This window comes from Streptomyces sp. NPDC048637 (assembly GCF_040650675.1).
In the GTDB taxonomy this organism is placed as follows: domain Bacteria; phylum Actinomycetota; class Actinomycetes; order Streptomycetales; family Streptomycetaceae; genus Streptomyces.
The window spans coordinates 1-57671 of sequence record NZ_JBEZHQ010000002.1 but is presented as its reverse complement, the minus strand read 5'-3'; the positions used below and the strand labels follow the sequence as shown (position 1 = coordinate 57671).

General features: G+C 69.0%; 49 protein-coding genes, 3 tRNA genes and 1 pseudogene (1 of these 53 running past the window's edge). 32 read left to right on the top strand and 21 right to left on the bottom strand.

Annotated elements, in window-relative coordinates; genetic code table 11:
* On the bottom strand, window positions 1–707 hold the start of the coding sequence (locus AB0C46_RS03065; RefSeq protein ID WP_362825254.1) for a CCA tRNA nucleotidyltransferase. It extends 769 nt beyond the left edge of the window; 707 of the gene's 1476 nt are visible here — the first part of the coding sequence; it begins with the start codon at window positions 705–707; its stop codon lies beyond the left edge, outside the window.
* 249 nt (window positions 708–956) lie between these two features.
* Between AB0C46_RS03065 and AB0C46_RS03060 the strand changes: the two genes are divergently transcribed.
* The 8 genes from AB0C46_RS03060 to trxA all read left to right on the top strand — a co-directional run bounded on the left by AB0C46_RS03060 (window position 957) and on the right by trxA (window position 11310).
* Entirely contained in the window at window positions 957–3212 is a 2256-nt protein-coding gene (locus AB0C46_RS03060) for a DUF6049 family protein (RefSeq protein ID WP_362825253.1), read from the top strand.
* 46 nt (window positions 3213–3258) lie between these two features.
* Window positions 3259–5463 carry a murein biosynthesis integral membrane protein MurJ gene (gene murJ / locus AB0C46_RS03055; protein ID WP_362825252.1) on the top strand — a complete coding sequence of 735 codons (2205 nt, stop codon included), beginning with the start codon at window positions 3259–3261 and terminating at the stop codon, window positions 5461–5463.
* Between the two features lie 107 nt (window positions 5464–5570).
* The gene (locus AB0C46_RS03050) at window positions 5571–7283 is read left to right on the top strand and encodes a protein kinase family protein (protein WP_362825251.1); all 1713 of its coding nucleotides are present in this window, start codon (window positions 5571–5573) and stop codon (window positions 7281–7283) included.
* 235 nt (window positions 7284–7518) lie between these two features.
* A complete protein-coding gene (locus AB0C46_RS03045; protein ID WP_362825249.1) occupies window positions 7519–7824 on the top strand; it encodes a hypothetical protein in 306 nt (101 codons plus the stop codon).
* 396 nt (window positions 7825–8220) lie between these two features.
* Window positions 8221–8904, top strand: a complete 684-nt coding sequence (gene sigM, locus AB0C46_RS03040; protein ID WP_362825247.1) for an RNA polymerase sigma factor SigM — start codon at window positions 8221–8223, stop codon at window positions 8902–8904.
* A complete protein-coding gene (locus tag AB0C46_RS03035) occupies window positions 8901–9848 on the top strand; it encodes a zf-HC2 domain-containing protein (protein WP_362825245.1) in 948 nt (315 codons plus the stop codon). The genes sigM and AB0C46_RS03035 overlap by 4 nt, the downstream gene beginning before the upstream one ends.
* A 114-nt stretch (window positions 9849–9962) precedes the next feature.
* Window positions 9963–10937 carry a thioredoxin-disulfide reductase gene (trxB, locus tag AB0C46_RS03030; protein ID WP_362825243.1) on the top strand — a complete coding sequence of 325 codons (975 nt, stop codon included), beginning with the start codon at window positions 9963–9965 and terminating at the stop codon, window positions 10935–10937.
* Window positions 10938–10983: 46 nt separating this feature from the next.
* The gene (trxA, locus tag AB0C46_RS03025) at window positions 10984–11310 is read left to right on the top strand and encodes a thioredoxin (RefSeq protein WP_127152041.1); all 327 of its coding nucleotides are present in this window, start codon (window positions 10984–10986) and stop codon (window positions 11308–11310) included.
* An 83-nt stretch (window positions 11311–11393) separates the two neighbouring features.
* Here trxA and AB0C46_RS03020 read toward each other — a convergent pair whose 3' ends face one another.
* The 9 genes from AB0C46_RS03020 to rpmH form a co-directional block, all read right to left on the bottom strand.
* On the bottom strand, window positions 11394–12011 hold the full coding sequence (locus AB0C46_RS03020) for a GNAT family N-acetyltransferase (protein WP_030075726.1): 618 nt from the start codon (window positions 12009–12011) through the stop codon (window positions 11394–11396).
* A 308-nt stretch (window positions 12012–12319) separates the two neighbouring features.
* Window positions 12320–13417 (bottom strand): ParB/RepB/Spo0J family partition protein, encoded by a 1098-nt coding sequence (locus AB0C46_RS03015; RefSeq protein ID WP_362825241.1) that lies wholly within the window; start codon window positions 13415–13417, stop codon window positions 12320–12322.
* A complete protein-coding gene (locus AB0C46_RS03010; protein WP_362825780.1) occupies window positions 13414–14484 on the bottom strand; it encodes an AAA family ATPase in 1071 nt (356 codons plus the stop codon). The genes AB0C46_RS03015 and AB0C46_RS03010 overlap by 4 nt, the downstream gene beginning before the upstream one ends.
* Before the next feature lie 307 nt (window positions 14485–14791).
* On the bottom strand, window positions 14792–15517 hold the full coding sequence (gene rsmG, locus AB0C46_RS03005; protein ID WP_362825240.1) for a 16S rRNA (guanine(527)-N(7))-methyltransferase RsmG: 726 nt from the start codon (window positions 15515–15517) through the stop codon (window positions 14792–14794).
* Window positions 15518–15652: 135 nt separating this feature from the next.
* Window positions 15653–16159 (bottom strand): R3H domain-containing nucleic acid-binding protein, encoded by a 507-nt coding sequence (locus AB0C46_RS03000; protein WP_362825239.1) that lies wholly within the window; start codon window positions 16157–16159, stop codon window positions 15653–15655.
* A gap of 14 nt (window positions 16160–16173) precedes the next feature.
* Window positions 16174–17313, bottom strand: coding sequence for a membrane protein insertase YidC (gene yidC, locus AB0C46_RS02995; protein ID WP_362825237.1), 1140 nt, complete (start codon window positions 17311–17313; stop codon window positions 16174–16176).
* 3 nt (window positions 17314–17316) lie between these two features.
* Window positions 17317–17634, bottom strand: coding sequence for a membrane protein insertion efficiency factor YidD (gene yidD / locus AB0C46_RS02990; RefSeq protein WP_042150996.1), 318 nt, complete (start codon window positions 17632–17634; stop codon window positions 17317–17319).
* Entirely contained in the window at window positions 17631–18089 is a 459-nt protein-coding gene (rnpA, locus tag AB0C46_RS02985) for a ribonuclease P protein component (RefSeq protein ID WP_362825235.1), read from the bottom strand. Before rnpA ends, yidD begins: the two co-directional genes overlap by 4 nt.
* 21 nt (window positions 18090–18110) lie before the next feature.
* On the bottom strand, window positions 18111–18248 hold the full coding sequence (gene rpmH, locus AB0C46_RS02980; protein WP_003949374.1) for a 50S ribosomal protein L34: 138 nt from the start codon (window positions 18246–18248) through the stop codon (window positions 18111–18113).
* A gap of 377 nt (window positions 18249–18625) precedes the next feature.
* On the opposite strand from rpmH, the gene dnaA reads away from it, so the two are divergent.
* The 12 genes from dnaA to AB0C46_RS02920 all read left to right on the top strand — a co-directional run bounded on the left by dnaA (window position 18626) and on the right by AB0C46_RS02920 (window position 35437).
* Window positions 18626–20536 carry a chromosomal replication initiator protein DnaA gene (gene dnaA / locus AB0C46_RS02975; protein WP_362825234.1) on the top strand — a complete coding sequence of 637 codons (1911 nt, stop codon included), beginning with the start codon at window positions 18626–18628 and terminating at the stop codon, window positions 20534–20536.
* A 1039-nt stretch (window positions 20537–21575) separates the two neighbouring features.
* The gene (dnaN, locus tag AB0C46_RS02970) at window positions 21576–22706 is read left to right on the top strand and encodes a DNA polymerase III subunit beta (protein WP_362825232.1); all 1131 of its coding nucleotides are present in this window, start codon (window positions 21576–21578) and stop codon (window positions 22704–22706) included.
* 207 nt (window positions 22707–22913) lie between these two features.
* Window positions 22914–23792: a phosphogluconate dehydrogenase (NAD(+)-dependent, decarboxylating) gene (gnd, locus tag AB0C46_RS02965; RefSeq protein WP_362825231.1), complete on the top strand. Its 879-nt coding sequence runs from the start codon at window positions 22914–22916 to the stop codon at window positions 23790–23792.
* Between the two features lie 78 nt (window positions 23793–23870).
* Window positions 23871–25061: a DNA replication/repair protein RecF gene (recF, locus tag AB0C46_RS02960; protein WP_362825229.1), complete on the top strand. Its 1191-nt coding sequence runs from the start codon at window positions 23871–23873 to the stop codon at window positions 25059–25061.
* Window positions 25058–25591 (top strand): DciA family protein, encoded by a 534-nt coding sequence (locus AB0C46_RS02955; protein WP_127152033.1) that lies wholly within the window; start codon window positions 25058–25060, stop codon window positions 25589–25591. The genes recF and AB0C46_RS02955 overlap by 4 nt, the downstream gene beginning before the upstream one ends.
* Window positions 25592–25910: 319 nt before the next feature.
* Window positions 25911–27965, top strand: a complete 2055-nt coding sequence (gene gyrB / locus AB0C46_RS02950; RefSeq protein WP_362825778.1) for a DNA topoisomerase (ATP-hydrolyzing) subunit B — start codon at window positions 25911–25913, stop codon at window positions 27963–27965.
* A 50-nt stretch (window positions 27966–28015) separates the two neighbouring features.
* Complete coding sequence (gyrA, locus tag AB0C46_RS02945; RefSeq protein ID WP_362825228.1) at window positions 28016–30640, top strand: DNA gyrase subunit A; 2625 nt, start codon at window positions 28016–28018, stop codon at window positions 30638–30640.
* Window positions 30641–30655: 15 nt separating this feature from the next.
* Complete coding sequence (locus tag AB0C46_RS02940; RefSeq protein ID WP_362825227.1) at window positions 30656–31363, top strand: DUF3566 domain-containing protein; 708 nt, start codon at window positions 30656–30658, stop codon at window positions 31361–31363.
* A gap of 88 nt (window positions 31364–31451) precedes the next feature.
* A tRNA-Ile gene (locus AB0C46_RS02935) sits at window positions 31452–31525 on the top strand.
* A 191-nt stretch (window positions 31526–31716) separates the two neighbouring features.
* Window positions 31717–31851, top strand: a complete 135-nt coding sequence (locus tag AB0C46_RS02930; protein WP_003958712.1) for a DLW-39 family protein — start codon at window positions 31717–31719, stop codon at window positions 31849–31851.
* Window positions 31852–32093: 242 nt separating this feature from the next.
* Complete coding sequence (locus AB0C46_RS02925; RefSeq protein WP_362825226.1) at window positions 32094–34022, top strand: VWA domain-containing protein; 1929 nt, start codon at window positions 32094–32096, stop codon at window positions 34020–34022.
* The gene (locus tag AB0C46_RS02920) at window positions 34016–35437 is read left to right on the top strand and encodes a hypothetical protein (protein ID WP_362825225.1); all 1422 of its coding nucleotides are present in this window, start codon (window positions 34016–34018) and stop codon (window positions 35435–35437) included. Before AB0C46_RS02925 ends, AB0C46_RS02920 begins: the two co-directional genes overlap by 7 nt.
* Window positions 35438–35502: 65 nt before the next feature.
* Here AB0C46_RS02920 and AB0C46_RS02915 read toward each other — a convergent pair whose 3' ends face one another.
* Entirely contained in the window at window positions 35503–36984 is a 1482-nt protein-coding gene (locus tag AB0C46_RS02915; protein WP_362825224.1) for a serine/threonine-protein kinase, read from the bottom strand.
* A 41-nt stretch (window positions 36985–37025) separates the two neighbouring features.
* On the bottom strand, window positions 37026–37574 hold the full coding sequence (locus AB0C46_RS02910; RefSeq protein ID WP_042151031.1) for a transcriptional regulator: 549 nt from the start codon (window positions 37572–37574) through the stop codon (window positions 37026–37028).
* 127 nt (window positions 37575–37701) lie between these two features.
* On the opposite strand from AB0C46_RS02910, the gene AB0C46_RS02905 reads away from it, so the two are divergent.
* Window positions 37702–37774, top strand: a tRNA-Ala gene (locus AB0C46_RS02905).
* Window positions 37775–37944: 170 nt separating this feature from the next.
* Here the strand turns inward: AB0C46_RS02905 and AB0C46_RS02900 are convergent.
* The gene (locus AB0C46_RS02900) at window positions 37945–38655 is read right to left on the bottom strand and encodes a DUF5324 family protein (protein WP_362825222.1); all 711 of its coding nucleotides are present in this window, start codon (window positions 38653–38655) and stop codon (window positions 37945–37947) included.
* Between the two features lie 319 nt (window positions 38656–38974).
* Here AB0C46_RS02900 and AB0C46_RS02895 point away from each other — a divergent pair, with 319 nt between their 5' ends.
* Window positions 38975–39502 carry a peptidylprolyl isomerase gene (locus tag AB0C46_RS02895; RefSeq protein ID WP_362825221.1) on the top strand — a complete coding sequence of 176 codons (528 nt, stop codon included), beginning with the start codon at window positions 38975–38977 and terminating at the stop codon, window positions 39500–39502.
* Window positions 39503–39654: 152 nt separating this feature from the next.
* Window positions 39655–40572: a rhomboid family intramembrane serine protease gene (locus tag AB0C46_RS02890; protein WP_362825219.1), complete on the top strand. Its 918-nt coding sequence runs from the start codon at window positions 39655–39657 to the stop codon at window positions 40570–40572.
* A gap of 235 nt (window positions 40573–40807) precedes the next feature.
* On the opposite strand, the gene crgA is transcribed toward AB0C46_RS02890, so the two are convergent.
* Complete coding sequence (gene crgA, locus AB0C46_RS02885) at window positions 40808–41062, bottom strand: cell division protein CrgA (RefSeq protein ID WP_362825218.1); 255 nt, start codon at window positions 41060–41062, stop codon at window positions 40808–40810.
* Between the two features lie 181 nt (window positions 41063–41243).
* Here crgA and AB0C46_RS02880 point away from each other — a divergent pair, with 181 nt between their 5' ends.
* The 6 genes from AB0C46_RS02880 to AB0C46_RS02855 all read left to right on the top strand — a co-directional run bounded on the left by AB0C46_RS02880 (window position 41244) and on the right by AB0C46_RS02855 (window position 45899).
* Entirely contained in the window at window positions 41244–42014 is a 771-nt protein-coding gene (locus AB0C46_RS02880; RefSeq protein WP_362825216.1) for a DUF881 domain-containing protein, read from the top strand.
* A 37-nt stretch (window positions 42015–42051) separates the two neighbouring features.
* Window positions 42052–42774, top strand: a complete 723-nt coding sequence (locus AB0C46_RS02875; protein WP_362825214.1) for a class E sortase — start codon at window positions 42052–42054, stop codon at window positions 42772–42774.
* Window positions 42775–42855: 81 nt separating this feature from the next.
* Window positions 42856–43032 carry a hypothetical protein gene (locus tag AB0C46_RS02870; protein WP_362825212.1) on the top strand — a complete coding sequence of 59 codons (177 nt, stop codon included), beginning with the start codon at window positions 42856–42858 and terminating at the stop codon, window positions 43030–43032.
* Window positions 43029–43685 (top strand): aminodeoxychorismate/anthranilate synthase component II, encoded by a 657-nt coding sequence (locus tag AB0C46_RS02865; protein WP_362825211.1) that lies wholly within the window; start codon window positions 43029–43031, stop codon window positions 43683–43685. Before AB0C46_RS02870 ends, AB0C46_RS02865 begins: the two co-directional genes overlap by 4 nt.
* The gene (locus AB0C46_RS02860) at window positions 43682–45133 is read left to right on the top strand and encodes a class E sortase (protein ID WP_362825209.1); all 1452 of its coding nucleotides are present in this window, start codon (window positions 43682–43684) and stop codon (window positions 45131–45133) included. The genes AB0C46_RS02865 and AB0C46_RS02860 overlap by 4 nt, the downstream gene beginning before the upstream one ends.
* 25 nt (window positions 45134–45158) lie before the next feature.
* Window positions 45159–45899, top strand: a complete 741-nt coding sequence (locus AB0C46_RS02855; RefSeq protein ID WP_362825207.1) for a class E sortase — start codon at window positions 45159–45161, stop codon at window positions 45897–45899.
* A 172-nt stretch (window positions 45900–46071) separates the two neighbouring features.
* Here AB0C46_RS02855 and pknB read toward each other — a convergent pair whose 3' ends face one another.
* The 6 genes from pknB to AB0C46_RS02825 all read right to left on the bottom strand — a co-directional run bounded on the left by pknB (window position 46072) and on the right by AB0C46_RS02825 (window position 54172).
* Complete coding sequence (pknB, locus tag AB0C46_RS02850; protein WP_362825205.1) at window positions 46072–48066, bottom strand: Stk1 family PASTA domain-containing Ser/Thr kinase; 1995 nt, start codon at window positions 48064–48066, stop codon at window positions 46072–46074.
* A gap of 146 nt (window positions 48067–48212) precedes the next feature.
* On the bottom strand, window positions 48213–49682 hold the full coding sequence (locus tag AB0C46_RS02845; RefSeq protein WP_362825203.1) for a penicillin-binding transpeptidase domain-containing protein: 1470 nt from the start codon (window positions 49680–49682) through the stop codon (window positions 48213–48215).
* Complete coding sequence (locus tag AB0C46_RS02840; protein ID WP_362825201.1) at window positions 49679–51061, bottom strand: FtsW/RodA/SpoVE family cell cycle protein; 1383 nt, start codon at window positions 51059–51061, stop codon at window positions 49679–49681. Before AB0C46_RS02840 ends, AB0C46_RS02845 begins: the two co-directional genes overlap by 4 nt.
* A gap of 23 nt (window positions 51062–51084) precedes the next feature.
* The gene (locus AB0C46_RS02835; RefSeq protein WP_362825199.1) at window positions 51085–52665 is read right to left on the bottom strand and encodes a PP2C family serine/threonine-protein phosphatase; all 1581 of its coding nucleotides are present in this window, start codon (window positions 52663–52665) and stop codon (window positions 51085–51087) included.
* 132 nt (window positions 52666–52797) lie between these two features.
* Window positions 52798–53328, bottom strand: coding sequence for an FHA domain-containing protein (locus AB0C46_RS02830; protein ID WP_018092067.1), 531 nt, complete (start codon window positions 53326–53328; stop codon window positions 52798–52800).
* Window positions 53329–53338: 10 nt separating this feature from the next.
* The gene (locus AB0C46_RS02825) at window positions 53339–54172 is read right to left on the bottom strand and encodes a DUF3662 and FHA domain-containing protein (RefSeq protein ID WP_362825197.1); all 834 of its coding nucleotides are present in this window, start codon (window positions 54170–54172) and stop codon (window positions 53339–53341) included.
* A gap of 524 nt (window positions 54173–54696) precedes the next feature.
* On the opposite strand from AB0C46_RS02825, the gene AB0C46_RS02820 reads away from it, so the two are divergent.
* Window positions 54697–54780, top strand: a tRNA-Leu gene (locus AB0C46_RS02820).
* Window positions 54781–54974: 194 nt separating this feature from the next.
* On the opposite strand, the gene AB0C46_RS02815 is transcribed toward AB0C46_RS02820, so the two are convergent.
* Window positions 54975–55916, bottom strand: a complete 942-nt coding sequence (locus AB0C46_RS02815; protein WP_362825195.1) for a LysR family transcriptional regulator — start codon at window positions 55914–55916, stop codon at window positions 54975–54977.
* 117 nt (window positions 55917–56033) lie between these two features.
* On the opposite strand from AB0C46_RS02815, the gene AB0C46_RS02810 reads away from it, so the two are divergent.
* Both AB0C46_RS02810 and AB0C46_RS02805 read left to right on the top strand, forming a co-directional pair.
* A complete protein-coding gene (locus AB0C46_RS02810; protein ID WP_362825194.1) occupies window positions 56034–57281 on the top strand; it encodes an MFS transporter in 1248 nt (415 codons plus the stop codon).
* 129 nt (window positions 57282–57410) lie between these two features.
* Window positions 57411–57671 (top strand): annotated as a pseudogene (locus tag AB0C46_RS02805) (DciA family protein); the annotation flags it as partial.

Sequence of the window (57671 nt, the reverse complement as noted above, 5' to 3'; positions counted from 1 at the left end):
AGCTCGTCCCGTACGCGCTCCGCGGAGACGATCTCGATGCGCTCCGACATCGCCTTCATCGCGGCGAAGACCTCGGGGTCCACCTCGAAGCCCAGCTGGGCGGCGAAGCGGGCTGCGCGCATCATCCGCAGCGGATCATCGGAGAACGACTCCTCCGGCGTCCCCGGCGTCCGCAGCACCCGCGCCGCCAGGTCTTCCAGACCGTCGTGCGGGTCGACGAACTCCTTCTGCGGCAGCAGCACCGCCATGGCGTTCACCGTGAAGTCCCGGCGCACCAGATCCTGCTCGATGGAGTCGCCGTACGACACCTCGGGCTTGCGGGAGGTGCGGTCGTACGCCTCGGAACGGTAGGTCGTGACCTCGATGTCGAACGAGTCCTTCTTGCAGCCGACCGTGCCGAAGGCGATGCCGACATCCCAGACCGCGTCCGCCCACGGCCGGACGATCTTCAGAACGTCCTCAGGGCGGGCATCGGTGGTGAAGTCCAGGTCGTTGCCGAGCCGGCCCAGCAGCGCATCCCGGACCGAGCCGCCGACCAGGGCAAGTGTGAACCCGGCCTCCTGGAATCGACGGGCCAGGTCATCCGCGACGGGGGACACCCGCAGCAGCTCGCTCACGGCGCGGCGCTGGACATGGTTCAGCGCGTTCGTCGACTGCGGGGTCCGCTCGGCGATCGGGGCGGGGAGGTCATTGTTGGCGTTCGGCACAACAAAACAGGGTACGTGGCCGCGCAGCGCGCGGCGTCACGTAATAAAGGGGACAGGCTGGGCGCCCGGCTCTCCGCACCGCGATCATGTGGAGCAGTCCGTGGCACTACGGCGCAGCGGGCCTCGTTACCATTCGTGGACGCACATTCCGACGACCACTGACGACGACGAGGGACGGACGAGCGCGTGGCCGAGGCGGCAGGGTTCCAGGGGACTGAACGGCCGCGTGGTCGATGGCTGCGAAGGACCGTGACACTGCTCACTGGAGTGCTCCTGCTCGTGGGGCTGCTCCAGGTTCCGCACGCTCCCACCGCCGCGGCAGCCCCGACGGGATCCCGCACGGTCGACGTCACCATCGACTCGATGTCCCCGTCCGCTCCCTCCAAGAGCGACACGGTCACCGTCTCCGGGACGCTGACCAACGACGGACGCAACACGATCACCAATGCGCATGTCGGCATGCACCGCGGCGACGCGCTCGGCGGCCGGAGCTCCATCGACAATGTGTCCCGGCGCACCGGCTATCTGCCCGGCGCGGACGGCGAGGAGATCAACGGGAGCGCCGAGAAGATCGGCAAGCTGGAGCCCGAGGTCAGCCGCCCCTTCACCCTCAGCGTGCCGGTCAAGGACCTCGGTCTCGACGAGAACGGTGTGTACCAGCTCGGTGTCTCTGTGTCAGGGCGCTCGCAGGCCGCGCCCTACAACCAGGTCCTCGGATTCGACCGGACACTGCTGCCCTGGCAGGAGGCCGATGCCGAGAAGAAGACGCAGCTCACGTACATGTGGCCGCTGATCTCCTCCACCCATCTCACTGCCGAGACCGACGCCGACGCCCAGCAGACGCCGGTGTTCCGCAACGACGACCTCGCTGCCGAGCTCGCGCCCGGAGGCCGGCTGCAGCAGATGGTCGCACTCGGCAAGAACCTGCCGGTGACCTTCGTCATCGACCCCGACCTGCTCGCGACCGTCGACGCGATGACCAAGTCGTACCGGGTGAACGGCCCCGACGGCCCCATGGGCAAGAACCAGGCCGTCGCCAAGCAGTGGCTGCACGAGCTCGAAGAAGCGGTCAAGTCGCATGAGGTCGTCGCGCTGCCCTTCGCCGACCCCGACCTCGCCTCGCTCGCCCATCACGGCAAGAGCGTGCCCAGCGCGCTCAGCCACCTCGGCCCGGCCACCGACCTCGCCGAGAAGACCGTGGACACCATCCTCGGCGTGAAACCGCGTACGGACTTCGCCTGGCCCGTCGACGGTGCAATCGACTCCTCGGTCGTGGATGTCGCGACCTCGGCCGGTGCGCACAATGTGATCACCCGCAGCGACAGCCTGCGGGAGACCGGGGGGTTGTCCTACACGCCGACGTCGGCCCGCCCCATCGGCGGCGGCAACACGGCCATCGTCGCGGATGCGCAGCTCTCACGGGCCTTCGAAGGCGATATGTCGAAGGCGGGAAACTCCGCCCACGCGGTCCAGGACTTCCTCGCCCAGACCCAGATGATCAACCTTGAGGACCCCGGCCGGCAGCGCAGCGTCGTCGTGGCGCCGCAGCGCATGCCGTCGGTCAGCCAGGCGCACGCCATGGCCACCGCGCTGCGGACGCTGGAGGACTCCGGGAGCTGGTCCCAGGCGCTGAGCCTCGGCAAGGCGGCCAAGGCCAAGCCCGACCCCTCGGCCACCCGCCGGGTGCCGAGCGGCGCCGCCTACCCGTCCTCGCTGCGCCGGCAGGAGCTCCCCACCAGCGCCTTCCGGCAGATCCAGGGCACCCAGGCCGCGCTGGACGACTACCGGGTGATCCTGGCCCAGCCGGAGCGCGTGGTGACCCCGTTCGGCAGCGCCATAATGCGGGAGATGTCGACGGAGTGGCGCGGCGATGCCGCCGGTGCCGCGGGATTCCGTCACTCCGTGCGCAGCTACCTCGACGGTCTGACCAAGAAGGTGCACCTGATCCAGAAGTCGGGGGCAACGCTCTCCGGACGCAGCGCCACGATTCCGGTGACGGTCCAGAACAACCTGGTCCAGGGCGTCAAGGACATGACGCTGAAGCTGTCCTCGTCCCAGCCCAACCGTCTCGACGCGGGCAAGGCGCAGCAGATCACGGTCGATGGCGGCCACAGCCAGTCGTTCAAGTTCGCCACCACGGCGAACGCCAACGGCCGGGCGTGGGTGACCGCCCAGCTCTACACAGCGGACGGAAAGCCCTACGGTGACCCCATGATGTTCCAGGTGAACGTCACGGAGATCACCGCCACGGTGATGCTCGTCATCGCCGGCGGTGTGCTGCTGCTCGTCCTCGCCGGTGTGCGGATCTATCTCCAGCGCAAGCGGGCGGCCGCCCAGCGCGCCGAGGGCGGATCCGACGGCGAGGGGCCCGATGGCGACACAGGTACGGACGGCGACAACGGCGGCACGGACGGCGATGAGCCGGAGCAGCCGAGTGACCCCACGCCGGACACCGGATCGGAAAGCTCCGGCCCGTCCGGCTCAGGTGAGAAAGTGGACCGTTGATAGATGGCGGGGCCGGATGGCCGGCGACGGATGAGGTGGGGCAGCGATGAATGCGCCGTATGAAGGTGACCGGGGCCGGGGCGCCAATGGCGACCCCACGGGCCCGGTCCCTCCGACGCCCCCGTTGCCCGCGGACCAGGACCCCTACGTCCAGGACGCCTACCGCAACGATCCGTTCCGCGCCCAGGACCCGACGGCTCAGGACCCGGTGACCGAGGCGCTCCACGACCGCGCCGCACACCCACCGCCGCCCCCGGGACAGCCCGCGCCGCCGCTCTACCAGCAGCCTGCCGCGGGCCGGCACACGCCCGACCCGCAGCTGCGGGCTTCGTCCCCGCCACCCGAGCAGCACGGACCGCCCCCCCATCTCCCCTACGGCGATGTCGACACGGCAACACTGTTCCTGGGCCTCGACGGCCTGATGACCCAGGCCGCCGGCGATCGTCCGGAGCCCGATGCCTTCGCGCATCTATACCGGGACCAGCAGCACTACGAGCCCCGACAGCCCGCTCCGGGCCCCGCGGCGGCCGCTTCGGCGCCCGGCCCGGAGGCCGTGCCCCAGCAGCCCGCGCCGACGCCGGAGCCCGCCCCCGTGGCGGCAGCCGGCAAGCCCTCCGGTGGCCGGGCCTCCGGTCTGTTCAAGTCCAGCGCGGTGATGGCCGCCGGCACGATGGTGTCGCGTCTCACGGGCTTCGTTCGCTCGGCGCTGATCGTCGCGGCGCTCGGCGGTGCGGTGCTCGGTGACTCCTGGCAGGTCGCCTACCAACTTCCGACGATGATCTTCATCCTGACCATCGGCGGCGGTCTGAACTCCGTCTTCGTCCCGCAGCTGGTACGCGCGATGAAGGAGGACGACGACGGCGGCGAGGCCTATGCCAACCGGCTGCTGACGCTGGTCGTCATGGTTCTGGGCGTGCTGACGGTCCTGTCGGTCGTCGCGGCGCCACTGCTGGTGAAGATGGTCTCCTTCGACATCTCCCGCGACCCGGCGGCCAACGAAGTCGCCGTCGCGTTCACCCGCTACTGCGTACCCACGATCTTCTTCATGGGTCTGCATGTCGTGATGGGACAGATCCTCAACGCCCGCGGCCGCTTCGGCGCGATGATGTGGACCCCGGTCCTCAACAACATCGTCATGATCGCCACCTTCGGCCTGTTCATCTGGGTCTACGGCACGGCGGAGACCTCGCACATCGGCGTCACCACCATTCCCGACGAGGGCATCCGGCTCCTGGGCATCGGCACTCTCCTCGGTCTCGTCGTCCAGGCGCTGGCGATGATCCCGTACCTGCGGGACGCCGACTTCAAGCTTCGGCTCCGCTTCGACTGGCGCGGGCACGGCCTGGGCAAGGCCGCAAAGCTCGCCAAGTGGACGGTGCTGTTCGTGCTCGCCAACCAGGCGGGCGTCCTCGTCGTCACCCAGCTCTCCACCTGGGCCGGCAACACCGCCAACGACCAGGGACACCCGGGCACCGGCTTCATCTCGTACGCCAGCGCACAGCTGATCTGGAACATGCCGCAGGCGATCATCACCGTCTCCGTGATGGCGGCGCTGCTGCCGCGGCTGGCCCGGTCCGCACACGACGGCGACACCGGAGCCGTCCGTGACGACATCTCGCAGGGCCTGCGCACCTCCGCCGTCGCCATCGTCCCGATCTCGTTCGGCTTCCTCTCCCTCGGCGTCCCGCTGTGCACGCTGGTCTACGGTTCGTCCGGCGCCGGCATCCCGATGGGCTACATGCTGATGGCCTTCGGCGTGGGTCTGATCCCGTTCTCGGTGCAGTACGTCGTCCTGCGCGCCTTCTACGCGTACGAGGACACCCGCACCCCCTTCTACAACACGGTGATCGTCGCCGCCGTCAACGCCGCCGCCTCCGGTCTCTGCTTCCTGGTCCTGCCCGCCCGCTGGGCCGTGGTCGGCATGGCGGCCTCGTACGGCCTGGCGTACATCATCGGCGTCGGCGTGGCCTGGCGCCGTCTGAGCAAGCGCATGGACGGCGACCTCGACACCGCTCATATCGTCCGGACCTACGCGCGGCTGGCCGGCGCCAGCGTTCCGGCCACGCTGATCTCCGGGGCCGTGGTGTACGGGATCATGCAGATGCTCGGCAGCGGGTTCCTGGGATCGCTGGCAGCTCTGGTGGCCGGCGTCGCCGCACTTCTGGCCGTGTTCTACGTAGCCGCACGCAAAATGCGCATCGAGGAACTGAACGCCCTGGTCGGCATGGTCCGGTCGAAGCTTGGGCGTTGATTGAGCACAACCATCGACTGCCACCGTGTGTCGTGCATAGTGGCGGACTGTGGGCACAATTGTCTTGGCTCATGGAGCCTGCAACGGATGGGGAGGCAGGAACGACGGTGGCGGAACGGAGCACGGCTGCCGTCGACGTGGCTGACACGAGCGGTGAGGAACCGCTGACCGCCAAGGCGGGTAAGGCCACGGACGACGGTGCTAAGGCCGAGAAGGTATCCGGCAGGGAACAGGACGCCGCAGGCACCGATGAGGAGCGTGCCGAGGCGATCGAAGCCCAGCCACCGGAGCTGCACAGCGGCCACAAGCTTGCCAGACGCTACCGCCTCGAAGAGTGCGTCACCCGTCTGGACGGATTCAGCAGCTGGCGTGCGGTCGACGAAATGCTGCGCCGCGCCGTCGGCGTGCACATCCTGCCCGCCGACCATCCCAGAGCGCGGCCGGTGCTGTCCGCCGCCCGCTCGTCGGCGCTGCTCGGTGATCCCCGGTTCGTCCAGGTCCTGGACGCCGTCGAGGAGAACGACCTCGTCTACGTCGTCCATGAGTGGCTGCCGGACGCCACCGAGCTCACCACCGTGCTCGCCAACGGCCCGCTGGAGCCGCACGACGCCTACCAGCTCGTCAGCCAGGTCTCCCAGGCCATGGCCGCCGCGCACCGCGAGGGTCTCGCCCATCTGCGGATCACCCCCGGCTCGGTGCTGCGTACGGAGTCCGGGCAGTACCGCATCCGCGGCCTGGCCGTCATGGCGGCACTGCGCGGCATCACCTGCGAGTCCCCGCAGCGTACGGACACCGAGGCGATCGGTGCGCTGCTCTACGCCGCGCTGACCCAGCGCTGGCCGTACGAGAACGACGCCCATGGCCTCACCGGCCTGCCCAAGGGCGTCGGGCTGATCGCGCCCGACCAGGTGCGTGCCGGTGTTCATCGCGGGCTGTCCGAGCTGGCCATGCGCGCGCTGATCAACGATGGCGCCACGGCCTCCCGCCAGGAGCAGCCGTGCACCACACCGGAGGAGCTGGCCAAGGCCGTCGCGGCCATGCCCCGTATCCGGCCCCCGGAGACCGCCTTCTCCACGCCTCCGCCATACCAGCGCACAGGCTTCCAGCAGGGCAGCTACCGGCAGACTTCGGCGCATAACGCACAGTCGCACCGGGTGACCCAGGCGGTCCCCACTCCGCCGCCCCCGCTGCAGAGCCGCACCGGGCGGGCCCTGAAGTGGTCCGTCTCCGCGCTGCTCATCGCGGCGCTGGGGCTGGGCAGCTGGCAGCTGGCGGACACCCTGCTGAAGCGGGAGAACGATCAGGACGCCCCGGGGAACTCACAGCCGGTCGCCGGTCCGAAGAAGCACCCAAGAAAGGCTCTCGCGGTCAAGGGCGCCACAGAGTTCTCGCCCCTGGCCGAGCCTTTCTCGGAGGATCAAACTCACAATGTCACGGACGGCGATCCGGGTACTGCTTGGGTGACAAAACGGTTCAAGGGCTGGCCCAACTTCGGAAACCTGCCGCCGCGCGCCGATGGCAGTGGAATCATCATTGACCTCGGGAGCGCCAAGGACATCTCCGGGATACAGGCCACCATGTATCGGCCAGGCCAGACCGTAGAAGTCCGCGCAGCAGCACCCTCCGCAGCGAATCCGACGACGCTCGGTGATTTCTCACAAAGCCTTTCCAAGCTGGGAAATGCCGGCGACAAGTTGGATGTGAAGCTCGACCAACCGGTGAAGTCTCGCTTTATCCTGGTCCACATTGCGAAACTTTCCTCTGATGGAACATCGGATTGGTTCCGCGGCGGAATTTCAGAAATCAGAATCTTCGGCTGACTCACCAGCATTAACTCAGCGCACCCGGACCCCGTAGAAATACGAGGTCGAGAACGCCCCGCCAACCTTCGGGTCGGCGGGGCGTCATCGTGCGGCCGACCAGCCTGATCCTGTCCCCACCATGACGTCATCCCCCACCCAAAACCCTGGCACGCGGGCTAAAATGATCATGCGCACTCGCTCAAGTGCCGCACCGACCAACGTGCGCCCGACAGGGCATCAGGGGGAGACTTTGTTGAAGCACACCGGGTGGCGCCAGGCCGCAACGGCATCCATGGCCGCTGTGTTCCTCGTCGGCGGGATCGCCACCGCCAGCCCTGCATCCGCTGCCGGGGGCAACTACAGCTGTCGCAACTGGAAGCAGACCGTCGCCACGTGGAGCGCGAGCTGCACCGTCAAGAGCGGTCAGGCTCGCGCCGTTACCGACTGCAGCAATGGAAAGACGATATACGGCGCGTGGACCGGCCGTGGAACGTGGCGGTTCGGCGGCAACTGCGGCAAGTACTTCATCGTCGCCCAGGACACCCAGGGGCGCAGCTAGCCCCACAAGGCACGATGGCCTGCTGACGAATCAGCAGGCCATCGTGCCTATTTCGGACGACTCTGGCCTTTTCGCGGCACAACTCGGCCCGGCCCAGTGATCACGCCCGCGGGAGGACGCCCACCCTCAAGGTCAAAAGCGACACCTGAGCAGCACTCCCGTGCCAAGCAAAAGCAGCAACGCGCCCTTTTGGCGTTCGCGGGCAAGAAGGTCACGCGTCTACAAGTCGATGCGCTCCCTAGTGGTCCTTCACACACCTGCCTACGATGAACAGTGACGTATTGTTGCTGCACGTCAGGAAACACTTACGCCAGGTAGCAGCAGGTTGGCGATCTTTACGCCGATGTCTTGCAGGGGGCAAGATTCCAGGAGTCGGCGCTAGGTGAGGGGGTATCGGTGGGTCTGCTAGAGGAATCTAGTGATCAAGACCTCATCGCTCGCCATGTCGCTGGTGACCCCGAGGCGTTCGGGGAGATCGTCCGGCGGCACCGCGACCGTCTCTGGGCGGTGGCACTGCGCACCCTCGGTGATCGCGAAGAGGCAGCTGACGCCGTGCAGGACGCCTTGGTCTCCGCCTACCGCGCGGCACACACCTTCCGTGGTCAGTCCGCGGTGACGACGTGGCTGCACCGGATCACGGTCAACGCCTGTCTGGACCGAGCCCGCAAGGCCGCCTCGCGACGCACCTCGCCTGTCGCCGAAACCGAGCGGCTGGAGCAGCTGCTCGAGCCCGAGGAATCCGCCGCGGCACCCGCCGAGCGCCAGGATCTGCACCGGGAACTGCTCAGCGCCCTGCGCACCCTTCCCGAGGAACAGCGTGCCGCGCTCGTCCTCGTCGATATGCAGGGCTACCCGGTCGCGGAGGCCGCGTCGATCCTCGAGATCCCGACCGGCACGGTGAAAAGCCGCTGCGCACGAGGCCGGGCCCGGCTCCTCCCCTTGGTCACCCATCTGCGCGCCGACAACGGGGATAGCAAACCCGCGAGCGGGGGAAGGAACCGGGCGCAGGGGACATCCGTCCCACCGACGGCAGGACCGAAGGACACAGGTGCCGTGAAGGGCGGAGGTGGGCGAGCGTGACGTCGACGACCGGCACGGGTGAGCACCCCACAGGTGAGCACCCGGAGGTCTCCGAGATCTCCGAGCTCGCGGACGGGCTGCTTTCCCCCACACGCACCGCGGAACTGCGCGACCATCTCGCCACCTGCCCCCTGTGCGACGACGTCTATGCGTCCCTGGAGGAAATCCGGTCGCTGCTGGGCACACTCCCCGGACCGCTGCGGATGCCGGCCGATGTCGCCGGTCGCATCGATGCCGCCCTCGCCGCCGAAGCGCTGCTGGACGCCACCACTCCCGTCGCCACGGCTCATGTTTCACGTGAAACAGCCACCGCCCCCGTCGTGGTTTCACGTGAAACCGACGAGGAGGCACCCCGTCGGGGAACGCCGCCCGCCCGGCCCGCCGGACGCCCCCAGGGCTCCTCCGGACCGGGACGCCAGTCTCCGGGCGGCCGCGCGTCCCGTGCGCGGCGCTGGCCGCGGATCCTGCTCGGCACCGCAGCGGCCGCGGCGGTCATCAGCTTCGGCGGCCTTCTCATCCAGAACGCCGCCCTCGACGGCACCCAGGCGAGCAACCAGGACCGAGCCACCGCTACCCCGGAGAAGAACACCCGCGGCGCGGGCGTCCTGACCGCGGCCAGCCTTGAATCACATGTCCACGAGCTGCTGGCGTCCAAGGGCTCGCACAAGTCCCCGGACATCAGTACCCGGAGCACTCCCGACACCCCGCTGCGCGGCAACGCCGACACCATCCCGTCCTGCGTCCGCCATGGCATCGCACGTCCGGAGAGTCCGCTGGCGACCAGCCACACCCGCTACCAGGGCAAGGACGCCTACCTCGTGGTGCTGCCGGATCCGGCCGACCCCCAGCGCGTCTCTGCGTATGTCATCGCTTCCTCCTGTGTCTCCGCCACACCGCCGGCTCCCGGAAAGGTCCTGCTGTCGCACTCGTTCCAGCGAGACTGAGCGACGAGAAGTGCGCTGTGACACTCCGGGAATGCTCGCCCCGTAGGATCCGTTGGGTGGGGTGAGAGAACCGAGAGCCCCAGCAAGCAGTCGGCAGAGACAAGGAAGACACCCGTGAGCGACGTCCGCAACGTGATCATCATCGGCTCCGGGCCCGCGGGCTACACCGCAGCGCTCTACACCGCCCGCGCGTCCCTGAAGCCGCTGGTCTTCGAAGGTGCCGTCACCGCCGGAGGCGCGCTGATGAACACCACCGACGTGGAGAACTTCCCCGGTTTCCGCGACGGCATCATGGGGCCGGACCTCATGGACAACATGCGTGCCCAGGCGGAGCGCTTCGGCGCCGAGCTCGTGCCGGACGACATCGTCGCGGTCGACCTCTCCGAAGAGATCAAGACCGTCACCGACACCGCTGGAAATGTGCACCGGGCGAAGACCGTGATCGTCAGCACCGGCTCCCAGCACCGCAAGCTGGGCCTGCCCCGTGAGGACGAACTGTCCGGTCGCGGCGTCTCGTGGTGCGCCACCTGCGACGGGTTCTTCTTCAAGGACCAGGACATCGCCGTCATCGGTGGAGGCGACACCGCGATGGAAGAGGCCACCTTCCTCTCCCGCTTCGCCAAGTCGGTCACGGTCGTCCACCGCCGTGGCACCCTGCGGGCCAGCAAGGCGATGCAGGAGCGTGCGTTCGCCGACCCGAAGATCAAGTTCGTGTGGGACAGCGAGGTCGCCGAGATCCACGGCGAGAGCAAGCTCTCGGGGCTGACGCTGCGCAACCTCAAGACCGGCGAGACCTCCGAGCTCCCCGTCACCGGCCTCTTCATCGCGATCGGCCACGACCCGCGGACCGAGCTGTTCAAGGGCCAGCTGAACCTCGACGACGACGGCTACCTCAAGGTCGACGCGCCCAGCACGCGTACCAACCTGAGGGGCGTCTTCGCCGCCGGCGATGTCGTCGACCACACCTACCGCCAGGCGATCACCGCGGCCGGCACGGGCTGCTCCGCCGCCCTCGACGCCGAGCGTCTCCTCGCTTCGCTGGCGGACGGCGAGGCGACGGCCGAGCCGGAGAAGACTCCCTCCGCCTGACCCGCGCACCCAGCTTTCCCACCACCCACCCAGTTAGGAGAATCCCATGGCCGGCGCCACGGTGACCGTCACGGACGACAACTTCGAAGAGGTCGTCCTCAAGAGCGACAAGCCCGTTCTCGTGGACTTCTGGGCCACCTGGTGCGGCCCGTGCCGCCAGGTTGCCCCGTCCCTGGAGGCGATTGCTGCCGAGCACGACGGGATCGTCATCGCCAAGCTGAACACCGACGAGAACCCGGCCACCACCGCCAAGTACGGCGTCATGTCGATCCCGACCATGAACGTCTACCAGGGCGGCGAGGTCGTGAAGACCATCGTCGGTGCCAAGCCGAAGGCCGCCATCGAGCGCGACCTGGCGGACTTCCTCGGCTGAGTCACGCCGCCACGTTTCACGGGAAACGGGCCCGCCCTCGCAAGGGGCGGGCCCGTTCTCTGTTTCACGGGAAACCGTCGGCGCTACAGCGGTCGCAGGGCGGGCTCCTTCTGGACGGCTCCCAGCAAGCGGTCGAGTGCCAGCTCCACGTCTTCCTTCCACGAGATCGTGGTACGCAGCTCAAGCCGCAGCCGAGGAAAGCGGGGGTGGGGACGCACGGTCTTGAAGCCCACCGCGAGGAGATGATCGGCGGGCAGCACACAGGCCGGCTCACTCCAGCGGGCATCCCCGAAGGCCTCGATGGCTTTGAAGCCACGCTGGATGAGGTCCTTGGCAACCGTCTGGACCATCACCCGCCCCAGCCCCTGGCCTTGGTAGCCGGGGATCAGCCACGCCGTCAGCAGCTGCACCGCATCCGGCGAGACCGGGCTGGTGGGGAAGGCCGTGGAACGCGGCACATAGGCCGGCGGGGCGTACATCACAAACCCGACCGGCACCTCATCGACATAGACCACCCGCCCACAGGACCCCCACTCCAGCAGTACTGCCGAGATCCAGGCTTCCTTCTCCAGCTCAGGGCGGCCCGCCTTTACCGCGGCCTCGCCGCTGACGGGGTCGAGCTCCCAGAAGACACAGGAGCGGCAGCGCTTGGGGAGGTCCGGAAGGTTGTCCAGCGTGAGCGGTACGAGCCGACGGCCCATGAACCCAGGTCCTCGCTTTCCTCGCCTGCCACACCCCGAAGCGCCGTCAGCGCCACCTGCTCTCTGAGCAGACCACCAACGAACCCTCCAATGGCTGCGAGACCGAACCCCGCTGCCAACAGTCCGGTGCGGCTCACCGATCGCATGGCCCTCTCCTCGGTGTGAGATGTCTCCACATGGATGTGTGCCATACCCGAACGCATCGTATCCACCCTTTACGGGCACGGGTAGCGCAAGAGTGCAAAGGGCGGGCCGTGTTCCGGTATGGGCTCCGGAACACGGCCCGCCCGGGAGCCGAAAGCGTCAGCTCACTCCTCTTCGTTGCTCTCCTCGGCCAGCGTCTGGCCCAGGACGCGCCCCTCACCCGGGGCGAGCGTGCCGAGAATGCGCTCCAGATCGTCCATCGAGGCGAACTCAACGACGATCTTCCCCTTCTGCTGTCCCAGATCGACCTTCACCCGGGTCTCGAAGCGGTCGGACAGCCGGGAGGCGAGGCCTGTGAGCGCGGGGGACACCCGGGTACCCGCGCGGGGCCCCTTGGCCTTGCTCGCGCCCTTGGGGGCCGACCCCATGAGCGTCACGATCTCCTCGACGGAACGGACCGAGAGGCCCTCCGCCACGATGCGGCGCGCAAGGTGGTCCTGCTCTTCCGAGTCCTCCACAGAAAGCAGGGCACGGGCGTGCCCCGCGGAGAGCACACCCGCGGCAAGCCGCTTCTGCACCGACGGCGAGAGCTTCAGCAGCCGCAGCGTGTTGGAGACCTGCGGGCGCGAACGCCCGATCCGGTCGGCCAGCTCGTCATGGGTGCACTTGAAGTCCTTCAGCAGCTGGTCATAGGCAGCTGCCTCTTCCAGCGGGTTGAGCTGGGCCCGGTGGAGGTTCTCCAGAAGCGCATCGAGCAGCAGCTTCTCGTCGTCCGTGGCTCGCACGATCGCGGGAATCTTCGCCAGTCCGGCCTCACGGCATGCCCGCCAGCGGCGCTCACCCATGATGAGCTCATACCGCGCCGGTCCCGTCTGACGGACCACCACCGGCTGGAGCAGGCCCACCTCCTTGATGGAGGTGACCAGCTCGGCAAGGGCGTCCTCGTCGAAGACCTCACGCGGCTGCCGCGGGTTCGGCTTGATGGCGTCCAGCGGCACCTCGGCGAAGTGCGCGCCGGCCACCTCCGAGACACCCGCCGTCGATGACTCCGTCCCGGCCGGTGCTTCCGTTTCACGTGAAACACCGTGCGCCGGCAGCGAAGTCACCTTGGCAGCCGCCACCCCACGCTCCGGGGCCAGGACAGGTACGGACGACGGTGACGTCGCTCCCTGCCCTGCGGACCCGGCATGATCCTGGCTCTGCGGTGCCGCGGGGATCAGCGCACCGAGCCCACGGCCCAGGCCTCTACGTCGTTCACTCACTGATTCCCCTCCGAGATGCTGTGCTGTGCTTCATAGTTGACGCTGAGGCCCTGGCCCCCGGTCTGCGGGACCCCACGCAATGCGATCTCTCGGGCCGCTTCGAGATAGGAAAGCGAACCGCTGGATCCCGGGTCATAGGTGAGCACCGTCTGCCCATAGCTGGGTGCCTCGGAGATGCGCACCGAGCGGGGAATGCTCGTACGGAGCACCTCATGGCCGAAGTGGCTGCGCACCTCATCGGCGACCTGGGACGCCAGCCGGGTGCGTCCGTCGTACATGGTGAGCAGGATCGTCGAGACATGGAGCTTGGGGTTGAGATGCCCCCGCACCAGATCGACGTTCCGCAGCAGCTGCCCCAGTCCCTCCAGTGCGTAGTACTCGCACTGGATCGGAATCAGCACCTCGGCGCCGGCCACCAGAGCGTTGACCGTCAGCAGGCCGAGGGAGGGCGGGCAGTCGATGAAGATGTAGTCCAGCGGCTGTTCATACGCCTTGATCGCGCGGTCCAGCCGGCTCTCACGTGCCACCAGCGAGACCAGCTCGATCTCCGCACCGGCCAGATCGATCGTGGCGGGCGCACAGAACAGGCCCTCCACATCCACGACCGGCTGCACCACGTCAGAGAGGGGCTTGCTGTCCACCAGCACGTCATAGATGGAGGGCACTTCGGAGTGGTGGTCGATCCCCAGCGCCGTGGAGGCATTGCCCTGGGGGTCGAGGTCGATCACCAGAACCCGGGCACCGTGCAGGGCCAAGGAGGCCGCCAGGTTCACCGTGGTCGTGGTCTTTCCGACCCCGCCCTTCTGGTTGGCAACCACCATGACCCGCGTCTGTTCAGGCCGGGGCAGCCCCTCACCCGCGCGGCCAAGTGCCTCCACCGCCAGCTGAGCTGCACGACCGATCGGGGTGTCGTCCATCGGGGGCGGCGTTTCACGTGAAACGTCGTCCCCGAACGACTCGCTACGGGGACCGGGGACCGGATCGGTCATCGGTCCCGCGATGTTGGCGTCGGACCGCAAGGATTCACTCTCCTCGACATCAGGCTCGCAATGTTCAGAGCCTGCCATGCTTTCGGTGCCGTGAACCAGTGAGGTCCGTTCTCCTGTGGACGAATCCACTTCTGTGGATACTTCGCTGACCCTTGTGGGCCAACGGTCGCGCGGCGCGGCGGCCGCACGACCACGGTCGATAATCCCTTGCAGCAGAGAACGACGTTTCACGTGAAACACGATGCCAGCGTCGCGCCTGAATGAGCCGCGACACTCCGTCTTGTGTCGTTTTGATGGCATTTACGAAATGCGCCCGTTCCCCTTTTCTCGCGGAACGGAATGCCCTCACATCACTGCCGGCCTCTCTCGCACCGGCATCGGCGCCTCAGCGACGGCGCCCCCTCGACGCACGGCTCACGCGCGCCGCCTTCGCACGCTTGGCCGCAAAGCGCACACCACCGGGGCTCTCGCCCACCTCGACCCGCACCACGGTCGACGGCGGATCCACAATGCCCTCACCCACATGCACCACCGAGGTCTCCACCACGCCGAGCTTGCTCAGCGCCGCCCGGGCCGCCTTGAGCTCCTCCTCCGCGGCGTCGCCCTTGAGCGCCAGCATCTCGCCGTAGGGACGCAACAGCGGCACACCCCAGCCGGCCAGCCGGTCAAGTGGGGCGACGGCACGCGCCGTCACCACATGCACCTGGGGGAGCTTGCCCATGACCTCTTCAGCCCGTCCGCGTACGACGGTGACATGGTCCAGCCCGAGCAGCTCGACGACCTCCTGAAGGAAGTTCGTACGCCGCAGCAGTGGCTCCAGCAGCGTGATCTTCAGATCCGGGCGCACCAGAGCCAGCGGGATGCCGGGCAGCCCGGCCCCGGAGCCCACATCGCAGACCGAGACGCCCTCGGGGACCACCTCGGAGAGCACCGCGCAGTTCAACAGATGCCGCTCCCACAGCCGCGGCACCTCACGCGGGCCGATGAGCCCACGCTTCACCCCGGCGTCGGCGAGCAGTTCGCCGTACCGCACGGCTTCCGGAAAGCGCTCACCGAATACCTCCTCCGCCACCTTCGGCGCAGGAGGGAGCTCCGCTGCTGCCTCCGTCACGGGAACCGCCCTTCCTCTGGACTGCTTTTTCTGCCGGGAACCCGGGTTACGCCCCCGGGATAACACAGAACGCTGACAACTTTTGGCCCCGCCTGCGAGCAGACGGGGCCAAAGAAAAACGGGAGCGCTGAGCGGTCAGGCCGGGAGGACAACCACTCGACGCTGCGGCTCCTCGCCCTCGGACTCGCTCCGGAGCCCGGCCGCCGCCACCGCGTCGTGGACGACCTTGCGCTCGAACGGCGTCATCGGGTCGAGCTTCACCGGCTCGCCGGTGCCCTTGGCCTCCTCCGCCGCCTTCGCGCCGATCTCCGAGAGCTCCTCACGCTTACGCGCCCGGAAGCCGGCGATGTCCAGCATCAGACGGCTGCGGTCACCGGTTTCACGGTGAACGGCCAGCCGGGTCAGCTCCTGCAGAGCCTCCAGCACCTCACCATCGCGGCCCACCAGCTTCTGCAGATCACGGCTGGTCGAGTCGCTGATGATCGACACCGCGGCACGGTCGGCCTCGACATCCATGTCGATGTCACCGTCGAGGTCGGCGATGTCCAGCAGACCCTCGAGGTAGTCGGCCGCGATCTCGCCTTCCTGCTCCAGGCGGGTCAGGGTGTCGGTGCCCTTGGTGGCAGGGGTCGTGTCCGTCACGAAAGGACTCCTTCTTACTTCTTGGTCGGGTGCTTGGGGCGCTGCTGGCCCTTGCGCTGTCCGGACTTGGAGGTGCGGGACCCGGAGGCGCCGCCCTTCTCCTTGCCGTCCTGCGCGTCCTTCTTCTCCAGCGACGGCTTCTTCGCAGCACCCTGACCGGAGCCCGAGCCACCCGAGGCCGATCCCGCACGCGTACGGCTCTGCGCACCGCCGGCCGGAGCGCCGCCGGTCTGCCGCTTGCTCTTCGTCTGGCGCTTGGGCTGCTGGCGGTTCTGGCGTGCCTCTTCGACGGCCTGCTTCGCGGCGATCTCGGCCGGGTCCTCGACGATCTTGCCCGCGGCCCGCAGCCGCTCCTGGCGCTCCTCGAAGGCCTTGCTGCCCGGGGTCGGGTTACGACGGATGACGAACATCTGCTGACCCATGGTCCACACGTTGGTGGTCAGCCAGTAGACGAGAACACCGACGGGGAAGTTGATGCCGAAGACGGCGAACATGATGGGGAAGACGTACATCAGCATCTTCTGCTGCTGCATGAACGGCGTCTTCACCGTGAGGTCGACGTTCTTGGTCATCAGCTGGCGCTGTGTGTAGAACTGCGACGCCGACATCAGAACGATCATGATGATCGTGACCACGCGGACGTCGACCACAGAAGCACCCAGGCTCTGGATCTTCTCCGCACTGTCCATGAACTTCGCCGCCAGCGGCGCACCGAAGATGTGGGCCTTCTGCGCGCTCTCCAGAAGCGGCTGGTCGATGACACCGACCACCTTGTTCTGGGCGATGTGGTTCAGGACCTGGTACAGCGAGATGAAGAACGGCGACTGGGCCAGAATCGGGAGACAGCTCGAGAGCGGGTTGGTGCCCGTCTCCTTGTAGAGCTTCATCATCTCTTCGGACTGGCGCTGCTTGTCGCTCTTGTAGCGCTCCTGGATCGCCTTCATCTTCGGCTGGAGCGCCTGCATGTTCCGCGTCGACTTGATCTGCTTCACAAAGAGCGGGATCAGGCAGATACGGATCAGCACCACCAGCGAGACGATGGACAGACCCCACGCCGCGCCACTGTCCTTGTCAAAGATGAGGCTGTAGAACGAGTGGAACTGGACGATGATCCAGGAAACAGCGATATAGAGGGGACTGAGGATCGTGTCCACGAATCAGGCTCCTTGGACGTTGGGCTGAGTCTCGGGCTGGGCGACAGGCTCAGGGACGGTGGGCCCGCCCAGGCGGCTCCTCAGCCGCTGATGCCAAACCGGACGCTTCCGGGGAGGGACGTGGTCGACGCCCCCGAGCGACCACGGATTGCACCGCAGGATGCGCCAGGCTGTCAGCGCAGTCCCTTTCACCGCGCCGTGCCGGTCGATGGCTGTGTAGCCATAGTGCGAGCACGACGGGTAGTACTTGCAGACCGGTCCCAGCAGGGGGCTGATGGTCCACTGATAAATCTTGATCAAAAGCAGCAGCGGGTACTTCACTGTGCGCTCCCTCCCGGGTCCCGTCCGGAGCTCCGGGGGCCCGCGGGGCAGCTGCTGTCGGTCGCAGCCCCCGAGGGATTGCAGCCTCTCGGCGCCCCTCCCAGCAGCCGCTCGAAGGCGGCGTCCAGGTCGCGGGCCAGCTGATCGTGATCCGCGTCACCCGCACCGGGCAGGGCCCGTACGACAACCAGGCTACCGGCGGGCAGCCGGTCCAGCCGATCGCGCACGAGATGACGGAGTCTGCGCTTGACCTTGCTGCGCACGACAGCGATGCCAACTGCCTTGCTCACGACGAAACCCGCACGTGCCGGGGGAACACTTTCCCCCGACCCGTGCGGGTCCGTTGCACCGCTACGAAAATGAACGACAAGGAGCGGGCGCCCGGCCCTGCGTCCCCGGCGTACCGCGGTCGCAAAGTCCTCGCGCCGCCTCAGCCGATACTCGGTAGGCAGCACGTCATGGACCTAGTTTGCTGCTCAGGCCGACAGGCGGGCGCGACCCTTGCCACGGCGGGACGCGAGAATCGCGCGGCCGGCACGGGTCCGCATGCGCAGACGGAAGCCGTGGGTCTTCGCGCGACGGCGGTTGTTCGGCTGGAAGGTGCGCTTGCTCACTCGGGGGCTCCAGGAATGCTTGTTGTCTCAGGAGAGACAGATGTGGGGCGTCGACTGGCTGTCACCGTGCGCCCACGAGTAGCTCGCAACGCCTAAGTGCACCGCTACACGATCACTCGAGCGTGATCTTTGCCCATCGGAGGCAGGCGGCAGCAGCCATCGACAACTCGACCTGGTCACGGTACGCGCGGCTACGCCATCCGGTCAAACCGGCTCCTCGGCATCGCCTGCCGACCCCTTGTCAGGACACACTATGCACAGCCTGTGGACAACAACTTGAATCCCTGGGCCCGCCCTGACTACCGTGGCCGAACTTCGATTCCTTCCCGCCCGTCCTGAGAATCACACATTCGTGGGACTGTGAGAGAGCGTGCCCTGTGGCTGACGTACCTGCCGATCTTGCCGCAGTGTGGCCGCGCGTGCTCGACCATCTCCTTCGCGCGGAGGCCGACGGCCTCAAGCCCAAGGACCAGGACTGGCTCAAGCGCACCCAGCCGCTGGCGCTGGTCGCCGACACCGCGTTGCTCGCTGTCCCCAATGAATTCGCCAAGGGTGTGCTCGAAGGCCGGCTGGCGCCGCTGATCGGGGAGGCCCTCAGCCACGAGTGCGGCCGCCCGATCCGGATCGCGATCACCGTTGACGACTCCGCCGAGGAGCCCCCGGCGCAGTCCGCGCCGCCCGCGCCTCAGCACCAGTCGTCCCAGCAGCACCCCCAGCACCACCAGCAGACGCATCAGCCACAGCAGCAGCAACACGATGCGTACGACGGCTACGACGCCCGGCACGATTCCCGGCACGACAGCCGGCAGGGCTACGGCCACCAGGGCGACGACCTGCCCGGCGTCCGGCCCGCCTATCCGGACTACCAGCAGCCCCGGCACGAGCCCGGCGGCTGGCCGCAGATGGGCGGCGGTCCCGGTCCGCGCGACGACTACGGCTGGCAGCAGCAGCACCTCGGCGGCTACCCCGAGCGGGACCCGTACGCCTCCCCGTCGTCCCACGTCCCGCAGCACCAGCAGCGGCAGAACGACTACCGTGCGCAGGCGCCCGACCGCAACGGGCCGCCGCAGCACTCCGACGGTCCGCGCTCCCCTTACGACCAGCCGCGCCGCGACCTCTCCGAGCACCAGCCCGGCGGGCACAACGGCCGCTCGGGTACTCCCGGCTCCGGCCCCGGCGCCGTGCTTCCCGCACCCAGCGGTGCGCCCAGCCCGCTCGCCGCGCAGCCCGCGCCGGCGACCGGTCCCGGTGAGCCGACCGCGCGGCTGAACCCCAAGTACCTCTTCGACACCTTCGTCATCGGTGCCTCGAACCGCTTTGCGCACGCCGCCGCGGTGGCCGTCGCCGAGGCGCCGGCCAAGGCGTACAACCCGCTGTTCATCTACGGGGAATCGGGTCTGGGCAAGACGCACCTGCTGCATGCGATCGGGCACTACGCGCGGAGCCTGTATCCGGGGACCCGGGTGCGGTACGTGAGCTCGGAGGAGTTCACCAACGAATTCATCAACTCCATCCGCGACGGCAAGGCGGACGCGTTCCGCAAGCGCTACCGCGACATGGACATCCTGCTGGTCGACGACATCCAGTTCCTGGCGAGCAAGGAGTCGACGCAGGAGGAGTTCTTCCACACCTTCAATACGCTGCACAACGCGAACAAGCAGATCGTGCTCTCCAGTGACCGGCCGCCCAAGCAGCTGGTCACCCTGGAGGACCGGCTGCGCAACCGCTTCGAGTGGGGTCTGATCACCGACGTCCAGCCGCCCGAGCTGGAGACCCGGATCGCGATTCTGCGCAAGAAGGCGGTGCAGGAGCAGCTGAACGCGCCGCCGGAGGTGCTGGAGTTCATCGCGTCCCGGATCTCGCGCAACATCCGTGAGCTGGAGGGCGCGCTGATCCGGGTCACGGCGTTCGCCTCGCTCAACCGGCAGCCGGTGGACCTGGGGCTGACCGAGATCGTGCTGAAGGATCTGATCCCCGGCGGCGAGGACGCCGCTCCGGAGATCACCGCGACCGCGATCATGGCCTCGACCGCGGACTACTTCGGGCTGACCATCGACGATCTGTGCGGCTCCTCGCGCAGCCGGGTGCTGGTGACCGCCCGCCAGATCGCCATGTATCTGTGCCGCGAGCTGACCGACCTCTCGCTGCCGAAGATCGGTGCGCAGTTCGGCGGCCGGGACCATACGACCGTGATGCACGCCGACCGCAAGATCCGCGCGCTGATGGCCGAGCGGCGCTCGATCTACAACCAGGTCACCGAGCTGACCAACCGCATCAAGAACGGCTGAGGCCGGCCCACAGGACGCCCAGGGCGCTCCGGGATCCGCTCCCGGAGCGCCCTGCGTCGTACGGGGGCCGCCGGCCGGCGAGCGCCCCGGCCTCACCGCTCCTCCCGCCGCCCCTGCTTCCTTCCGCTTCCTTCCGCTTCCTTCCGCTTCTCTCTGCGGCGTCCTGCGTGCTCCTGCCGCGCGCGTCCGATGCCCGTACGCACCTCTTCCGAACCCGCCCCGAGCCCCTCGGACCCCCGCTCCGATACGCCCCGCCGTCGTCCCAAACCTGTGGAGCGCGCCAGCTGTGTTCGATTCCGCGGCGGGACACGGCCTCTCTCCACAGATTGGGCAAGAATCTTCCGTCCACATCCTGGGGAGGGGAAAGTTATCCCTGTGGGATCCACAGGCCGGTGTTCTGACGGAGCATCGGAGGAGGTCAGCCGCATGTGGATTTGTGGCCAACCTTCCTCCACAGGCTGTGGACAGCGAATTCGTCCACAGGTGAGCCGACGTCTTGTCCACCGCCCGCCCACAGGCAAGGCGCTGTTGTCCCCAGCCATCCCCAGCTTCTCCACACCGCTGTCCACTGTTCGGCAACGCGACACCCGCCCTCACCGGGCCGAGTGAAAGCGGTCACACCAAGGTGGTCGGTTGGGCTGTGGGGAACGTGGGTAAAGCTGGGGATGGCACTGGGGAGAAGTACCTGTCCCCTGTGCATCGGGTGTGCAGAACTTCCGGCGGTCCACAGAACCGCCCGCTTATCCACGGCCGCCACCCACAGGGGCGGTGGACAAAAAATCCGCGTTGACCTGCGCAAAAGCGGTTGTCCACGGTTTCCACAGCCCCTACTACTACGACCACGGATATCTACCGGGGAACTCGTTCGGAAACGGGGCCTGTGCACAAGTTGGCCGCCGGGCGTCCGGCCTCGGTCGAGTCGACTTGACCCCGAGCCGCACCGACTGTCGGCAGCGTGCGTCAGACTGGTCTCCGGCAACCCAGCCGACGACGAAGGCCAGCAGGGCGAAGAGCCAGCAACAGCAGGAGGCGGTTTCCGGTGAAGATCCGGGTGGAGCGCGATGTACTCGCGGAGGCAGTGGCCTGGGCGGCCAAGAGCCTCCCGGCCCGTCCGCCGGTGCCCGTCCTCGCGGGCCTGCTGCTGAAGACGGAGGACGGCACGCTGAGCCTCTCCGGCTTCGACTACGAGGTCTCCGCGCGGGTCTCGGTCGACGCGGAGGTGGAAGAGGAGGGCACCGTCCTCGTCTCCGGCCGGCTGCTCGCCGACATCTGCCGTGCGCTCCCCAACCGCCCGGTGGAGATTTCCACCGACGGTGTACGGGTCACCGTCGTCTGTGGCTCATCGCGGTTCACGCTCCACACCCTCCCTGTGGAGGAGTACCCGTCCCTGCCGACGATGCCCACCGCCACCGGCACCGTCCCCGGTGAGGTCTTCGCCGCGGCCGCCGCCCAGGTCGCCATCGCCGCCGGCCGTGACGACACCCTTCCGGTGCTCACCGGCGTACGGATCGAGATCGAGGGCGACACCGTCACCCTCGCCTCCACCGACCGTTACCGCTTCGCGGTGCGCGAGTTCCTGTGGAAGCCGGAGAGCCCGGACGCCTCCGCGGTCGCGCTGGTCCCCGCCAAGACCCTGCTGGACACCGCCAAGTCCCTGAGCAGCGGCGACACCGTCACGCTGGCACTGTCCGGCTCCGGCCAGGGCGAGGGTCTGATCGGTTTCGAGGGCGCCGGACGCCGGACGACGACCCGTCTGCTGGAAGGCGACCTGCCGAAGTACCGCACGCTCTTCCCGACCGAGTTCAATTCGGTCGCCGTGATCGAGACCGCCCCGTTCGTCGAGGCCGTCAAGCGTGTGGCGCTGGTGGCCGAGCGGAACACCCCGGTCCGGCTGAGCTTCGAGCAGGGTGTGCTGATCCTGGAGGCCGGCTCCAGCGACGATGCACAGGCTGTGGAGAGGGTCGACTCCGATCTGGACGGCGACGACATCTCGATCGCCTTCAACCCCGGCTTCCTGCTGGAGGGCCTGTCGGCCATCGACTCCCCCGTGGCGCAGCTGTCCTTCACGACCTCGACCAAGCCCGCGCTGCTGAGCGGCCGGCCGGCCAAGGACGCCGAGGCGGACGACGCGTACAAGTACCTGATCATGCCGGTGCGGCTGTCGGGCTGACGACCGGGCGCGCGAGGGCCACGCAGACGGCGGCATGCCGGTGCGGCTGTCCGGCGGCATACCGGACAGCGGCCCTGGCCACGGGCCTTGTGGCGACCGGCTGACCGGCCCCTGATGAGCGGCTGAGCCCACAGGTGTGCACGGACCTGCGGGCGTAGGCTCGGTCTCGGGTACACCAGCAACGACTACGTGCAAAGAGGGTCTCTGATGGAGCTCGGTCTCGTCGGTCTCGGCAAGATGGGCGGCAATATGCGCGAGCGCATTCGCCGCGCCGGCCACACCGTCGTCGGATACGACCGCAACCCGGACCTGGCGGATGTGAACAGCCTCCAGGGGCTCGTGGAGAAGCTCAAGGGTCCGCGGGTGGTCTGGGTCATGGTGCCGGCCGGTGCCGCCACCCAGTCCACGATCGACGAGCTGGCCGAGCTGCTCTCCCCGGGCGACATCGTCGTGGACGGCGGCAACTCCCGCTGGACCGACGACGAGAAGCACGCCGGGGAGCTGAAGGCCAAGGGCATCGGCTTCGTCGACTGCGGTGTCTCCGGCGGCGTCTGGGGCCTGGAGAACGGCTACGCGCTGATGTACGGCGGCGACAAGGACGATGTCGCCAAGGTGCAGCCGATCTTCGACGCGCTCAAGCCCGAGGGCGAGTTCGGCTCGGTGCACGCCGGCAAGGTCGGCGCCGGCCACTTCGCGAAGATGGTCCACAACGGCATCGAGTACGCGATGATGCAGGCCTACGCCGAGGGCTGGGAGCTGCTGGAGAAGGTCGACTCCGTCACGGACGTGCGGGAGGTCTTCCGCTCGTGGCAGGAGGGCACGGTCATCCGTTCCTGGCTGCTCGACCTGGCCGTCAACGCGCTCGACGACGACGAGCACCTCGAGAAGCTGCGTGGTTACGCCGCCGACTCCGGTGAGGGCCGCTGGACGGTCGAGGCCGCCATCGACAACGCCGTGCCGCTGCCCGCGATCACGGCCTCGCTCTTCGCGCGCTTCGCGTCCCGGCAGGACGACTCCCCGCAGATGAAGATGATCGCCGCGCTGCGCAACCAGTTCGGTGGCCACGCGGTCGAGGGCAAGAAGTAGCAGGCAGCGCAAGAACCGCAGCAATCAGAAGCAACACGGCAACAGCACGCAGCAGCCGGGGGAGGTCGGCGCCCAGCCATGCACGTATCGCATCTGTCCCTCGCCGACTTCCGCTCGTACGCCCGGGTCGAAGTTCCGCTCGATCCGGGCGTCACGGCTTTCGTGGGCCCCAACGGCCAGGGCAAGACCAATCTGGTGGAGGCGGTCGGCTATCTCGCCACGCTCGGCAGCCACCGGGTCTCCTCGGACGCCCCGCTGGTGCGGATGGGCGCCGAGCGGGCGGTCGTCCGGGCCGCGGTCGTCCAGGGTGAGCGGCAGCAGCTGATCGAGCTGGAACTCAACCCGGGCAAGGCGAACCGCGCCAGGATCAACAGGTCGTCGCAGGTCAGGCCACGGGACGTACTGGGGATCGTCCGGACGGTGCTGTTCGCGCCGGAGGATCTGGCGCTGGTCAAGGGAGATCCGGGGGAGCGCCGACGGTTCCTGGACGAGCTGATCACCGCGCGCTCGCCCCGGATGGCCGGGGTGCGTTCGGACTACGACCGGGTCCTCAAGCAGCGCAACACCCTGTTGAAAACCGCCGCGTTGGCGCGGCGGCACGGCGGCCGGCAGATGGACCTGTCCACACTCGACGTATGGGACCAGCATCTGGCCCGGGCGGGCGCCGAGCTGCTGGCGCAGCGGCTCGATCTGATCGCCGCGCTGCAGCCGCTCGCGGACAAGGCCTATGAACAGCTCGCGCCGGGCGGTGGGCCGCTGGCGCTGGAGTACCGCGGTTCGGCGGGCGGGGCGATGGCCGACGCCACCACCCGCGAGGAGCTGTACGGCGTGCTGCTGGCGGCGCTCGGCGAGGCCCGTAAGGGAGAGATCGAGCGCGGGGTGACGCTGGTCGGCCCGCACCGCGACGATCTGGTGCTCAAGCTGGGCCAGCTCCCGGCGAAGGGCTATGCCAGTCACGGCGAGTCCTGGTCGTATGCGCTGGCGCTGCGGCTGGCCTCGTACGACCTGCTGCGCGCCGAGAGTCCGATGGACGGGCCCGGAGGGACCTCAGACGGGAGCGGTGGCGGACGCCGGGCGGGCGAGCCGGTGCTCGTCCTCGACGACGTCTTCGCCGAGCTGGACTCGCGGCGCCGCGAGCGGCTGGCGGAGCTGGTGGCTCCGGGCGAGCAGGTGCTGGTGACGGCCGCGGTGGAAGACGATGTGCCGGGCATCCTCGCGGGGACGCGCTTCACGGTGTCCGGCGGCGCGGTGGAGAAGGTGACCCCGTGAGCGAGGAGCAGCCCGACCGGCCCCGGCCGCCGGAGCTCTCCGGGGTGGATCTGGCCCGTCAGGCGCTGGTGGCCGCCAAGGAGCAGGCGCGTGCGCGGGGCGCGGCCGCGCAGCAGAAGAAGCAGGCCCGGCGCGGCGGGCTGCGTTCGGGGGCGCGGGCGGACGGCCGCGATCCGCTGCCGCTCGGTGCGGCGATCAACCGGCTGATCACCGAGCGCGGCTGGGAGACCCCGGCGGCGGTCGGCGGGGTGATGGGGCGCTGGCCTCAGCTGGTCGGGCCCGAGGTGGCACAGCACTGTGAGCCGCAGAAGTACGACGAGGACGCCCGGGTGCTGACGGTGCAGTGCGACTCGACGGCATGGGCGACGCAGCTGCGGCTGCTGGCGCCGACGCTGGTGGCCCGCCTCAACGAGGACCTGGGCCACGGCACCGTAAAGGTGATCAAGGTGCTGGGCCCCGGCGGTCCCGCCCGGCGTTACGGATCGCTGCGCGCACCGGGAAGCAAGGGCCCCGGCGACACCTACGGCTGAGCCCCGGACCCCGTCGGTGACCTGCGGAAGACCCCTGTATACGGGTGAGGCGGATGAGACTCCGCTCACGGTAGCCACCGGTTGACAGTCCGAAGCGCTGAGTGCCCGTGTGAGCGCCCTGAGGCCCCGTCTCGGATATGGGGAGTCGGCGGACGCCAGTTCAGGGCGGCACATGACGACTCAGGTACCTGCAAACCCCCATGAGTGTCGGTGCCACCGGTACACTGGTAGCAATCCCGCCCACTCGCGGAACATGTCGAACGACGCAGCCGCTCCCGCCTGTCCTCCTGGGGTGACCCGCACAGGCGCGGAAGGGCTCGTGCTGTGCCAGAAAGGGCGCTTCGTGGCCGACTCCGGCGACCTCAACGAGAACAACACGGCTTCTACTGAAGAGGGGGTTCCTGTCGGCTCGATGGGCGACTCCGCGGTGGAGAAGTCGTACGACGCCAGCGCGATCACCGTCCTTGAGGGCCTGGACGCGGTCCGTAAGCGTCCCGGCATGTACATCGGCTCCACCGGTGAGCGCGGTCTGCACCACCTCGTGCAGGAGGTCGTCGACAACTCCGTCGACGAGGCGCTGGCCGGCCACGCCGACACCATCGAGGTGACGATCCTGGCCGACGGCGGCGTGCGTGTCGTCGACAACGGCCGCGGTATCCCCGTCGGCATCGTGCCGTCCGAGAACAAGCCGGCCGTCGAGGTCGTGCTGACCGTCCTGCACGCCGGCGGCAAGTTCGGCGGCGGCGGGTACGCGGTCTCCGGTGGTCTGCACGGCGTGGGTGTGTCCGTCGTGAATGCGCTCTCCACGCGTCTCGCCGTGGAGATCAAGACAGAGGGCTTCCGCTGGACCCAGGAGTACAAGCAGGGTGTGCCGACCGCCCCGCTGGTCCAGCACGAGGCCACCGAGGAGTCCGGCACCTCGGTCACCTTCTGGGCCGACGGCGAGATCTTCGAGACCACCACGTACAGCTTCGAGACGCTGTCGCGGCGCTTCCAGGAGATGGCGTTCCTCAACAAGGGGCTGACCATCTCGCTCAAGGACGAGCGCCCGGACCACGTGGACGAGGACGGCAAGCCGCTCTCGGTGCGGTACCACTACGAGGGCGGCATCGTCGACTTCGTGACGTACCTCAACTCCCGCAAGGGCGAGCTGGTGCACCCGACGGTGGTCTCGGTGGAGGCCGAGGACAAGGAACGCAGTCTCTCCGTCGACCTCGCGATGCAGTGGAACACCCAGTACAGCGAGGGTGTCTACAGCTTCGCGAACATCATCCACACCCATGAGGGCGGTACCCACGAGGAGGGCTTCCGCGCCGCGCTGACCGGCCTGATCAACCGTTATGCGCGCGAGAAGAAGCTGCTGCGCGAGAAGGACGACAACCTCACGGGTGAGGACATCCGCGAGGGTCTGACGGCGATCATCTCGGTCAAGCTGGCCGAGCCGCAGTTCGAGGGGCAGACCAAGACCAAGCTGGGCAACACCGAGGTGAAGACCTTCGTCCAGAAGGTGGTCCACGAGCACCTCAACGACTGGCTGGACCGCAACCCCAACGAGGCCGCGGACATCATCCGCAAGGGCATCCAGGCGGCCACCGCGCGCGTGGCGGCCCGTAAGGCACGCGATCTGACCCGTCGTAAGGGCCTGCTGGAGACCGCGTCGCTGCCCGGCAAGCTGAGCGACTGCCAGTCCAACGACCCCGAGAAGTGCGAGATCTTCATCGTCGAGGGTGACTCCGCCGGCGGCTCGGCCAAGTCCGGCCGTAACCCGGAGTACCAGGCGATCCTGCCGATCCGGGGAAAGATCCTCAACGTCGAGAAGGCCCGGGTCGACAAGATCCTGCAGAACAACGAGGTCCAGGCGCTGATCTCGGCGTTCGGCACGGGTGTGCACGAGGACTTCGACATCGAGAAGCTCCGCTATCACAAGATCATCCTGATGGCGGACGCCGACGTCGACGGTCAGCACATCAACACCCTGCTGCTCACCTTCCTCTTCCGCTTCATGCGGCCGCTGGTCGAGGCCGGGCACGTCTACCTCTCCCGCCCGCCGCTGTACAAGATCAAGTGGGGCCGGGACGACTTCGAGTACGCCTACTCCGACCCGGAGCGGGACGCGCTGATCGAGCTCGGCAAGCAGAACGGCAAGCGGATCCGCGAGGACTCGATCCAGCGGTTCAAGGGTCTCGGTGAGATGAACGCCGAGGAGCTGCGCATCACGACCATGGACACCGATCACCGTGTCCTCGGCCAGGTCTCCCTGGACGACGCGGCCCGCGCGGACGACCTGTTCTCCGTGCTGATGGGCGAGGACGTCGAGGCGCGCCGCTCGTTCATCCAGCGCAACGCCAAGGACGTCCGCTTCCTCGACATCTGAGCCCTGTCGGCCCGAACAACAGCCGCAGCTCGAAAGGACTTTGAACCACCATGGCCGACGAGAACCCCCCTGTGACCCCGGACGGCGTGACCGCCGAGGGCGCGCCCGCCGCCATCGAAGGCGTGGGGATGCGTGTCGAGCCCGTCGGGCTCGAGACGGAGATGCAGCGCTCCTACCTCGACTACGCGATGTCCGTCATCGTCTCGCGTGCGCTGCCCGATGTGCGGGACGGCCTCAAGCCGGTGCACCGCCGGGTGCTGTACGCGATGTACGACGGCGGCTACCGCCCCGAAAAGGGCTTCTACAAGTGCGCCCGCGTCGTCGGTGACGTCATGGGTACGTACCACCCGCACGGCGACTCCTCGATCTACGACGCCCTGGTGCGCCTGGCGCAGCCGTGGTCGATGCGGATGCCGCTGGTGGACTCCAACGGCAACTTCGGCTCCCCGGGCAACGACCCGGCCGCCGCCATGCGGTACACCGAGTGCAAGATGAAGCAGCTCTCCATGGAGATGCTGCGGGACATCGACGAGGAGACCGTCGATTTCCAGGACAACTACGACGGCCGTAACCAGGAGCCGACGGTTCTGCCGGCGCGCTTCCCCAACCTGCTGATCAACGGCTCGGCCGGTATCGCGGTCGGTATGGCGACGAACATCCCGCCGCACAACCTGCGCGAGGTCGCGGCCGGTGCCCAGTGGGCGCTGGAGCACCCCGAGGCCTCTAACGAGGAGCTGCTGGAGGCGCTCATCGAGCGCATCAAGGGCCCCGACTTCCCCACCGGCGCCCTGGTCGTGGGCCGCAAGGGCATCGAGGAGGCCTACCGCACGGGCCGCGGCTCGATCACGATGCGCGCGGTGGTGGCGGTCGAGGAGATCCAGAACCGCCAGTGCCTGGTGGTCACCGAGCTGCCGTACCAGGTCAACCCGGACAACCTCGCGCAGAAGATCGCCGACTTGGTGAAGGACGGCAAGGTCGGCGGTATCGCGGACGTCCGCGACGAGACCTCCTCGCGCACCGGCCAGCGTCTGGTCATCGTGCTCAAGCGGGACGCGGTCGCCAAGGTCGTCCTCAACAACCTCTACAAGCACACCGATCTGCAGACCAACTTCGGCGCGAACATGCTGGCGCTGGTCGACGGTGTGCCGCGCACCCTCTCGCTGGACGCCTTCATCCGTAACTGGGTGACGCACCAGATCGAGGTCATCGTCCGCCGGACGAAGTTCCGGCTGCGCAAGGCCGAGGAGCGGGCCCACATCCTGCGCGGTCTGCTCAAGGCGCTGGACGCCATCGACGAGGTCATCGCGCTGATCCGGCGCAGTGAGACGGTCGAGGTGGCGCGCGAGGGCCTGATGGGCCTGCTGACGATCGACGAGATCCAGGCGAACGCGATCCTGGAGATGCAGCTGCGCCGGCTGGCCGCCCTGGAGCGCCAGAAGATCACCGCCGAGCACGACGAGCTGCAGCGCAAGATCAGCGAGTACAACGCGATCCTGGCCTCGCCGGAGCGGCAGCGCCAGATCATCAGCGAGGAACTCGCCGCGATCGTCGAGAAGTTCGGCGACGACCGGCGCAGCAAGCTGGTGCCCTTCGAGGGCGACATGTCCATCGAGGACCTGATCGCCGAGGAGGACATCGTCGTCACGATCTCCCGTGGCGGCTATGTGAAGCGGACGAAGACCGACGACTACCGCTCGCAGAAGCGCGGCGGCAAGGGCGTCCGGGGCACCAAGCTCAAGGAAGACGACATCGTCGACCACTTCTTCGTCTCCACGACCCACCACTGGCTGCTGTTCTTCACGAACAAGGGCCGGGTCTACCGCGCCAAGGCGTACGAGCTCCCCGACGCGGGACGGGACGCGCGGGGTCAGCATGTGGCCAATCTCCTCGCCTTCCAGCCGGACGAGCAGATCGCGCAGATCCTGGCGATCCGCGACTACGAGGCCATGCCGTATCTGGTGCTCGCCACCAAGGCCGGCCTGGTGAAGAAGACGCCGCTCAAGGACTACGACTCGCCGCGCTCCGGCGGTGTCATCGCGATCAACCTGCGCGAGCAGGAGGACGGCACGGACGACGAGCTGATCGGCGCCGAAATGGTGTCGGAGACCGACGATCTGCTGCTGATCAGCAAGAAGGCCCAGTCGATCCGGTTCACGGCGACGGACGAGGCGCTGCGCCCGATGGGCCGGGCCACGTCCGGTGTGAAGGGCATGAGCTTCCGCGAGGGCGATGAGCTGCTCTCGATGAACGTGGTCCGCGCCAACACCTACGTGTTCACCGCCACGGACGGCGGGTACGCCAAGCGCACCGCCGTCGACGAGTACCGCGTCCAGGGCCGCGGCGGTCTGGGCATCAAGGCCGCCAAGATCGTCGAGGACCGGGGGTCGCTGGTCGGCGCGCTGGTCGTCGAGGAGACCGACGAGATCCTCGCGGTGACGCTCGGGGGGGGCGTGATCCGTACGCGGGTCAACGAGGTGCGTGAGACCGGCCGTGACACGATGGGCGTCCAACTGATCAACCTGGGCAAGCGCGATGCCGTCGTCGGCATCGCATGGAACGCCGAGGCCGGCCGGGAAGCCGAAGAGGTCGACGGGGGCCCCGAGCCCGACGAGACCGAGGCGGCGGACGGGGCCGTGCCCGCGGAGACCGAGGGCGAGCAGCCCACGGCGGAGTAACACGAGGAGTAGATCGTGAGTGGAGCCACGGGCGCTGCGGCGGGTGGATCGGGAGCCGAGAAGGACTCCTCGTCCGGACCCGCGACCGTGACGGAGGACAGCGCCCGTGGCTCCGCCGTTTCCGACACCGGCCCCCGCGACGAGGGCTCGCATCAAGGGGGACCTGTGACCGATACCCGACAGCCGCAGCCGCAGCCGCAGCCGCAGCCACAGCCCCGGCCGGAACCCCAGGAGAAGGCCGGGAGCGGCGCACAGCAGCCGTATCAGCCGCCTCAGGCGTATCCCACCGAGGGCGGGGAGAGCGGCGGGCAGGCGGTGCGCCGGCCCCGTACGGGCGCCAGTACCGTCCCGCGGACCCGCAAGGCCCGGCTGCGGGTCGCCCGCGCCGATCCGTGGTCGGTGATGAAGGTCAGCTTTCTGCTCTCCATCGCGCTGGGCATCTGCACGGTCGTGGCCGTCGCGGTGCTGTGGATGGTCATGAACGCGATGGGCGTCTTCTCCACGGTCGGCGGGACGATCAGCGAGGCCACCGGCTCCAGCGACGGCGGCGGCTTCGATCTCCAGGCGTTCCTGTCGCTGCCGCGGGCGCTGCTGTTCACCTCGATCATCGCGGTGATCGATGTGGTGCTGGCGACGGCCCTGGCCACGCTCGGTGCCTTCATCTACAACCTGTCGGCCGGGTTCGTCGGAGGTGTGGAGCTCACCCTCGCCGAGGACGAGTGAGTCCCTCGTGGGAGGGCGTTCGGGAGGCTCCGTGAACCGATTTTGGGAACGCCTCTGAAGTGCGCTAATCTTTCGGTGCAGCGAACGCGCGGCTATAGCTCAGACGGTTAGAGCGCTTCCCTGATAAGGAAGAGGCCCCAGGTTCAAGTCCTGGTAGCCGCACTGCACCATCGGCCCGGCCGGGGAACTCCCCGGCCGGGCCGATTCGTTGTACGGAGGCGGAAGTTGGCTCGTGGCGAGAGCTCCTTGGAAGAGGTGTTGCCGACCGCGGGCTAGGTAACCGATCGGTATCGGTCGGTGTGTATCATCGGCCGACATAGGTCCCCTACGTCAACGAAAGACGAGGTCGCGCGGTGAAGAAGCTTCTCCTGGTCGCACTGGCCGCCATCGGCGGGCTCCTCGTGTACCGCCAGATCCAGGCGGATCGCGCCGAGCAGGATCTGTGGACGGAGGCGACCGACTCCGTGCCCGCAGGTTCGGGTGTCTGAGACCCAAAAACGCACAGCAGGTTCATACGGACCCCGATTGCCTCCGGGCGGTCGGGGTTTCGTGCGTCCGGGGGCGGTTGGTGCGGCCGGTGATGTGGGGCGGGCTGCTGTGCCGTAGTGGCTGATTGTCGTTGCAGGAACGTGACGGTGATCCTCTTGTCTTTGCTATAGCACACCATTAGCTTGCAGCAGCAAAGCTTCTGTCGGTGATGTGACCAGCAGGACACAGGGGGGAACGGGACATGGCACGACGACCATGCCGGGGGGTGGTGGCGTTGCTCGGGGGGCTGTCGCTGGCCCTGACCGCGGCACCACTTCAGGCCACCGCGGCCACACGGACCAGGGCGCCCGCCGCCGAGGGCACCGGGATGGTGATGGTGCTCGACTCGTCCGGCTCGATGGCCGGCAAGGACGGTTCCGGCAGCACCCGGATCGACTCCGCCCGTAAGGCCGTCGGCACGGTCGTCGACGCACTCCCCGACGGCTACCCCACCGGTCTGCGGGTCTACGGCGCCGACAAACCCAGGGGCTGTGACGACACCCGGCTCGCCCAGCCGGTCGCCGCCCTCGACCGGGCGGGCATCAAGCAGGCCGTCGCACGCGTCGAGCCCAAGGGCGACACCCCCATCGGGCTCTCCCTGCGCAAGGCGGCCGCCGATCTGCCGCGGCCCGCCGGCGGCTCGATCGGCAAGCGCACGATCCTGCTGATCTCCGACGGCGAGGACAACTGCCGGACGCCGCCGCCCTGCAAGGTCGCCGCCCAACTCGCCGCGTCCGGCATCGATCTGCATATCGACTCCATCGGCTTCCAGGTGGCGGGCAAGGCCCGCGCACAGCTGGAGTGCATCGCCCAGGCCGGCAACGGGCAGTACTACGACGCCCCGGACGCCCGGTCGCTCGCCCGCCAGCTCCAGCGGGCCGGCCAACTCTCCGCGGACGGCTACCGCTTCAAGGGCAAGCGGATCCGCGGCACGGTGACCCGGAGCGGTGCGCCCGACATGGCCCCTGGGCAGTACCTCGACTCCATCGGGCCCAACGAGGAGCGCTACTACGCCACCGGCCTGGACGCCGCCTCGACGGCCAACTTCTCCGCGACCGTGGTGCCTCAGCCGGGCGCGGCCGTCGACTCCCTCGACGCACTGCACACCCGGATCGCGTACGGCACCGACAGCGCCTGCCAGTCCACCACCGAGTTCTTCGGGCAGCGGGAGGGGGCGACGCCGCTGACCTCGGGCGTCAGCCGTGTGCCTGCGCAGAGCGGTACCGGCGGCTGTGACCGGGCCGGGCGCTACTGGCTGGTCGTCGAGCGCAAGGCCGCCAAGGGCTCGGACGCCGCACGGTGGCCGATGGAGCTGACGTTTCACGTGGAACATCCGCTGAAGAAGGGCGTCACGCTCGCGCAGTCGGAGCCGGAGTACGGCGCGGGCGGCAAGGACGCCACGCTGCCCACCACCGCCCCCGAGGACGTCACCGGCGGCACCGGCTTCAATGACGCCCGTACGCTGCACCAGGGCGTCTGGCGGGACAAGGTCCTGCCCGCGCAGACCCTTTGGTACAAGGTGCCGGTCGGCTGGGGCCAGCAGCTCCGCTACGACGTGGGGTTCGCCAACGAGCCGACGGTCAAGGGCTACAGCGTCCATACGTCCTACGGCGGCACCCAGGTCTACACACCATTCCGTGCGCCGGTCGGCAGCGGCACCACGGAATTCAGCCGGCAGGTGTCCTACAACGGGCGGCTGGCCTCGCTCAGCATGGGCACCGTCCCGGTCGCCTGGACCAACCGCTACGAGAACCACCCGAACGTCATTCCCGTGCACCGCAAGGGCGACTTCTACCTCGCGGTGACGCTGGGCGCCAAGGCCTCCGAGATCGCGGAGAACCCGCAGATCGGCGTGGTGCTGCGGATCGCGGTGCTGGGCAAGGAGAAGAGCGGTCCCCAGGCCGGGGCCGCCGCGGTCGCGGCCGATACCTCCCGGGACGATTCCGGGCCCTCGGCGGACGGGACGCCCACCGGCGGTGGAGGATGGTCCACAGGACGTGTGGCGGCGGTCGCCGTCGGCGGCGTGGGCGTGCTGCTGCTGGCCGGTCTCGCGGTCGCCTACGGGCGGGCGCGCCGGAAGCCGCGTGCCGACGGCGGGAATTCGGATCCGATGAGGGGTGGCTCGTGGTGACGGGGCGCACGACGTACAGGGGCATAGCCGTGCTGGCGGCGCTCGCCGCGGTGCCGGTCCTGCCGGGGACGGTGGGCGTGGCCTCCGCCGAGGGCGTCCCCCACTACCGCACGGCAGAGGGCGCCACGAAGACCGACGGTGCCTCCAGCGCCGCGCATGCACCGCCGCTCAAGCCCGGACTGCACACCGACTCCATCAAGCGCGGCGAGCAGAAGTGGTACGCCGTCAACCTGGATGCCAGGACCAGCGCCTACTTCTCGGCCGTCGCGGCGCCCCCGCCCGGCACCAAGGTCGAGGACTACGGCGACAAGCTGACCCTCAGCGTCCAGGAAAGCGACGGCACGACCTGCGGCTCGGAAGCCCGGCCGACCTTCAACGGCGGCGGCATGGCATACCCGATCGCCGACTACGCCACCCGTCGCATCGGCGCCGACCGTACGGAGTGCCAGAAGGCCGGCCCGTACTACCTCGTGATCACCCGCGAGGGCTCGGCAACCTCCGGCCCCGACACCTGGCCGCTGGAACTCAAGTACCTCAACGAGCCCCCGCTCGAGGGCAACACCCCCGGCAAGCCGGGCGAGGGCACCTGGAGCACCGTGGCACCGGCGCCGCGTACGGACGCCACCAAGCGCCGCGCCAAGGGCGGCACCGGCTTCAACGACGCGGGCTCGGTCGCCACCGGCGTCTGGCAGGACCGGATCAGGCCGGGCGAGACCCGTTTCTACCGCGTACCGCTGGACTGGGGACAGCGGCTCAACCTGAGCGCCGAGCTGCCGAACGCGACGTCGCCCCGAGCCTCGGGCTTCCTCGCCAGGGTGCTCGGTCTGAGCGTCTACAACCCGGCGCGCGGTGCGGTCGGCAACCCCAGCTTCGTCCCGTACACCGGGAAGCCGGCCGCCGCCAAGGAGTACACCGCGCCCGTCGACTACGGCAACCGCTTCGACGCCACCGGCGCGGTCAGCGCGATGCGGTTCGCGGGCTGGTACTACCTCGCGGTGAGCCTGCACCCCGATGCCGCGCAGTACTTCCCCAAGGGCGCGGAGCTCACCCTCCGGGTGGATGTCCGTGGCACCGCCAAGGCCGGTCCCGGCTACGCCGAGCCGACCAGCGACTTCTCCGTCACGCCCGAGGACCGGGACACGGCGCAGAAGGGCCAGAACGCACAGGAGGCGGCAAAGAGCGGCACCTTGATGACGGTGGCCTACGCCGGGATCGGCACGGGTGTGGTGCTGCTGGTGGGCCTGGGAGCGTGGACGCTGGTGGCGCGGCGGTCCGCGGCCGGTGCGGCGGGCACGCCGGCCGGGCCGGGTACTGCCGGCCGGCCGGGCGGCCGGCCCTCGCTGCCGGAACAGTCGACGGACTCGACCCAACAGGCGCTGCAGAATCGCCAGTTCGGGCCGCCACAGGGCTGGTAGGAGGCCTCGCGGGGCCGGGTGGCGCCGGGGCCCCGCCGCCGGGCCACCGGCCCCGTGGTGGGGCGTCAGGCGGTGAGCAGTGCCCAGACACCGACCGCGATGCACAGCAACGCCACGATCAGCACCGGGATCGCGACCTTCAGGGGCGGTCCCGGCTTTCGGTACGGGGCGATGCCGGCCGTGGCCGGAACGGTGACGGCGGTGCCCGCCGGGGGCTGTCCGGGGACCGGGAGCGGGCCCGCCGTGTAGGGGCGGGTCGCGGACCGTTCCGGGTGGACGCCGGCGGCGGTCGGCTCGTACGCGGGCGCCGGTGGCGGGAGCGGCGTCGGCGGCATGCCGGACGACGCGGGCGGCCCGGCCGGGGCGCCGTGGCCGGTGGGCGTACCGCCGTGGCCGGTGGAGGTGGCGCCGTGGCCGGTGGGGGTTTCGCCGTGGCCGGTGAATGTGGCGCCGTAGCCCGTGGAGGTGGCGCCATGGCCGGTGGACGTACCGCCCGGTGTCGCCATCGGCATCGGGGTGGGCGTGGGAGTTGGCGTCGGGGTCGGCGGGGTGCTCGGCTCCGGCGGGGCGAGCTGGAAGCTGCCGGTGTCCGACATGGAGACCTGGCCGGTGGCACCGGTGCCTGTGGTGGCGCCGGCCGTCGTGGGTCCCGCGGTGTCCCTGGGACGCAGCGGCCCCTCCGGCCCGAAGTCGGCCGGCAGCGGCCCTATGTGGTCGAAGACCTCGACGATCTCTTCCTCGATCGTCGCGTCCGGCAGCAGCTCGACCGCCGACAGCATCGCCTTACGCGCCCCGGTGGCCGTCTTGAACCGCGCCTCCGGATCCGGGTGGACCAGGGACGCCAGCACCTGCCACAGCGGCTCCGGGACGCCCTCGGGCGCGTTCGGGATGCCGCGCTGGCCGAAGTGCCGGCTCATCGCCTCGGCGTCCGGCTTGGTGCCGGTGATCAGATAGAGCGCGACCAGGCCGACCGCGAACAGGTCCGCGGGGAAGTCCGGTTCGGCGCCCAGCAGCTGCTCCGGCGCGAAGTAACCGGGCGTGCCCACCACGTAGTTGGTCTCGGTGAGCCGTGGCTCGCCCTTGCGCATCGCGATGCCGAAGTCGGACAGCCGCAGATGCGGCCGCCCGGTGCCGGTGGCCTCCAGCAGGATGTTCGCCGGCTTGATGTCGCGGTGCACCACCCCTTCCGCGTGCACCGCGGTCAGCCCGGCCAGCAGCTGGTCCAGGAGCGTGCACACGAACCGCGGCGGCAGCGGGCCGTAATCCCCGATCAGATGCGCCAGCGAGCCGCCATTCACCAGATCCATGGTGAACAGCACCTTGTCGTCGTCCGCGGCCCAGCTCGCCGGGGCCAGCACATGCGGATGGTCGATCCGCAGCGCCTGTTCGCGGACGAAGCGCAGCAGTGTGTGCGCGTCGCTCTGTTGCAGCACCTTGGCGGCAACGTAGCGGCGGCGCCGGGCGTCCCAGGCGCGCCAGACCGCGCCCACCCCACCCCGCCCGATCGGGTCGATCAGCTCATACCGACCGGCGAAGATCTCACCCATTGCGCCCCGTCCGCCTTCTGAACTCGCAACGTCCCCTGTGGCTAACTCTGGTGCGCCTCGTAATGGGCGACCGCGTCCGCGGTGCGACCGGCACCGTAGACCCGGAGGAACTCTGCCAGTTCGGGGTGAGCCGGGGCGAGGGTGTTCGCCGCATCGATGATGTCGCCGGCGTCGGCGACCGACCGCAGCAGCGACTGGATCTCCCGCACCACGCGCCGCACCGTGGTCGCCCCCGTCGACGAGGTCTGCTGCGCGGTGTTGTTCAGCACCGAGCCGCCCGCCGTCTTCTTGATCTCTTCCATGCGGTCGGTGGCCTCGGCGGCGCTGACGCTGCCGTCGGCGACCTGGCCGGCCAGGTCCTGCAGGGCCTGCACCCGCTGCACCACGGCCGGGTTGCCTATCTTCGCGCGCTGCCCGCTCATCAGCTGCGACAGCATCGGGGCCGAGAGACCGAGCACAGCGGCCAGCCGCGCCTGGTTCAGACCCAGATCGTCGATGAGACGGCGGAACAGCGCACCCAGAGGCTCCCCGTACCAACTGCGCTGCAGCTCACGGGCCCGCGCGGTGGCTTCCTGCTGTGCTGAGTCCATACCGTCTCCCCTGTCTCCCCGATCGCTTCGCTGCCGCGAATCTCGCGAAGCATCCTACGGAGAGCAACGGTGTGCGGCGATACCCGGTCGGGAAAGCGGCCGGACACCGGGTACCCTGGTCCGCGAAGGGGCCTTAGCTCAGTTGGTAGAGCGCTGTCTTTGCATGGCAGATGTCAGGGGTTCGACTCCCCTAGGCTCCACTCCCGAAAGCCCTTCCGATCGGCGAAATCGCTGGTCAGGAGGGCTTTCCAGGTTTCTGACGGCGTGTTGGCCGCCGCTCGGCGCCGTCGGCCGTACGTGACCGGGCCGGGCCCGCCGCCCCTCGCTGGGGTGACGGGCCCGGCCCGGTGAGGTGTGCGGTGCTCCGCTGTCAGGCCGTGGTGCCGCCGCGCTCATCGGCCTCGGCCTGCTTGGCCTGGACGTCGGGGTCCAGCGCGGCGCCCTCGCTGCCGTCGACCGCGCTCAGCCGGCCGCGGTCGCTGACCTCGGTGGGAGCCGGCGGCTCGACCAGCCAGTCAGGGTTGGCCTGCTTGTCCCACCACTTCCAGGCGGCGATCGCTCCGCCGGCCAGGATGCCCAGCACGGTGAGGCGCTTGGCGAGCTTGCCGCACTTGGCTCGCCGGCTGTGCTTCTTCTGGAGCTTGGCGATCTCGGCCGCCGTCACCTGGCCACGGAGTGCGGCGAGCGCGGCGGTACCGCGGGCGAAGGCCTCCTCGCGGACCGGCTCGGCCGCGGCGCGGGCGTGGGTCACGGCGTGCTCCAGCCGCGGTGCCGTGTAGTCGGCCGCCTGGCGGGCCGCCTTACGGGTACGGCAGGCAGCCCGGGTCGCCGCGGCGTCCACCTTGGGCGGCAGCGTGCCACGGGCGTGCTCGATACGTGGGTGCAGATGCGCGTCGTACTGCACACGTGCCTGATGAGCGGCCTCGGCCACCTTGGGAGCCGCGCGTGTGCGGGCCTCGTGAGCGAAGTGCACGGCGGCTTCCTTGGCCGTACCGGCATACGGAGCCACCACCTCCGCGGCGTGCCGCACGCTGTCCTTGGCCGTATCGGTCGCGGCGCGCACGCTTTGCTTGCGGGTCACGGGATCCTCCTCCTCGGTGGCGTGTCCGGGGCTTGGGGGTTGGTCCCCCGTGTCTTCTCTGTCGCCTGTCCACCCGTTTGAAGATCATGCCCGCTCATGCGTCGCACGGCATGTGCGAGCGGGCATCCGGGTCATTGCGGACCTTCCGGAGTCTTGTTGACGACAATGCCACGATTTGCCGCTCCGGGGGCAGGAAATCCGCACGAAAACCGTCAAGAGGTGCGGGCCGGACGGCGCGCACATGCGGCGAGGAGGCCTTTGGAAGGCCGGTCCATGCGAGGATCAGGAACCGTCAGCGAAGACTTATGGAAGGTAGATCGTGGCTGAGCAGCTCTACGCCACCCTGAAGACGAACCAGGGCGACATCGAGATTCGGCTCCTGCCGAACCATGCACCGAAGACGGTCAAGAACTTCGTCGAGCTCGCCAACGGTGAGCGCGAGTGGACCCACCCGGCGACCGGCAAGAAGTCCACGGACCGGCTGTACGACGGCACGGTCTTCCACCGGGTGATCAGCGGTTTCATGATCCAGGGTGGCGACCCGCTGGGCAACGGCACCGGCGGCCCCGGTTACGAGTTCGGGGACGAGTTCCACCCCGACCTGGCCTTCAACAAGCCGTACCTGCTGGCCATGGCCAACGCCGGTCCGGGCACCAACGGCTCGCAGTTCTTCATCACCGTCGGGGCGACCGCATGGCTGACCGGCAAGCACACCATCTTCGGTGAGGTCAGCAACGAGGCCAGCAAGAAGGTCGTCGACGCCATCGCCGGCACCCAGACCAACCCGCGCACCGACCGTCCGCTCCAGGACGTCGTGATCGAGTCGGTGGCCGTCGAAACCCGCTGACCCGCGTCGTGAGCCCCGGCCGGGTCCGGGGAACCTTTGCGCCCCGCCCGGTCGTACATCAGGCGGGGCGCGACGCTCGTCCATGGGGCGGAGGCCGGGCAGAAACGGCGGCGTACTGACGCGCCCGGACGGAGAAGGGGACGAGGGGACGGATGGACCAGGTGCCAGGCAGCCCGAAGGAGCCGCAGGACGCGCGGGGTGACGATGGCCTGCCGGGCTGCCACCGCCACCCGGATCGCTCCACCGGCATCCGCTGCACCCGCTGTGACCGGCCCATATGCCCGGAGTGCATGATCAGCGCCTCGGTCGGCTTCCAGTGCCCGGACTGTGTGCGCAACGGTGGCGGCACCGGCCATGCCCCGCAGGCCGCCGCGCCGCGCACGATCGCGGGCGGCACCATCGCCGCCGATCCGCGGCTGATCACCAAGATCCTGCTGGGCATCAACGCCGCCGTGTTCCTCGCCGTGCTGGCGACCGGCGCCGACATGAGCCCGCTGGTCCACCGGCTCGATCTGCTCGGGCTCGCCGCCGACCCGAGCCGGTATCAGCTCGTCGGTGTCGCCGAGGGCGAGTGGTACCGCCTGCTGACCGCGATGTTCCTGCACCAGCAGATCGCGCACTTCGCGTTCAACATGCTCTCGCTGTGGTGGCTGGGACCGCCGCTGGAGGCGGCGCTCGGCCGGCTGCGGTTCATCGCGCTCTATCTGCTCGCCGGTTTGGGCGGCAGCGCCCTGACGTATCTCCTCGCCGCGCAGAACCAGCCCTCGCTGGGCGCGTCCGGCGCGATCTTCGGGTTGCTCGGCGCGACGGCGGTACTCCTGCGGCGGCTGAAGTACGACATGAAGCCGGTGCTGATCCTGCTCGGCCTCAACCTGGCCTTCACGTTCCTGTGGCCGAACATCGCCTGGCAGGCCCATGTCGGCGGCCTGGTGGTGGGCGCCGCGGTGGCGTTCGGGATGGTGCATGCGCCGCGCGACCGCCGGACGCTGGTGCACAGCGCGACCTGCGTGGTGGCGCTGCTGGCGATCATCGCGGTGGTGTGGGTACGGACTCTTGAGCTGGTGAGCTGAGAGTCCGTCCCGTCAAGTTGTCCACAGTGCGTGGCCGATCTTGTGCAAGCTGTGCGGAACTCTCGTTCCGGTCCGCTCCGACCTGCGTTTCCCCAGTAGGGAAAGGGGGAGCCGGAGGCCGGAAGAGGGTGCCGCCGATCACACCGGCGTCAACCTCCGGAGGGTTATCCACAGATCTTCTGAAGTTTTCCCCGGCTGTGGATAACCGTGTGGATGGCCTTGGGCAGGGCTTGCGCTACTTCCACTGCGTGGATACGCCGAAGCCCACCGCGATGAAGCCGAAGCCGCACACGATGTTCCAGTTGCCCATGGCCGCGATCGGCAGATCGCCCTCGGACACGTAGAACATCACGATCCACACCAGACCGATCAGGAACATCGCCAACATCAGTGGCGCCACCCAACTACGGCCTGAGCTCATCTTCAGGTTGGTGGTCTTCGCCGGCGGCGGCGTGAAGTCGTCCTTCTTGCGGATCCGTGACTTCGGCACGAGGAACTCTCCTGTCGATGCGCTGCTCCCCCGCCCTCGACTTCGCTCGAGCGGGCGGTGCCCCCATCCGCGGGGGAGGTACGAGGTGTGCGCCAAGGCGCGGACGCGGTGGGGAGCGGATTCCTTTCCCGGGCGTCCGTTAGCGTAGTGCTTCCGTGGCGTCGTAAGGAGTAAGGGTACGTTGAGCAATTCCGCTGACTCCCCCGACCGCCCCGTCCGATCCCGTCTGCGGCCCGTGCGGCTTCTCACTCTGGTCGTGTTCGCGCTCGCCGGGCTGCTGTTCTGGCTGAGCTTCGACACCGCGCGCGGCACGAATCTGCGCTCGGACGACTCGATGCTGCGGCTGTCCGACCTCATCCAGGAACGCAGCCACAAAAACGGCGCCCAGGACGACCGTAACGCCACCCTGCGGGAAGAGGTCGACGGTCTCGCGCAGCGCGACAACGGCAGCTCCCAGGCCGAGGACGCCAAGCTCAAGGCGCTGGAGAAGAACGCCGGCACCAAGCCGCTGAAGGGCCAGGGCGTGACGGTCACGCTCGCCGACGCCCCGCCGAACGCCACCGCCAAGATCCCCGGGGTGCCCGAGCCGCAGCCCAACGACCTGGTCATCCACCAGCAGGACCTGCAGGCCGTGGTGAACGCCCTGTGGCAGGGCGGCGCCAAGGGCATCAAGGTCATGGACCAGCGGCTGATCTCCACCAGCGCGGTGCGCTGCGTCGGCAACACCCTGATCCTCCAGGGCCGGGTCTACTCCCCGCCGTACAAGGTCACCGCCGTCGGCGACCGCGAGGCCCTCACCACCGCGCTGACCGCGTCCCCCGCCATCCAGAACTATCTCCAGTACGTGAACGCCTACGGTCTGGGCTGGAAAGTCGACCAGCACGAGGCGGTGACTCTTCCCGGCTACTCCGGCACAGTGGATCTCCACTACGCACAGCCTGTGAAGCCGTAGCCCGCGCGCAGCGGGCGCCGGGGAGGGGCGGGGCCGGATGACGCTGCGGGGCCGGACAACGGTGCGGTGGGTCGTGCGGACGCTCAGCGAGGTCTGCGTCACCGTCGGCGCACTGATCGTGCTCTTCGTGGCCTACCTCCTCTTCTGGACCGGCGTACGGGCCGACAGCGCCATGGCCGGCGAGATCGGCCGGCTCCAGCACCAGTGGTCCACGGGCCCGGTCACCGCCCCCGACAGCACGCCGGCGCCCGACGGCGGGCCCGCCCCGGCCGAGCGGCCCCGCCGCTACACCCCGGGCGCTTCCTTCGCCGTCATGTACATCCCGCGTCTGGGCGCCGACTGGACCAAGCCCGTCCTGGAAGGCACCGCGACCGATGTCCTCAAGCGTGGCCTCGGCCATTACGCCCGCACCGCCCGCCTCGGCGCGACGGGCAACTTCTCCGTCGCCGGTCACCGCCGCACCTATGGCGACCCCTTCAAGGACTTCCCGCGGCTGCGCCCCGGCGACGCCGTGGTGCTGACCGACGGCACGACCTGGTTCACGTACCGCATCGACAACCGTCCCTATACGACGCTGCCCGGCGACATCGGGGTGATCGACCCGGTACCGCGGAAGTCCGGCTTCAACGGTCCCGGGCGCTATCTCACGCTGACCACCTGCGAGCCGGAATGGGGCCACAGCCACCGGCTGATCGCCTGGGCGCATCTGGATTCCACCCAACCCGTGGCACAGGGAAGGCCATCGGCTTTGACCGGCTGACCCACCTGGGCCCGCCCTCGCCCCTTACTCTGGTGTCGCAATCGACATCGTCATCGGCATCGGCAAGGGGACAGCGACAGCATGTACGGCTGGATCTGGCGGCATCTGCCGGGCAACACATGGGTGAAGGCGCTGCTTTCCCTGGCACTCGTCCTGGCGGTCGTCTTCGTGCTCTTCCAGTACGTCTTTCCGTGGGCGGAGCCGCTGCTCCCCTTCAATGACGTCACTGTCGATGAAGGGATGGCAGCCGCCCGATGACCGCACGGATTCTCGTCGTCGACAACTACGACAGCTTCGTCTTCAACCTCGTCCAGTACCTCTACCAACTCGGTGCCGAATGTGAGGTGCTGCGCAACGACGAGGTCGCGCCGCGGCATGCCCAGGACGGCTTCGACGGGGTGCTGCTGTCGCCCGGACCCGGCACACCCGAGCAGGCCGGCGTCTGCGTCGACATGGTCCGGCACTGCGCCGACACCGGAGTCCCGGTCTTCGGCGTCTGCCTGGGCATGCAGTCGATGGCGGTCGCGTACGGCGGTGTGGTGGACCGCGCCCCCGAGCTGCTGCACGGCAAGACCTCGCTGGTCCACCACGAGGACATCGGCGTCTTCTCCGGGCTGCCGTCCCCCTTCACCGCCACCCGCTATCACTCCTTGGCGGTCGAGCCGGACACCGTCCCCGAGGAACTGATCGTCACGTCCTGGACGGAGGCCGAGGACGTTCCCGGCGGACGGATCGTCATGGGCCTGCGGCACCGTGAACTCCGGGTCGAGGGCGTCCAGTTCCACCCCGAGTCGGTACTGACGGAGTGGGGACACCGGATGCTGGCCAACTGGCTCGTCGAATGCGGCGACAAGGGGGCAGTGGAGCGCTCGACGGGGCTGGCCCCGGTGGTCGGCAAGGCCGGCGGGTGACCGCCCTGCGCCCCGAACGTGAAGGGAGATCCTACGAGCCGGACGAGCCGGAGCGGTCCGCCACTCCGCAGGCCCCGTACGGGCAGCCCGATGCGTTCGAGGCGGCGGTGGAGCAGCTGGCGGACCCACTGACCGATCCGCTGCCGGGCCAGACGCCACCGGCACCCGCGCCCGGTCCGTACGGACAGCCGGGCCGGGGGCGCCGACGGGGCAAACCGGCCCAGGAGGGCGGGAGGCAGGGCTCACCGTGGTTCCGCCCGCATCTGGAGCCCGAAGTGCCGTCCGGGCCGGACCGGCAGTCATACGGCCCACAGACGGCCGCCTACGGCCAGGCGCAGGGCTCCGGTGCCATCCCCCGCCCCGCCACCGCCGAGCCGATATCCCGGCGCGATGCCACTCCGGAGACCCCGGCGTCGCCGGCCCCCGCGCCGCGGGTGAGCCCGCCTCCGGCCGTGAGCCCCGCTCCGGCCGCCGCCGCCCCCGCGTCGTGGCAGGACGACGAGACCATGGCGCTGCGGCAGGCCGAGAAGCCCGACGAGGACAGCGTTTCACGTGAAACCGGCACGACGGTTTCACGTGAAACGACAGCGACCCCGGCGCCCGGAGGCCGAGCGGCCCGGCGCAAGGCTGCTCAGGAGGCAGCCAAGCGGGGCGGCAGACGTGGACGCCACAGTGGCGCCGCCGCCGCGACAACGGCCGCTGCCACTGCTTCCGAACCGGCGCCCGCCCCCATGTCCCGGCTGGAGGCCCGGCAGGCCGCACGAGCCGCCAAGGACAGCCCCAGCCTGATCGCCAGCCGCGCGCTGGGCGAGGTGTTCATCACCCTCGGCGTGCTGATGCTGCTGTTCGTCACCTATCAGCTGTGGTGGACGAACGTGATGGCCGAACAGGAGGCGGGCGGCGCTGCCAACAACCTTCAGCACGAGTGGGACAAGGGCGGCGGCGAGAAGAAGAATCTCGCGGACGGCGAGCGCTTCGGGATCATGTATATCCCCAGGCTGGACGTGAAGGCGCCGATAGCCGAGGGGATCGACAAGCACAAGGTGCTGGACCACGGCATGGTCGGTCACTACGACAAGAACAGCGGGATCAAGACGGCCATGCCCTGGGACAAGAAGGGCAACTTCGCGGTGGCGGCCCATCGCAACACGCACGGCGAGCCGTTCCGCTACGTCAACCGCCTCACCAAGGGCGACAAGATCATCGTCGAGACGAAGAGCTCGTACTACACGTACGAGATGGAGAGCATCCTCCCGCAGACGTCTCCGAGCAACACCAGCGTGATCGGTCCGGTGCCACCCGGCTCGGGATTCACCGGGCCCGGACGCTACATCACCCTGACGACCTGCACCCCGGAGTTCACCAGTACCTTTCGGATGATCGTCTGGGGCAAGATGGTCGACGAGCGGCCGCGGAGCAAGGGCAAACCGGATGCGCTCGCCGGCTGAGCAAACATAAGAGGGGTGCTACGCGGTGACTGCCACCGGAAACGACGAGGCATGCGACCGGTCCGCGCCGCCACTCAAACCGCACCGTGTGCGCCGCGCCATCGCCTCCGTCGTCAGCGTCATCGGCGAGCTGCTGATCACGGTCGGGCTGGTCCTGGGCCTGTTTGTCGCCTACTCGCTGTGGTGGACCAATGTCCTCGCCGACCGCGAAGCGCACAAGCAGGGTGACCAGGTGCGGCAGCACTGGGCGAAGAGCGGCCCCAAGGGGCCGGGGGAGCTGGACACCAAGGACGGCATCGGCTTTCTGCACGTCCCGGCGATGAACAACGGCGAAGTGCTGGTCGAGAAGGGCACCGACGCCAAGATCCTCAACGAGGGCGTGGCCGGCTACTACACCAAGCCGGTCACGTCGGGGCTGCCCAAGGACAAGAAGGGGAACTTCACGCTCGCCGCGCACCGTGACGGCCACGGCGCGAAGTTCCACAACATCGACAAGCTCAAGGACGGCGACCCGATCGTCTTCGAGACCAAGGACACCTGGTACGTCTACAAGGTCTACGCGACCCTGCCCGAGACCTCGAAGTACAACGTGGACGTCCTCGACGACATCCCGAAGGAATCCGGCAAGCGCAAGGCGGGCCGCTACATCACCCTCACGACCTGCACCCCGGTCTACACCTCGAACTACCGCTACGTCGTCTGGGGCGAGCTGGAGCGCACCGTAAAGGTCGACGCGAAGCGCACACCCCCGAAGGAACTGCAATAGGTTCACGGTCGGCGCCGCCGGGGCGTCGTGGGGCAGCGGAGTCGGCAGGCCGGCGGGACGACACCGTCACCCACTACCCCTGTCGCCGCACACTCCGCTGTGCGTACGCGGACCCAGAAACCCGTGTCCCGGTGCCCACTGGACACCGGGACACCTTGATCGTCAGGGGTCGCTACCCGAACGGTCCGCCGATGAAGCCGCCGCCGTCATCGCCCCCGTTGCCGCCATTGCCGTTGCCGCCACCGACGGTGGTCAGCGTCACGGTGGTCGTCTTGGGGTCGGACGGCGTCGTCGGCTGCGGGTCCTGGGCGGCCACGCGGGCGTTGTCGTCCTGCGGGCCGCCGCCGGCGAACTGGATGTTGGTGAAGCCGGCCTGCTGGAGCGCCTTCTTCGCGTCCTTCACCGTCTGGCCGACGACACCCGGAACCGGCGTCTGCGCCCCCGCCTTGCCGACCGTGAGGGTCACGGTGGAGCCGAGCTTGGCCGGGGTGTTTCCCTCGGGGCTCTGGCTCTGCACCTTGCCGACCTGGGTCGGGTCGGTGACGTCCTGTTCGACCTTGTCGACCTTGAAGCCCAGGTCCTCAAGCTGCTTCTTGGCCGTCTCGAAGACCTGGCCCGTGACGGGCGGGACGTTTGCCTTCGGGGACTCCTGAGCAACGGTGAGGACGATCTCCGTGCTCTTGGCCGCCTCGCTCTGGGGCTGGGGATTCTGGCCGATCACGGTGCCCGGGTTCCGGTCGGATTCCTTCTTGACCTGTCGGACGTTCTTGAAGCCCTTGCGCTCGAGGCGTTCGACCGCCTTGTCGTACGAGAGGTCCTCCACGTCCGGAACGGTGACCTTGATGGCCCCCGTGCACAGCGTGACCTTGACCGCCTCATCCTTGTCGACCTTGCCCCCGGCCTCCGGGTCCTGCTCGGTGACCTCGCCCCGCTTGACGTTGTCGCAGGCCTTGCGGCCCGCTTCGACGACCTTGAAGCTGCCGTTCCGGCCGAACCCCTTGGCTTCGCTGAAGGTCTTGCCGACCAGGTTGGGTACCGGTGACGTGCCGCCCTTTTTGATGTTGGTGAACATCGCCTTGCCGATGAAGATCGCACCGACCAGGACGAGGACGGCCGCGAGCACCAGCAGGATCGTCGAGGTGTTGCTCTTCTTCTGACCGCCACCGCGGCGGCGGTCGCCGCGGTCGTCATAGCCGTAGCCCCCGTCGTCCGGGCTCATCGGCGGAAGCATGGAGGTCTGGCCGGCCGGGTCCTGCGGACGCAGCATGGTCGTCGGCTGGTCCTGGTCATAGCCGCCCGCGCCCATGGCGGAGGCCGCCGCGACCGGCTGGCCGTCCAGCGCCGCCTCGATGTCGGCACGCATCTCGTCGGCCGACTGATAACGGTAGTCCGGGTCCTTGACCAGCGCCTTCAGGACGATGGCGTCCATCTCCGGCGTGATCTCGGGGTCGAAGTTGCTCGGCTTCTGCGGCTCTTCACGGACATGCTGATAGGCCACCGCGACCGGTGAGTCACCGACGAACGGTGGCCGTACCGTGAGCAGCTCGTAGAGCAGACAGCCGGTGGAGTACAGGTCGGAGCGGGCGTCGACCTGCTCGCCCTTGGCCTGCTCGGGCGAGAGGTACTGGGCGGTGCCGATGACCGCCGCGGTCTGCGTCATCGTCATACCGGCATCGCCCATGGCGCGGGCGATGCCGAAGTCCATGACCTTGACCTGGCCGGTGCGCGTCAGCATGACGTTGGCCGGCTTGATGTCGCGGTGGACGATGCCGGCCCGGTGGGAGTACTCCAGCGCCTGGAGGACACCGGTGGTCATCTCCAGCGAGCGCTCGGGCAGCAGCTTTCTTCCGGAGTGCAGGAGCTCACGGAGCGTGGAGCCGTCGACGTACTCCATGACGATGTACGGGATCGAGACACCGTCGACGTAGTCCTCGCCGGTGTCGTAGACCGCGACGATCGACGGATGGTTCAGCGAGGCGGCCGACTGGGCCTCACGGCGGAACCGGGCCTGGAAGGACGGGTCACGGGCGAGGTCCACCCGCAGCGTCTTCACAGCTACGGTGCGGCCCAGGCGGGTGTCATGCGCGAGGTACACCTCGGCCATGCCACCGCGGCCGAGCACCGAGCCCAGCTCGTACCGGCCGCCGAGGCGACGCGGCTCTTCCATAAGCTTCTCCAGCCCTCTCCGTCAGTCCCGACCGCACCGGTGTGTGGTCCGGCGGTGTGCTGTCCGGGCATACCGTACCCGCCACGCCGTACCGGACCGGGCCGGAGCCGCGACCTGATACGTGACCGGTATGGGCATGATCCGCGTCACTTTTCGCCTTCGAGTACCGCCTGCATGACGTGCTTCGCGACCGGAGCCGCGAGCCTGCCGCCGGCGATGTCATCGCGGAGCGTGTCGGATCCCTCAATGACGACCGCGACCGCTACCGGGGAGCCCTTGCCGGTCTTCGCGTAGGAGATGAACCAGGCGTACGGATTGTCCTTGTTGTCCTCGCCGTGCTGCGCGGTACCCGTCTTGCCGCCGACTGTGACGCCCGGGATCCGGGCGTTGGTTCCCGTACCCGACTTGACCACGGTCTCCATCATGCTCTGGATCTTCTGCGCGTTCTCCGGGCTGAGCGGCTGGCTCATCTCCTTCGGAGTGTGCTGCTGGACCACGTTGAGGTTCGTCGCCACCAGCTGATCGACCATGTACGGCTTCATCAGCTTGCCGTCGTTGGCGACCGCCGAGGCGACCATGGCCATCTGCAGCGGCGTGGCGCGGTTGGAGGCCTGGCCGATGCCCGCCATCGCGTTCTGCGGCCGGTTGTCCTTCGGGAAGATGCTCTCCGAGGCACGGACCGGGGTGTTGATCCCCGGGTCGTTGAAGCCGAACTTCTCCGCCTCGGCCTTCATCTTCTTGTTGCCGAGGTCGGCGCTGATCTTGCCGAACACGGTGTTGCAGGACACCCGCAGCGCCTCGCGCAGGCTGGCGTTCTTGCAGGGGATGTTGCCCTCGTTCTTCAGCTCGACGCCCGAGGTGTCGGGGAGCGTGTAGGGCAGCGGTGAACGGGTGCTGGAGTCGACGTCGTTGTAGAGGCCGTTCTCCAGGGCCGCCGAGGCCGTGACGACCTTGAACGTGGAGCCGGGCGGGTAGGTCTGGCGCAGCGCCCGGTTGAGCATCGGCTCGTCGGAGTTGTTCTTCTTCTGCAGCGCGCTGTACGCCTCGGCGTCCTTGTTGCTCATCCCGGCGAAGGTGGACGGGTCGTAGGACGGGGTGCTGGCCAGTGCCAGGATCGCGCCGGTCTCCGGGTTGATCGCGGCGACCGCGCCCTTCTGGTCGCCGAGACCGTCGAAGGCGGCCTTCTGGGCCTTGGCGTCGAGGGTGGTCACCACGTTGCCGCCCTTCTGCTTGCTGCCGGTGAACATGTCGACCGTGCGGCTGAAGAAGAGCCTGTCGTCGGTGCCGGTGAGAATGCCGTCGTTGAGCTTCTCGAGCTGGTTGGCGTCGAAGGCCTGCGAGGCGTAGCCGGTGACCGGCGCCCACATCTTGCCGTTCTTGTACGTCCGCTTGTACTTGAAGTCGCCGCTGTCGGTGGTCGAGGAGCCGGTGATGGCCTTGCCGTCGACGATGATGTTGCCGCGCGGAATGCTGTAGCGCTCGATGGCGACCCGGCGGTTGTGCGGGTCGTTCTTGAGCTCGTCCCCCTGGACGAACTGCACCCAGTTGACGCGGACCAGCAGGGCGAGGACGAGCAGGCCGCAGAAGATCGCGACCCGGCGCAGGGGCTTGTTCACGGGCGGACCACCTGGGTCATCTCGGCGTCGGTGGAGGGGGCGGGGGCCGGCGCCGGGCGGCGCGCGGTGTCGCTGATCCGGAGCAGGATCGCGATCAGCGCCCAGTTGGCGATCACGGACGAACCACCCTGGGCGAGGAACGGCATCGTCATACCCGTCAGCGGGATCAGACCCGTCACACCACCGGCGACGACGAAGACCTGCAGGGCGAAGGCACCGGAGAGGCCGATCGCCAGCAGCTTGCCGAACGGGTCGCGGGCCGCCAGCGCCGTACGGATACCGCGCTCGATCAGCAGGCCGTACAGCAGCAGGATGGCCATCAGACCGGCGAGCCCGATCTCCTCACCGACCGTGGCGAGAATGTAGTCACTCTTCGGCGCGATGCCCAGGATGAGGCGGGAGTAGCCCTGTCCCAGACCGGAGCCGAGGATGCCGCCGGAGCCGAAGGAGTACATCGCCTGGGCGGTTTCGGTGACACCGCCGTCGAGCAGCTCCAGCGGGTTGAGCCAGTTGTGGACACGCGTCTGGACGTGCGACTCGAACGTCGCCACCGCGACCGCGCCGCCCGCGCTGAGCAGCAGACCGAACACGATCCAGCTGGTCCGCTCGGTCGCCACGTACAGCATCACGACGAACAGGCCGAAGAAGAGCAGCGAGGTACCCAGGTCGGTCTCGAAGACCAGGATCATCAGGCTCAGCGCCCAGATGACGAGGATCGGGCCGAGGTCGCGGCCGCGGGGGAGGTAGAGGCCCATGAAGCGGCGGCTGGCGAGCGCCAGCGCGTCCCGCTTCACCATCAGATAGCCGGCGAAGAAGATCGCGATGATGATCTTCGCGAACTCACCGGGCTGCAGCGAGCCGAGACCCGGAATCTGGATCCAGATCTTCGCGCCGTTGACGCCGGGGAAGAACACCGGCGCCACCAGCAGTACCAGCGCGACCACCATCGAGATGTAGGTGTAGCGCTGCAGGACCCGGTGGTCCTTGAGGAAGATCAGGATGGCGAGGAAGAAGGCGACACCGAGGGTCGACCACATCAGCTGGTTGGGCGCCATCGCCTGGCCCAGCGAGGGCTCCTGGTCCAGCCGCCAGATGAAGATCAGACCCAGACCGTTGAGCAGGGTGCCGATGGGCAGCATCAGCGGATCGGCGTACGGCGCCCACTTGCGGACGACGAGATGCGCGACGCCCGCCAGCAGGCCGAGCCCGAGGCTGTAGCCCAGCACACCGGCCGGTACCGAACCGTCCTTCGCCAGGCCGACGTTGACGTACGCGAACACCGGAATCAGCACCGCGAAGATGAGCATCGCCAGCTCGGTGTTGCGGCGGCTCGGGGCTCCGATGGTGCCGATGGTGGTGGTGTTGGTGGTGCTGCTCATGAGATCTACGGCCCCCTACGCCCTCACTGCTGGGTGCTGCAATTTTTTTCCAGCTTCTGCTGCTCCTGGGAAGGGGCCTGGCTGGGGGTGGCTTTGGGAGACGGAGACGTGGTCGCCGCCAGTGCGCCGGCGGCGCCGGTGCCGGTGTTCTTGCCGGTGCTGCCGGGCCGGGGGCTCGACGTACCGGACGGGGACGGTGAAGCTGACGGGGAGCCGGGCTTGCTCGGCGTGCCCGTCTGGCCGTGGCCCGGGTGACGCGCCGCGTCACGCTCGGCGGCCTCCCGCTGCTCCTTAGTACGGCAGGCATTGGCCTGCCTACTCAATTCGGTGACCTTTTCTCCGGCCTGAGTGCGGTTGTCGACCGCGATCGTCTCCTTGACCTGGTTGCGCTGGTACAGCGGCAGGTACTTGAGTTCGATCTCGGGGTGGTCCTCGTCCACGTCATTGAGCCTGATCCACGCGAGGTCCTGGCTGATACCCCGGTAGAGCGCGATGTGGTTGTCCTTGGCACCGACGAAGTACTGGGTCTGCGTCCAGTTGTAGCCCGCGTAGCAGCCGCCGCCCACGACGGCCAGCGCCAGCGCGATGAACAGTGACCGCTTGAGCCACCGCCCGCGCCGCCGGGGCTTGACGAAGTCCTCGTCCATGAACGCGCCGAACGAACCCTGCGGCGGCCCGCCGACCTCCGGATCACCGCTGCCGGGCGGCCCGAAGGCACCACCGGGGGCGCCCGGGTTCGGTCCGCCGGGCCGGCCGAGTTCGGCGGCCCGCGCGGCGGGTGTCTGCAGCGTGCTCGGGTCGCTGAGCTGGTGCTGGTTCTCCGCGACGGCGCCGACGATGACCGGGGTGTCGTTGAGCTGGCCGGCCATCGTGTCGTTGCCGTCCACGTCCAGGACGTCGGCGACGATGCAGGTGATGTTGTCGGGTCCGCCACCGCGCAGCGCGAGCTGGATCAGCTCCTGCACCGTCTCGTGCGGCCCGTGGTAGCTGGCGAGGGTCTCCTCCAGCGTCTGGTGGCTGACCACCCCGGACAGGCCGTCCGAGCAGATCAGATACCGGTCGCCGGCCCGCACCTCGCGGATCGACAGATCGGGCTCGACATGATCGCCGCTGCCCAGCGCCCGCATCAGCAGCGACCGCTGCGGATGGGTGGTGGCTTCCTCTTCGGTGATCCGGCCCTCGTCGACCAGCCGCTGCACCCAGGTGTGGTCCTGGGTGATCTGGGTCAGGGCGCCGTCGCGCAGCAGGTACGCACGCGAGTCGCCGACATGGACGAGGCCGAGCCGCTGCCCGGTCCACAGCAGGGCGGTCAGGGTCGTGCCCATGCCCTCCAGCTGGGGGTCCTCCTCGACCATCACCCGCAGCTGGTCATTGGCGCGTGTGACGGCCGTGCCCAGGGAGGTGAGGAGGTCGGAGCCGGGGACGTCGTCGTCGAGCTGGACGAGGGTGGAGATCACCTCGGAGGAGGCGACCTCACCGGCGGCCTGGCCGCCCATGCCGTCGGCGATGGCGAGCAGCCGTGGCCCGGCATAGCCGGAGTCCTCGTTGCCCTCGCGGATCATGCCCTTGTGCGATCCGGCGGCGAAGCGCAGTGACAGACTCATGCGCACTTCTCCCGTCGGCTCGGGGTACAGCCGGTCTCTTCGAGCCACACTGCCCACCCTCCGGTCGGGAGCACGCCCGGGTCCGCCGAGTGGACCGCCGCGGCTCGCTCGCTCCGCTCGCTCATTGTCGTACTACTTCCGCAGCTCGATGACGGTCTTGCCGATGCGGATCGGGGCTCCCAGCGGAATCGGTGTCGGGGTCGTCAGTCGGGTCCGGTCCAGGTACGTGCCGTTGGTGGAACCGAGGTCTTCGACGATCCACTGGCCGTCACGGTCCGGGTAGATCCTGGCATGCCTGCTGGACGCGTAGTCGTCGTCCAGCACGATCGTGGAGTCGTGCGCACGGCCCAGGGAGATGGTCTGGCCTTGGAGGGCGACGGTGGTGCCGGTCAGCGAGCCTTCGGAGACCACGAGCTTCGTGGGGGCTCCGCGGCGCTGCCGGTTGTTGTTGCCGCGGCCGCCTTCCTGGCGGCGCTGCTGTTGCGGTGGCGCGGCAGCCTGGCGCTGCGCACGCGGTTCCTGCCCGCCGCGACGTGCGGCACCGCGTTGTGTGACGCGCGTGCCGAACAGATCGCTGCGGATGACCTGAACGGCCACGATGACGAACAGCCACAGTACGGCGAGGAAACCCAACCGCATGACCGTGAGGGTCAGCTCTGACATTGCCCCCGCTTCACCCTTCGGCTTGCCGGTAAACGATGGTGGTACTGCCCACGACAATCCGCGAGCCGTCGCGGAGATTAGCGCGAGTGGTGTGCTGCCCGTCTACCACGATGCCGTTCGTGGAACCCAGATCCTGGACCATGGGGGGCGTTCCGACCCGGATCTCACAGTGACGCCGGGAGACACCCGGGTCGTCGATCCGTACGTCGGCGTCGGTGCTGCGACCCAGCACGAGAGTGGGGCGCGAGATCTGATGGCGGGTGCCGTTGATCTCGATCCAGCGCCTGGTTTGTGCATGGGGCTGCGGTCCTGCACCGGGCGGTGCCGTACGGGGTACGGACTGTGCACCGCCGGGAGGTGGGGACGAAGGCATGGGGGGCGGGCCCACATGGCCGCCGCCGGGCTGGCCGCCGCGGGGCGCGGCGGAACGCCGGTCGGCCGCGGCCGGGCCCGGCGGTTCCTGGGACGAGCTGGAGGCGAGCGTGCGGCTGCGGACGCGGTACAGGCCGGTGTCGAGATCGTCGGCCTTCTCCAGATGGACCTTGATCGAGCCCATGAAGGTGTAGCGCTGCTGCTTGGCGTAGTCGCGCACCATGCTGGAGAGCTCGTCGCCGAGCTGCCCGCTGTAGGGGCTCAGTCGCTCGTAGTCCGGGGTGCTCAGCTCGACGATGAAGTCATTGGGGACGACCGTGCGGTCGCGGTTCCAGATGGTGGCGTTGTTGTCGCACTCGCGCTGCAGCGCGCCGGCGATCTCAACGGGCTGCACCTCGGACTTGAACACCTTGGCGAAGGTGCCGTTGACGAGACCTTCGAGACGCTGCTCGAAACGCTTCAGTACTCCCACGGGGCACCTCCTTCCTCAGTCTTCGTCGGGGTCGTCCTGATCGAGTCGTCCTGATACTGCTTACTGATCGTATCCACGCGTCGGGAAATCGGCTGGTTCCCCTTTCCCGCCTTGAGGACGAGTGTCGCCCCTCACAGGGTTGCCCGGTGCTTGTTTGCTCCTTGCCCACTGCTCGTGCACTGCGATCGTAGATGTGCCCCGTAGACAGTGTCCCGCAACCGCCGACCACTCCGGCCGGGCGGGTGCCGGAGTCGGACATCGCGCGGGGCCGGCCGGCCCGGAGGCGGGCCGGGTGACCGCACCCTGCTTGCGGCTACCGCGAGTGTGAACCCTTTGGGCAGTGCTCGGCGAATGCCCCGGGTGAGGCGGGATGCCGCCCGGGTTGCCGCAGGGCGGGGACCGGGGAAAAGGCGTGTGAAGGCACCCCCGACACCGTGCTAGTGTTCTGGATGTCGGCAGGCGCTCGCACAAGACCCGGACGGAACAGCCCGGATCACGTGAGAGAATCAACCGGCAGCACCCATGCGCGGGTGGCGGAATAGGCAGACGCGCTGGATTCAGGTTCCAGTGCCCGAAAGGGCGTGGGGGTTCAACTCCCCCCTCGCGCACAGATGAGACCCCGGTCTCCGGAGAAATCCGGAGACCGGGGTCTTTCGTTGTCTTTGTCACGTTGTTGGGTACGTCACGGGCGCTGTGGTGGAGGCCCTGACGGACCGCTCCCGGCCGGGCTGTTGAGGCCTACGTCACATCCGCGCCCGCCGCCGCCCCGCCGTGGCCGCTTCCGCCCTCGCCGTGGCCTCCGTCACCCGGCGGCCTCCGTGACGGCCGTACGGAACGCGCGGACGCGGGCGGTTTCCCGGGCGGTGTGGTGGACCAGGCCCAGGACGGAGCCCGGCAGGCCGGTGACGGGGACGAAGACGAGGTCGCGGCGGCCGTGGTAGTCGGCGGTGGGGCGGCACAGCAGCATGCCGCCGCGGCCGGCCGCGGCGAGGGTGAGGCCCTCTTGCAGTGTGCTGACGGCGGGCCCCGCGGGGATCGGACGGCCCTGTGGGGTGGCGGCCGGGGCGTGGGCCGCGCGCCAGTAGGCGGGCGCCGGGCCGGCCGCGGAGATCAGCGGGGTGGTGGCGAGATCCTCGGCGCTGATCGATGCACGGGACGCCAGGGGATGCCGTACGGAGACGGCGAGGGTCTGCCGCTGTGCCGGGAAGACGGGGCCGAGGGTGAGATCGGGCTCGGCGACGGGCAGCAGGGTGACGGCGGCATCGACCGCGCCGCTGCGCAGCGCGCCGAAGGGGTCGCACAGCGGGATCTCGACGATCTCGGTGGCGCAGCCCGGGTGGCGGCGGTGGAAGACGTCGATGGCCCGCATGATCCGGTCGTCCGCGGTGCCCTGGAAGCCGATCGTCAGACGGCCCTCGATCCCGCGGGCGGCGCTGCGGGCACGCTCCACGGTGGTGCGCAGCGCGTCGTAGGCGGGGCGCAGCGATGTACGGAACTCCTCGCCGAGCGGGGTGAGGCGGACCCGGCGGCTGGTGCGGTCCACGAGACGGGCGCCGATCCGGGACTCCAGGGCGCGCAGCAGCTGGCTGACGCGGCTCTGCGAGACATACAGCCGCTCACCGGTGCGGCCGAAGTGCAGCTCCTCGGAGAGGACGAGGAAGCATTCCAGCTCGCGGAGTTCGAGGCCGGGGGCGGGAAGGCCGGGGGCGGGAAGGCCGGCGGTTGCGGCGGGCGGGCCGCTCATGGGGTCCTCCGGAGATCGGGCGGGGGCTGCGCGGTGGACCGAATCGATGAGTCCTGCTCATAGAAGGGTGAGGAGTGGGCCGTTGTTCCCCCGTCGGCGCGGGCGTTGGCTGGGGGCATGACGAACATCGAGGGCGGGACGGCGGCCCGTGGCGCTGAAGTGGCTGCGCGAGCAACGGAGTCGGGGCGGAAGCGGGGCGGTGGCCTGCCGGCGGTCGGGGCGCTGGCCGCGGCGACGTTCACGGTGGTGACGTCGGAGATGCTGCCGGTGGGGCTGTTGACCCCGATCGGCCGGGAGTTGCGGATCTCGGACGGCACGGCGGGGCTGACGCTGACGGTCACGGGCCTGGTCGCGGCGGTGTCGGCCCCCTTGCTGACGATGCTGGTGGGGCGGCGGGACCGGCGGGTGGTGCTGGTCGCCCTGATGGGCACGCTGGCGGCGGCCAATCTGCTGGCGGCGTATGCGCCGAATGTCGCGGTGCTGCTGGTGGCACGGGTACTGGTGGGACTGGGGATGGGCGGGGTGTGGGCGATCGCGGCGGGGCTCGCGGTGCGGCTGGTGCCCGCACGGAGCGTGGCGGCGGCGACGTCCCTGATCTTCAGCGGGGTCGCGGCGGCATCCGTACTGGGTGTGCCGGCCGGCACCTTCCTGGGTGAACTGGGCGGACGGCGAACGGCATTCGGGGCGATGGCCGTGGTCTGCGGAGTGGTCGCGGTCGCGCTGGCCGTACTGCTGCCGCCATTGCCGGAGCCCGCCGCGGTGCGGCTGAACGGGGTGCTGGCCGTGCTGCGCGGCGCCCCCGTACGGACCGGGCTCGTCCTGGTGGCGCTCCTGGTGACCGGGCACTTCGCGGCGTACACGTATGTGCGGCCGGTGCTGGAGGAGGTGGCCGGTGCGGGGGCCGGGCAGATCAGCACGCTGCTGCTGGCGTTCGGCCTCGCAGGTCTGGCCGGGAACTTCCTGGCCGGGGCCGGGGCAGCGCGGTCGCCGAGGGCGGCGTTGCTGGTGATCTGCGGGGTGCTCGCGGGTGCGGTGTTGCTGATGCCGCTGCTCGGGCGTGGCGCAGGGGTGCCGGGGGCGGCCCTCGTGGTGGCCGTATGGGGGCTGGCCTACGGGGGTGTCTCGGTCAGCACACAGACCTGGCTGATGGCGGCCGCACCGGGTGCCCGCGAGGCGGCCTCCGCACTGTTCGTGGCGGTGTTCAACGGGGCCATCGCACTGGGGGCGCTGGCCGGCGGCCGGGCCGCGGACGGCTGGGGCGCGGTCGGTGTGATGTGGCTGGGCGGGGCGCTCGCCGTGGGGGCGCTGGTGGCAGTGGGGGTGGGGAGGGCGCCGGTACGGGAGGTGCCCTCGTGCCCGAAGTGAGGCAGGGAAGGGGCGCGGACCCGGGGGTGCGGGCACGGGGCGGAGGAGCCGCGTGGCCCGGCGCCCCCGGGGCGGGCGTGTGGATGGGGTGACCGGGGGTGGCGCGCCACGGCGGCTGCCCGCCGGGAGGTGACTGCGTCAGCCCGTGGGGAGCCGTGGGGGGGGGCCCGCCCCCCGGGGCCGGGGGGGGGGGGGGGGGGCCGGCGGCCCCGGGGCCGGCGGGGGGGGGGGGGGGCGCGGGGGGCGCGGGCGGACGGCCGCGATCCGCTGCCGCTCGGTGCGGCGATCAACCGGCTGATCACCGAGCGCGGCTGGGAGACCCCGGTGCGGTCGGCGGGGTGATGGGGCGCTGGCCTCAGCTGGTCGGGCCCGAGGTGGCACAGCACTGTG

Bases quoted from the DNA above. Each gene is read 5' to 3' on its own strand.
- gyrA (WP_362825228.1), top strand. From the start codon at position 28,016: ATGGCCGACGAGAACCCCCCTGTGACCCCGGACGGCGTGACCGCCGAG.
- pknB (WP_362825205.1), bottom strand. From the start codon at position 48,066: ATGGAAGAGCCGCGTCGCCTCGGCGGCCGGTACGAGCTGGGCTCGGTG.
- AB0C46_RS02840 (WP_362825201.1), bottom strand. From the start codon at position 51,061: ATGAGCAGCACCACCAACACCACCACCATCGGCACCATCGGAGCCCCG.
- AB0C46_RS02835 (WP_362825199.1), bottom strand. From the start codon at position 52,665: ATGAGTCTGTCACTGCGCTTCGCCGCCGGATCGCACAAGGGCATGATC.
- AB0C46_RS02890 (WP_362825219.1), top strand. From the start codon at position 39,655: ATGGACCAGGTGCCAGGCAGCCCGAAGGAGCCGCAGGACGCGCGGGGT.
- gnd (WP_362825231.1), top strand. From the start codon at position 22,914: ATGGAGCTCGGTCTCGTCGGTCTCGGCAAGATGGGCGGCAATATGCGC.
- AB0C46_RS02810 (WP_362825194.1), top strand. From the start codon at position 56,034: ATGACGAACATCGAGGGCGGGACGGCGGCCCGTGGCGCTGAAGTGGCT.
- AB0C46_RS02875 (WP_362825214.1), top strand. From the start codon at position 42,052: ATGACGCTGCGGGGCCGGACAACGGTGCGGTGGGTCGTGCGGACGCTC.
- murJ (WP_362825252.1), top strand. From the start codon at position 3,259: ATGAATGCGCCGTATGAAGGTGACCGGGGCCGGGGCGCCAATGGCGAC.
- AB0C46_RS02830 (WP_018092067.1), bottom strand. From the start codon at position 53,328: ATGTCAGAGCTGACCCTCACGGTCATGCGGTTGGGTTTCCTCGCCGTA.
- AB0C46_RS02815 (WP_362825195.1), bottom strand. From the start codon at position 55,916: ATGAGCGGCCCGCCCGCCGCAACCGCCGGCCTTCCCGCCCCCGGCCTT.
- trxA (WP_127152041.1), top strand. From the start codon at position 10,984: ATGGCCGGCGCCACGGTGACCGTCACGGACGACAACTTCGAAGAGGTC.
- AB0C46_RS03010 (WP_362825780.1), bottom strand. From the start codon at position 14,484: ATGGCAGGCTCTGAACATTGCGAGCCTGATGTCGAGGAGAGTGAATCC.
- AB0C46_RS03020 (WP_030075726.1), bottom strand. From the start codon at position 12,011: ATGGGCCGTCGGCTCGTACCGCTCACGCTGGACAACCTTCCGGACCTC.
- AB0C46_RS02915 (WP_362825224.1), bottom strand. From the start codon at position 36,984: ATGGGTGAGATCTTCGCCGGTCGGTATGAGCTGATCGACCCGATCGGG.
- AB0C46_RS02910 (WP_042151031.1), bottom strand. From the start codon at position 37,574: ATGGACTCAGCACAGCAGGAAGCCACCGCGCGGGCCCGTGAGCTGCAG.
- recF (WP_362825229.1), top strand. From the start codon at position 23,871: ATGCACGTATCGCATCTGTCCCTCGCCGACTTCCGCTCGTACGCCCGG.
- AB0C46_RS02870 (WP_362825212.1), top strand. From the start codon at position 42,856: ATGTACGGCTGGATCTGGCGGCATCTGCCGGGCAACACATGGGTGAAG.
- AB0C46_RS02925 (WP_362825226.1), top strand. From the start codon at position 32,094: ATGGCACGACGACCATGCCGGGGGGTGGTGGCGTTGCTCGGGGGGCTG.
- AB0C46_RS02865 (WP_362825211.1), top strand. From the start codon at position 43,029: ATGACCGCACGGATTCTCGTCGTCGACAACTACGACAGCTTCGTCTTC.